Origin of the sequence: Sphingomonas natans, assembly GCF_030546695.1 — a bacterium.
Classification (GTDB): domain Bacteria; phylum Pseudomonadota; class Alphaproteobacteria; order Sphingomonadales; family Sphingomonadaceae; genus Sphingomonas_I; species Sphingomonas_I natans.
This window is the reverse complement of the sequence record NZ_JAUOTP010000003.1, coordinates 114,059-171,729: the sequence shown is the minus strand read 5'-3', so window position 1 is coordinate 171,729 and position 57,671 is coordinate 114,059. Positions and strand designations below refer to the sequence as shown.

55 protein-coding genes (2 of these 55 running past the window's edge) are annotated in these 57,671 nt (G+C 62.0%); 24 read left to right on the top strand and 31 right to left on the bottom strand.

Going from position 1 to position 57,671, the window contains the following annotated elements:
- Positions 1-540, bottom strand: the beginning of a protein-coding gene (locus tag Q4F19_RS07625; protein ID WP_303541291.1) for a hypothetical protein. Its footprint begins 732 nt before the window's first position; the window shows 540 of its 1,272 coding nt (coding positions 1-540); its start codon is at positions 538-540; the stop codon falls past the left edge of the window.
- A 400-nt stretch (positions 541-940) separates the two neighbouring features.
- Between Q4F19_RS07625 and Q4F19_RS07620 the strand changes: the two genes are divergently transcribed.
- The gene (locus tag Q4F19_RS07620) at positions 941-1,573 is read left to right on the top strand and encodes a CHRD domain-containing protein (RefSeq protein WP_341850166.1); all 633 of its coding nucleotides are present in this window, start codon (positions 941-943) and stop codon (positions 1,571-1,573) included.
- Between the two features lie 1,911 nt (positions 1,574-3,484).
- Here Q4F19_RS07620 and Q4F19_RS07615 read toward each other — a convergent pair.
- Positions 3,485-4,186 carry a pirin family protein gene (locus Q4F19_RS07615; RefSeq protein WP_303541290.1) on the bottom strand — a complete coding sequence of 234 codons (702 nt, stop codon included), beginning with the start codon at positions 4,184-4,186 and terminating at the stop codon, positions 3,485-3,487.
- Between the two features lie 109 nt (positions 4,187-4,295).
- On the opposite strand from Q4F19_RS07615, the gene Q4F19_RS07610 reads away from it, so the two are divergent.
- From Q4F19_RS07610 to Q4F19_RS21435, 4 genes are all read left to right on the top strand, one after another.
- Complete coding sequence (locus Q4F19_RS07610) at positions 4,296-5,225, top strand: LysR family transcriptional regulator (RefSeq protein ID WP_303541289.1); 930 nt, start codon at positions 4,296-4,298, stop codon at positions 5,223-5,225.
- Between the two features lie 12 nt (positions 5,226-5,237).
- The gene (locus tag Q4F19_RS07605; RefSeq protein WP_303541287.1) at positions 5,238-5,819 is read left to right on the top strand and encodes a TMEM175 family protein; all 582 of its coding nucleotides are present in this window, start codon (positions 5,238-5,240) and stop codon (positions 5,817-5,819) included.
- Positions 5,812-8,781 (top strand): sensor histidine kinase, encoded by a 2,970-nt coding sequence (locus Q4F19_RS07600; RefSeq protein ID WP_303541285.1) that lies wholly within the window; start codon positions 5,812-5,814, stop codon positions 8,779-8,781. The genes Q4F19_RS07605 and Q4F19_RS07600 overlap by 8 nt, the downstream gene beginning before the upstream one ends.
- 646 nt (positions 8,782-9,427) lie before the next feature.
- Positions 9,428-9,832 (top strand): DUF6438 domain-containing protein, encoded by a 405-nt coding sequence (locus Q4F19_RS21435; protein ID WP_431312384.1) that lies wholly within the window; start codon positions 9,428-9,430, stop codon positions 9,830-9,832.
- A 47-nt stretch (positions 9,833-9,879) separates the two neighbouring features.
- Here Q4F19_RS21435 and Q4F19_RS07595 read toward each other — a convergent pair whose 3' ends face one another.
- The 15 genes from Q4F19_RS07595 to Q4F19_RS07525 all read right to left on the bottom strand — a co-directional run bounded on the left by Q4F19_RS07595 (position 9,880) and on the right by Q4F19_RS07525 (position 24,684).
- Positions 9,880-10,578, bottom strand: a complete 699-nt coding sequence (locus tag Q4F19_RS07595) for a YoaK family protein (RefSeq protein WP_303541283.1) — start codon at positions 10,576-10,578, stop codon at positions 9,880-9,882.
- A 9-nt stretch (positions 10,579-10,587) separates the two neighbouring features.
- A complete protein-coding gene (locus tag Q4F19_RS07590; protein ID WP_303541281.1) occupies positions 10,588-11,919 on the bottom strand; it encodes an alginate export family protein in 1,332 nt (443 codons plus the stop codon).
- 37 nt (positions 11,920-11,956) lie between these two features.
- Positions 11,957-12,397: a DoxX family protein gene (locus Q4F19_RS07585; RefSeq protein ID WP_303541947.1), complete on the bottom strand. Its 441-nt coding sequence runs from the start codon at positions 12,395-12,397 to the stop codon at positions 11,957-11,959.
- Positions 12,398-12,402: 5 nt separating this feature from the next.
- Positions 12,403-13,293 carry a VOC family protein gene (locus Q4F19_RS07580; protein ID WP_303541946.1) on the bottom strand — a complete coding sequence of 297 codons (891 nt, stop codon included), beginning with the start codon at positions 13,291-13,293 and terminating at the stop codon, positions 12,403-12,405.
- A 13-nt stretch (positions 13,294-13,306) separates the two neighbouring features.
- On the bottom strand, positions 13,307-15,154 hold the full coding sequence (locus Q4F19_RS07575; protein WP_303541945.1) for an amidohydrolase: 1,848 nt from the start codon (positions 15,152-15,154) through the stop codon (positions 13,307-13,309).
- An 80-nt stretch (positions 15,155-15,234) separates the two neighbouring features.
- Complete coding sequence (locus Q4F19_RS07570) at positions 15,235-15,426, bottom strand: DUF1427 family protein (RefSeq protein WP_431312383.1); 192 nt, start codon at positions 15,424-15,426, stop codon at positions 15,235-15,237.
- A gap of 69 nt (positions 15,427-15,495) precedes the next feature.
- Complete coding sequence (locus Q4F19_RS07565; RefSeq protein ID WP_303541278.1) at positions 15,496-16,152, bottom strand: hydrolase; 657 nt, start codon at positions 16,150-16,152, stop codon at positions 15,496-15,498.
- A 266-nt stretch (positions 16,153-16,418) separates the two neighbouring features.
- The gene (locus Q4F19_RS07560; RefSeq protein ID WP_303541277.1) at positions 16,419-16,928 is read right to left on the bottom strand and encodes an OsmC family protein; all 510 of its coding nucleotides are present in this window, start codon (positions 16,926-16,928) and stop codon (positions 16,419-16,421) included.
- On the bottom strand, positions 16,921-17,319 hold the full coding sequence (locus tag Q4F19_RS07555) for an OsmC family protein (protein ID WP_303541274.1): 399 nt from the start codon (positions 17,317-17,319) through the stop codon (positions 16,921-16,923). Before Q4F19_RS07555 ends, Q4F19_RS07560 begins: the two co-directional genes overlap by 8 nt.
- A 46-nt stretch (positions 17,320-17,365) precedes the next feature.
- A complete protein-coding gene (poxB, locus tag Q4F19_RS07550; protein WP_303541272.1) occupies positions 17,366-19,093 on the bottom strand; it encodes a ubiquinone-dependent pyruvate dehydrogenase in 1,728 nt (575 codons plus the stop codon).
- A 147-nt stretch (positions 19,094-19,240) separates the two neighbouring features.
- Positions 19,241-20,962, bottom strand: coding sequence for a D-lactate dehydrogenase (gene dld / locus Q4F19_RS07545; RefSeq protein WP_303541270.1), 1,722 nt, complete (start codon positions 20,960-20,962; stop codon positions 19,241-19,243).
- Positions 20,963-21,297: 335 nt separating this feature from the next.
- Entirely contained in the window at positions 21,298-21,945 is a 648-nt protein-coding gene (locus Q4F19_RS07540; RefSeq protein WP_303541269.1) for a flavin reductase family protein, read from the bottom strand.
- A gap of 45 nt (positions 21,946-21,990) precedes the next feature.
- Positions 21,991-22,293, bottom strand: coding sequence for a UBP-type zinc finger domain-containing protein (locus Q4F19_RS07535; protein ID WP_303541267.1), 303 nt, complete (start codon positions 22,291-22,293; stop codon positions 21,991-21,993).
- A gap of 43 nt (positions 22,294-22,336) precedes the next feature.
- On the bottom strand, positions 22,337-23,536 hold the full coding sequence (locus Q4F19_RS07530; protein ID WP_303541266.1) for an MFS transporter: 1,200 nt from the start codon (positions 23,534-23,536) through the stop codon (positions 22,337-22,339).
- Positions 23,533-24,684 (bottom strand): alkene reductase, encoded by a 1,152-nt coding sequence (locus Q4F19_RS07525; protein WP_303541265.1) that lies wholly within the window; start codon positions 24,682-24,684, stop codon positions 23,533-23,535. The genes Q4F19_RS07530 and Q4F19_RS07525 overlap by 4 nt, the downstream gene beginning before the upstream one ends.
- A 104-nt stretch (positions 24,685-24,788) precedes the next feature.
- On the opposite strand from Q4F19_RS07525, the gene Q4F19_RS07520 reads away from it, so the two are divergent.
- Complete coding sequence (locus Q4F19_RS07520; protein WP_303541263.1) at positions 24,789-25,700, top strand: LysR family transcriptional regulator; 912 nt, start codon at positions 24,789-24,791, stop codon at positions 25,698-25,700.
- Here the strand turns inward: Q4F19_RS07520 and Q4F19_RS07515 are convergent.
- From Q4F19_RS07515 to Q4F19_RS07500, 4 genes are all read right to left on the bottom strand, one after another.
- Complete coding sequence (locus Q4F19_RS07515; protein ID WP_303541262.1) at positions 25,671-27,923, bottom strand: xanthine dehydrogenase family protein molybdopterin-binding subunit; 2,253 nt, start codon at positions 27,921-27,923, stop codon at positions 25,671-25,673. The genes Q4F19_RS07520 and Q4F19_RS07515 overlap by 30 nt on opposite strands.
- Positions 27,920-28,393, bottom strand: a complete 474-nt coding sequence (locus Q4F19_RS07510; RefSeq protein ID WP_303541260.1) for a (2Fe-2S)-binding protein — start codon at positions 28,391-28,393, stop codon at positions 27,920-27,922. The genes Q4F19_RS07515 and Q4F19_RS07510 overlap by 4 nt, the downstream gene beginning before the upstream one ends.
- The gene (locus tag Q4F19_RS07505; protein ID WP_303541257.1) at positions 28,390-29,640 is read right to left on the bottom strand and encodes a c-type cytochrome; all 1,251 of its coding nucleotides are present in this window, start codon (positions 29,638-29,640) and stop codon (positions 28,390-28,392) included. Before Q4F19_RS07505 ends, Q4F19_RS07510 begins: the two co-directional genes overlap by 4 nt.
- Positions 29,641-29,848: 208 nt before the next feature.
- Positions 29,849-30,160: a hypothetical protein gene (locus tag Q4F19_RS07500; RefSeq protein WP_303541255.1), complete on the bottom strand. Its 312-nt coding sequence runs from the start codon at positions 30,158-30,160 to the stop codon at positions 29,849-29,851.
- 292 nt (positions 30,161-30,452) lie between these two features.
- Here Q4F19_RS07500 and Q4F19_RS07495 point away from each other — a divergent pair, with 292 nt between their 5' ends.
- From Q4F19_RS07495 to Q4F19_RS07460, 8 genes are all read left to right on the top strand, one after another.
- Entirely contained in the window at positions 30,453-30,869 is a 417-nt protein-coding gene (locus Q4F19_RS07495; protein ID WP_303541253.1) for a DoxX family protein, read from the top strand.
- Positions 30,870-31,247: 378 nt separating this feature from the next.
- Positions 31,248-32,228 carry an alpha/beta fold hydrolase gene (locus tag Q4F19_RS07490; RefSeq protein WP_303541250.1) on the top strand — a complete coding sequence of 327 codons (981 nt, stop codon included), beginning with the start codon at positions 31,248-31,250 and terminating at the stop codon, positions 32,226-32,228.
- 113 nt (positions 32,229-32,341) lie between these two features.
- Positions 32,342-33,136: an alpha/beta fold hydrolase gene (locus Q4F19_RS07485; RefSeq protein ID WP_303541248.1), complete on the top strand. Its 795-nt coding sequence runs from the start codon at positions 32,342-32,344 to the stop codon at positions 33,134-33,136.
- Between the two features lie 74 nt (positions 33,137-33,210).
- Positions 33,211-34,110 carry an MBL fold metallo-hydrolase gene (locus tag Q4F19_RS07480; protein ID WP_303541245.1) on the top strand — a complete coding sequence of 300 codons (900 nt, stop codon included), beginning with the start codon at positions 33,211-33,213 and terminating at the stop codon, positions 34,108-34,110.
- On the top strand, positions 34,107-34,976 hold the full coding sequence (locus Q4F19_RS07475; RefSeq protein WP_303541244.1) for an alpha/beta fold hydrolase: 870 nt from the start codon (positions 34,107-34,109) through the stop codon (positions 34,974-34,976). The genes Q4F19_RS07480 and Q4F19_RS07475 overlap by 4 nt, the downstream gene beginning before the upstream one ends.
- On the top strand, positions 34,976-35,344 hold the full coding sequence (locus tag Q4F19_RS07470; protein WP_303541243.1) for a cyclic nucleotide-binding domain-containing protein: 369 nt from the start codon (positions 34,976-34,978) through the stop codon (positions 35,342-35,344). Before Q4F19_RS07475 ends, Q4F19_RS07470 begins: the two co-directional genes overlap by 1 nt.
- 536 nt (positions 35,345-35,880) lie before the next feature.
- On the top strand, positions 35,881-36,558 hold the full coding sequence (locus Q4F19_RS07465; protein ID WP_303541241.1) for a carboxymuconolactone decarboxylase family protein: 678 nt from the start codon (positions 35,881-35,883) through the stop codon (positions 36,556-36,558).
- A 405-nt stretch (positions 36,559-36,963) separates the two neighbouring features.
- Entirely contained in the window at positions 36,964-38,331 is a 1,368-nt protein-coding gene (locus Q4F19_RS07460) for a sensor histidine kinase (RefSeq protein WP_303541240.1), read from the top strand.
- Here the strand turns inward: Q4F19_RS07460 and Q4F19_RS07455 are convergent.
- The gene (locus Q4F19_RS07455) at positions 38,266-38,643 is read right to left on the bottom strand and encodes a response regulator transcription factor (RefSeq protein ID WP_303541237.1); all 378 of its coding nucleotides are present in this window, start codon (positions 38,641-38,643) and stop codon (positions 38,266-38,268) included. The two genes, Q4F19_RS07460 and Q4F19_RS07455, sit on opposite strands and share 66 nt — an antisense overlap.
- 89 nt (positions 38,644-38,732) lie before the next feature.
- Entirely contained in the window at positions 38,733-39,407 is a 675-nt protein-coding gene (locus Q4F19_RS07450) for a response regulator transcription factor (protein WP_341850165.1), read from the bottom strand.
- Between the two features lie 70 nt (positions 39,408-39,477).
- Between Q4F19_RS07450 and Q4F19_RS07445 the strand changes: the two genes are divergently transcribed.
- The 4 genes from Q4F19_RS07445 to Q4F19_RS07430 all read left to right on the top strand — a co-directional run bounded on the left by Q4F19_RS07445 (position 39,478) and on the right by Q4F19_RS07430 (position 42,505).
- Positions 39,478-40,299, top strand: coding sequence for an alpha/beta fold hydrolase (locus Q4F19_RS07445; protein WP_303541234.1), 822 nt, complete (start codon positions 39,478-39,480; stop codon positions 40,297-40,299).
- A gap of 220 nt (positions 40,300-40,519) precedes the next feature.
- Entirely contained in the window at positions 40,520-41,122 is a 603-nt protein-coding gene (locus Q4F19_RS07440; protein ID WP_303541232.1) for a M17 family peptidase N-terminal domain-containing protein, read from the top strand.
- Positions 41,123-41,164: 42 nt separating this feature from the next.
- Positions 41,165-41,794 carry a response regulator transcription factor gene (locus Q4F19_RS07435; protein WP_303541230.1) on the top strand — a complete coding sequence of 210 codons (630 nt, stop codon included), beginning with the start codon at positions 41,165-41,167 and terminating at the stop codon, positions 41,792-41,794.
- A gap of 150 nt (positions 41,795-41,944) precedes the next feature.
- Positions 41,945-42,505 carry a helix-turn-helix domain-containing protein gene (locus Q4F19_RS07430; protein WP_303541228.1) on the top strand — a complete coding sequence of 187 codons (561 nt, stop codon included), beginning with the start codon at positions 41,945-41,947 and terminating at the stop codon, positions 42,503-42,505.
- Between the two features lie 55 nt (positions 42,506-42,560).
- Here Q4F19_RS07430 and Q4F19_RS07425 read toward each other — a convergent pair whose 3' ends face one another.
- The 7 genes from Q4F19_RS07425 to Q4F19_RS07395 form a co-directional block, all read right to left on the bottom strand.
- On the bottom strand, positions 42,561-43,409 hold the full coding sequence (locus Q4F19_RS07425) for a fumarylacetoacetate hydrolase family protein (protein ID WP_303541227.1): 849 nt from the start codon (positions 43,407-43,409) through the stop codon (positions 42,561-42,563).
- A 586-nt stretch (positions 43,410-43,995) separates the two neighbouring features.
- Entirely contained in the window at positions 43,996-44,643 is a 648-nt protein-coding gene (locus Q4F19_RS07420) for a sensor histidine kinase (protein ID WP_303541226.1), read from the bottom strand.
- 279 nt (positions 44,644-44,922) lie between these two features.
- Entirely contained in the window at positions 44,923-45,570 is a 648-nt protein-coding gene (locus tag Q4F19_RS07415; RefSeq protein WP_303541225.1) for a response regulator transcription factor, read from the bottom strand.
- A complete protein-coding gene (locus Q4F19_RS07410; protein ID WP_303541942.1) occupies positions 45,563-48,577 on the bottom strand; it encodes a sensor histidine kinase in 3,015 nt (1,004 codons plus the stop codon). The genes Q4F19_RS07415 and Q4F19_RS07410 overlap by 8 nt, the downstream gene beginning before the upstream one ends.
- A 114-nt stretch (positions 48,578-48,691) precedes the next feature.
- Positions 48,692-48,922 carry a hypothetical protein gene (locus Q4F19_RS07405; protein ID WP_303541224.1) on the bottom strand — a complete coding sequence of 77 codons (231 nt, stop codon included), beginning with the start codon at positions 48,920-48,922 and terminating at the stop codon, positions 48,692-48,694.
- A 103-nt stretch (positions 48,923-49,025) separates the two neighbouring features.
- A complete protein-coding gene (locus tag Q4F19_RS21430; protein WP_431312374.1) occupies positions 49,026-49,457 on the bottom strand; it encodes an NTP transferase domain-containing protein in 432 nt (143 codons plus the stop codon).
- A 590-nt stretch (positions 49,458-50,047) separates the two neighbouring features.
- Positions 50,048-51,037 (bottom strand): LysR family transcriptional regulator, encoded by a 990-nt coding sequence (locus Q4F19_RS07395; protein ID WP_303541220.1) that lies wholly within the window; start codon positions 51,035-51,037, stop codon positions 50,048-50,050.
- 165 nt (positions 51,038-51,202) lie between these two features.
- On the opposite strand from Q4F19_RS07395, the gene Q4F19_RS07390 reads away from it, so the two are divergent.
- The 6 genes from Q4F19_RS07390 (at position 51,203) to Q4F19_RS07365 (ending at position 56,567) form a co-directional block, all read left to right on the top strand.
- Complete coding sequence (locus tag Q4F19_RS07390; protein ID WP_303541218.1) at positions 51,203-53,233, top strand: FUSC family protein; 2,031 nt, start codon at positions 51,203-51,205, stop codon at positions 53,231-53,233.
- The gene (locus Q4F19_RS07385; RefSeq protein WP_303541216.1) at positions 53,230-53,439 is read left to right on the top strand and encodes a DUF1656 domain-containing protein; all 210 of its coding nucleotides are present in this window, start codon (positions 53,230-53,232) and stop codon (positions 53,437-53,439) included. The genes Q4F19_RS07390 and Q4F19_RS07385 overlap by 4 nt, the downstream gene beginning before the upstream one ends.
- Complete coding sequence (locus Q4F19_RS07380) at positions 53,440-54,321, top strand: efflux RND transporter periplasmic adaptor subunit (protein ID WP_303541214.1); 882 nt, start codon at positions 53,440-53,442, stop codon at positions 54,319-54,321. It begins immediately after the preceding gene.
- Positions 54,318-55,748, top strand: a complete 1,431-nt coding sequence (locus Q4F19_RS07375; protein WP_303541211.1) for an efflux transporter outer membrane subunit — start codon at positions 54,318-54,320, stop codon at positions 55,746-55,748. Before Q4F19_RS07380 ends, Q4F19_RS07375 begins: the two co-directional genes overlap by 4 nt.
- A gap of 103 nt (positions 55,749-55,851) precedes the next feature.
- A complete protein-coding gene (locus tag Q4F19_RS07370) occupies positions 55,852-56,076 on the top strand; it encodes a hypothetical protein (protein ID WP_303541209.1) in 225 nt (74 codons plus the stop codon).
- A 137-nt stretch (positions 56,077-56,213) separates the two neighbouring features.
- The gene (locus Q4F19_RS07365) at positions 56,214-56,567 is read left to right on the top strand and encodes a hypothetical protein (RefSeq protein WP_303541207.1); all 354 of its coding nucleotides are present in this window, start codon (positions 56,214-56,216) and stop codon (positions 56,565-56,567) included.
- 28 nt (positions 56,568-56,595) lie between these two features.
- Here the strand turns inward: Q4F19_RS07365 and Q4F19_RS07360 are convergent, their stop codons facing one another.
- Positions 56,596-57,671: the 3' portion of a membrane-bound PQQ-dependent dehydrogenase, glucose/quinate/shikimate family gene (locus Q4F19_RS07360; protein ID WP_303541206.1), read on the bottom strand. It continues 1,318 nt past the right edge of the window; 1,076 of the gene's 2,394 nt are visible here — the last part of the coding sequence; its start codon lies off the right edge, out of view; its stop codon occupies positions 56,596-56,598.

Genomic DNA, 57,671 nt, shown 5'->3' with positions numbered 1-57,671 from the left:
AGCGACCGTACGCTTGCGGCATTCGGCGATGGCGGCGCGCATGACGGGATCGAGCTTGTCGACCGGGATCATGAAGCGCTTGCGATAGTCGTCAACCCGCTTCCAGAGCGGCCCATCGCCGGGGGCGAGCCTGTCGATACGCGCTAGCACGGGGTCATAAGCCGAGAGCGGCATGAGGTTAGGGGCGAGGCCGAAAAGGCCGCGCGCCTCGTCATCGAAGCTGAACTTGTGGCCTTCGTGCATGGCCAGCCGGGTCTCCGCGGCCTTGAGCTGCCCGACGAGGAACGCGCGGCGCGGCCGCGTCGCCGCAGTCAGCCGCTCGGTGGGGATTGCCTCGGCGCGCACGCGCAATGCATGAGCGGCGGCGATCAGCTCGGGAACCGTGCGAGCATGCGCCTTAGCGTCGGCCGCCCATGCAGGCGGGCCGTAATAAGCGTCGACATATTCGGGCTCGCGCTCCCCCGCTTCGAGGCTGAGCTTGACGTAATCATGGGCGATCGCGTCGAGCGGATCGGCGCGGGCAGCGGTTGCCGCGATCAAGGGAACGGCGGCTAGTGCTAGAACGCGCTTGCGGAGCATGCAGGGATACCTCTCTCGCCGACGAATAACCAACGGACGAGATGCTCACAATCTTCTTAGACAGGGGCAGCCTCGACGGTGCGGGTGCGCGGTCTGCCCGGCCAGGTCTCTACGAAAACGGAGCATCCACCTTCCTTGAAGACAGGCGGCAAGCCAGATCCTCCGCCTTTTGAGACAGACAGTCTATCAGCCGCTCACGTCCACCAATAGCTGGCAAAATAATCGCTCTCGCCTGTGAACGAGCGGGCTTTTTTTTAAAGGATCGGCCGAGCGGTGCCGGACATCTCCCTTTGGGCTATCTCCGAAGAGATTCATGCTCCCGATAAATCATGATACCTTTGCTTTTTGGGGAGATTGACCCATGACGTATCGATTCCTGCGGTTGGCCGCATGCACCACAATGATGCTGCCCGTCTTGCTCGTAATATCGTCACCTGCGCGGTCTGCCGTCTTCGTCTACACCACGACATTGAGCGGTGCGGCGGAGTCTCCGCCCAATTCCTCCGCGGGTACAGGAACTGGGTACGTGGTCTATGATGATCTTGCCCACACTCTTCAGGTGCAGATCTCCTTCAATGGACTCACCGGTCAAACGACCGCTGCGCATATTCATTCTGCCACCGCTATCGCCGGAGCAGGCACCGCCGGGGTTGCAACGGCCACGCCTAGTTTTCCAGGTTTTCCCTTGGGCGTCACTTCGGGCAGCTATAACCAGCTTTTCGATCTGACGCTGGCATCGTCATATAGTCAGGCGTTTGTCACCGCGAGCGGTTCAATCGCATCTGCCGAAACCTCGCTGATCAGCGGCATGGACGCCGGCAAAGCGTACCTGAATGTCCACACGACTGCATCCCCCGGCGGCGAAATACGCGGCTTCCTGGCGCTGCAGTCAGCAGTCCCTGAGCCGATGACATGGGGGATGTTCGTCAGTGGCTTCGGCCTGATCGGCGCTGCCATGCGTCGTCGCCACCAGGGCAGCATCCGCTTCGCATAACGTCCTGGCGCTTACGGTGATGCCATCTTTGCCCTTCAGGTCGAGCGACGCTCGACCTGATAGCGGCATAAACCCGAGATGAACGAATAGCCGAGGTCGAGGGAGGGTCGAAGGGGCCTGAGCGTTTGCAACGAGATCAAAACCCCGGTTATGCCGAGAGAGCCAACAAAGCTGTGATGCAACGTAGTTGGTCAATATGACGGCGCGTCAATCCGCTTTCTCGTCTCGGCATCCACGAGCGCACGGATATCGCTTAAGAGAGGGTGATGACGCGTTTGCGCCGTTCCATGCGCGAGGTTGACGTGAATCGAAGCCGGGCGAGGTGCTGCACCAAATAGTCGTAAGCGGCTGATATGACCGAGAAAGTCTGGCGACGCCGGGTAAATTTGCCCCGCAATTCCGGCACTTTGCCGACGCCCTAGATCCCTGGTGCGATAGTTTTGGGCTCTGTTGCGAGGCAGCGTTGACCGCCTTTTGGCCTGCGTCTTTGCGGCCAACTTTTCTGACCGCAGGTCGGCTCCATTGCGGTCAGAGATCTCAACTACAGACCTTGTGCTCTCGCTCGGTGTCTTGGTCCGTTGGCCGACCGATCCCGCGGCACCCGGTCGACGAATGCCGCCTCGTCCAGATAGCTGGCGGCCTCGCGTGCCAGTTCGTATAGGACATTGCCGCTACGCTTGGCCGCGACCGATATCTGGCGTTGCAGATCGTCGTAGCCGTAGCGGCTGAGCTCGCGTGCATAATCGAGGATCTGACCGACGACCTCGCGGCGCGCCTGCGGGTTACGTCACAGCTTGCACTCGATGATGACGAGCCCGCGTTCATCAGCAGCACCACGTCCACGAATCCCACGCCGGGGATGGTCAGCCCCTTGGCGACCGTGAACAGGCGCCCATAGCTCGGGCCCAGATCATGCACCGGCATGATGGTCGGACTGTCGTGGATGAGATCCCGCAGCCTATGCTCACGACGAGCATCCCTTGTGGAATACGAGGCACCAGCTGTGGTAACCCAGCCTCATCGAGCAGTACAAGGGTCATCACGGCACCTCCCTATGTGGAGCGCGACGCTGATCCTTTTGGCTCACTTCGTCGCACCTATGTCCTCTCGGGGCGACGGCCTGAGCCGGATGTTCGAAACCCGCCGATGACGAGCGCATGCGCCTTTACCGGCGGGCCGGCTGGACATGCGCGCATGCCACCCGGCCCCAGCAAAGCTGTGACCGAGCATCATCGGAAGGGGTTTCGACGCCCCTGCTCCCGGCTTTCACGGGAGCTGGGCCAGACTGCTCGCGGGCCCTGCGAAGGGAAGTCGAATGTGCGGCAAGGCACAGGTTTCTGCGGCGCGGGCGGTGTCGAGCACAACGAATGCGCAGCGCGTGGGCTCGACATCGGCTGATGCGATGAGGTTATCCACAGAGATTTCGGAGGCACCGGTTTTGGCGGCGCAAGCTGAGACGGCTGTAGACGTTCAGTGCAGTGTCGGTCCTCGTTCTCCGCGCTCGGCACTGTGCAGGAGCGCGGTGTTGGCCCTCGCACGCCACGCTCCGACCTCACTAGGTCTGGGTGCCCACCCGCAATACCAATCTGTCGGTTCAGTGGCGTCAACGCTACCGGACCCCAACCCATCGTATAGCTATGCTGCTCGATGATACCGGACCACGATGTGCCCCGGAGGCAGCACATTCCAAAGCATTTAGCGAAGCATCGAAACTACCGCGCTTCGCGTGCAGAAGCTTGGCGTACAGCAGCGGACGTACGGCAGTGCATTTGCCCCGTCTTGAGGGGCGGCACCTGTGCGTCACCATTAAGCCCCAAAACCCTTCGCGACCTACGGGGCCGCCGAGCTGCGTGCAAAAGAAAAGGAGCTGCGCACACAGGCACAGCTCCCATCTTAAAGCCTGCTCGGTTGTCAGGCCGCAGCATCGACGAGAACGAGTTCGCTGTCTTCAATTGCGGTTACTCGCAAAACATCGAGATCGCGGATTGCGACACCATCCCGCGCATTAACGCGCAGGCCGTCGATCTCGAGCGCTCCGGTCGCCGGCACAAGGTAGGCTCGACGGTCCATGCCGAGCGCGTACTCGGCGCTCTCCCCGGCCTTCAACGAAGCTCCGACGACCCGCGCATCGGTGCGGATCGGCAGCGCGTCATTGTCGTTCGCGAACCCCGAGGCAAGGACTACGAATTGTCCGGACCGCTCGCCCTTAGGGAAGGGTCGGGCGCCCCAACTGGGCTTCTCGCCGGAGCGCGTAGGCTGAATCCAGATCTGGAAGATCTTGGTGGTCTCGTCTTCCTTGTTCCACTCGGAATGCGCGATCCCGGTGCCAGCGCTCATAACCTGGACGTCACCTGCTTCAGTGCGACCGGCGTTGCCGAGGTTGTCCTGGTGCGTGATCGCGCCCTCACGAACATAGGTGATGATCTCCATGTCGCGGTGCGGATGCGGCGGGAAGCCGCTCTGCGGGGCAATGGTGTCGTCGTTCCAAACGCGCAGGTTGCCCCAGTTGGTGCGGGTCGCATCGTAGTAGTTGGCGAAGGAGAAGTGGTGCTTGGCATCGAGCCAACCATGGTTCGCGCCGCCGAGGCTCTTGAAGGGTCGAAGTTCGATCATGGCTTGTCTCCATGGCCGCTGCGATTGCCGGCCGATGGAGGTGATGTAGGCGGGCGCCGCTTTTCACATCAGCCGAATAAAGTCGCCAATAACCTTCGATGGAATTGAAATGAGCGATCCTGGAACGCCAACGTTCGACCAGCTTCGTATTTTCTTGACCGTCGTCGACACGGGCAGCTTCGCAGCAGCTGGCCGAACCCTTCACCGAGCCGTCTCTGTCATAAGTTACGGCATCTCCAATCTCGAGGCGCAGCTTGGTGTGCTGCTCTTCGAGCGCGAGGGTACCCGCCGTCCGGTCCTGACCGAAGCGGGACGAGCGGTTCTCGCAGAGGCACGGGCCGTCGCTGTCGGCGTCGATGGACTCAAGGCCAAGGTAAAGGGACTCTTGGACGGCCTGGAGGCTGAGGTCCATCTCGCCGTCGACGTTATGCTACCAGCACGACGGCTCGGAGAAGTGCTACGCGCCTTCGCGACGTCCTTTCCGACAGTGACCTTGCGTTTGCATGTCGAAGCGCTCGGCGCGGTCGCATCGCACGTTCTGGAGGGCAGGGCCGTAATCGGTTTATCCGGGCCGATCGGGAGCGGATTAGAGGGGCTATCCGCGTCTGCCGCGGGTAGCGTCGCGATGGTGCCGGTGGCCGCGCCCGATCATCCGCTGGCGCTTTTCGAGCACATCCCGGCGGGGGCCGGGCGCGATCATGTCCAACTGGTGCTCACCGACCGCTCACCTCTGACATCAGGCCGGGATTTCGCTGTGCTAAGCCCGCGCACATGGCGCTTGGCCGATCTCGGCGCCAAGCACCAACTCCTTCGGGAAGGGATCGGCTGGGGCAACATGCCGCTCCCGCTCATCGAGCCGGACCTGATCGCCGGCACTTTGAAGCGGCTCGTAATGCCGGATGATCCGGGCGGCATGTATCGCTTCTCGGGGATCTGGCGCCGAGATCGGCCGCCGGGTCCCGCAGGCACGTGGCTGGTGAACGAACTCGTCGAACGGGGCCGCGCGGACGCGGACATCCCTGGTGCGGCCGATGTCTGAGGCGGTGCGCTCATGAAGACCGGCCGTCTAGAGGCATTCACTGATGGGGTCGTCGCGATCATCATCACGATAATGGTGCTCGAGCTGAAGGTACCGCACGGCGGCGACTTGAGCGGCCTCGCCGGGGGCGCGCCCGTTCTCCTTGCCTACTTGCTCAGCTTCATCAACGTCGGCCTTTATTGGAACAATCACCACCACATGCTGCATGCCACGGACCGGATCGACGGGCGCGTCTTGTGGGCAAATCTCTTCCTGCTGTTCTGGCTGAGCCTCGTCCCGTTCGTAATCCGCTGGCTGGACGACAGCGGCTTCGCTGCCGGCGCGACCGCCGCCTACGGCATAGTGCTCGGAATGGCGTCGATCGGATATGAGCTAACGGAGCGAGCCATCATAGCCTGCAACGGACCTCAGTCGCCTGTGGCACGAGCCATCAAGCACGACTGGAAGGGATGGGGTAGCATCGCGATCTACTGTGTTGCGGTTCCGCTAGCCTACGTGAGCCGCTGGATTGCGATCGCGCTATATATCTGCGTCGTAGCGCTCTGGCTGATTCCCGATCGGCGGATCGCGCGGGAACTAGACCGCGATGTCTAAATCTTATCTCGAGATGCATCCGAGGGTGCATCGCCTGTTACGCCTTATTTTGCTTCTCATCATCATTGGATCACCTTTGTTTGATGCCGCCTGGGCCGAGGGTGTTCGCGGGTATCACCGCACGCGCTGGACCGCTGCTGAGGGCGCCCCACCTAACGTTCGGGCGATCGCACAGACAAAGGATGGCTACCTTTGGTTGGGTTCGGGGCTTGGGCTGTATCGGTTCGACGGGCTTTCCTTTTCCCACGTGGAGCCATCGCTCTTCGACCGCTGGCGCAGCCAGCAGATCACGGCGCTGGCAGCAGCACCTGACGGCTCGCTCTGGGTCGGTTACAGGTTCGGCGGGATCGCCAGATATCATCACGGCCGTTTGGACGGCGTGGCCCTCAAGAATCTCAGGGGCGCTGTATTTGACATTACCGTCGGACCCAAGGGCGACATCTGGGTGGCAGTCAGCAGCGGCTTCGGCAACCAAATCTATCATTTCATCAATGGGAAATGGAGCGTCCGGCTAACCAAAGACGGCGTAGATCCAACACCGCTACATGGTGCTTTTGCCGCCGCGGATGGCTCGTTGTGGGCGGCCCATTTCAACGCGCTCTTCCACTGGATACCAGGAAAGTCTCGCCCGAGCAGGGTGGCGGTAGAGGCTAACCAGACAACGGCATTTCTCCAACAAGCGCCCGGCGCACTTTGGTTCGTGAACAATTCGCATCTCTACGAACTGACTGCAGCGGGTGCCGTAGCGCGGCTCGATATGGAGGGAGCGGACGGAGGAGCTTTTACCGGCCAGCACGCGCTGCTTGCCGACGACGACGGGCGCATCTGGATTGCTGGCGAAGCGAGAGGCTTGTTGCGATGGGCCCCCGGTGACTCTGCTTCGCCTCCCGTCGTGTCAGACGATGTTCACCTTCAGGCACTCTTTCGCGACCGCGAGGGAAACATCTGGGGTGGCGCGGATACCGGTCTAGAAAGGTTCGCGCGCTCCGCCATTGCCGTGGAGGCGATGGACGGCAGACTGACGGCAGGGCTCGCGCAGCGAACAGGTTCCGATCCGGCGGTCTTCGCTGCCACAGATAAGGGTATCTATTCGATTTCAGCCGCGGGCAGGCGTTTCTTCAAGACCGAAGGCACGGTAAGCGCGATCTGCTCAGGGCCAGGCGGCCTGGTCTGGGCGACGACCAATGCGGGCTCCGTCAGGGTCGCTAATGACCGAGCCATCGTTACGCACGAGCCAGCGTTTTCACGCGGGTTAAGTTCGTTGGCGTGCGCGATCGGTCCGGACGGCGTTATCCGCGAAGCTGTGCCGACAGTCGGCATCTTCCGCCGTGAAGCCGACCGATGGGTTCAGGAGAAAAAGTGGTCGGGTGTTGCCGTTATCGTGGATGCGGGTGTTGGACGCCTTGTCGCCTACATGCCCCCGATAGGCCTTCTGGCCCTGGACGAACACGGGGAGCATATTCTTGTCCCGAGGGACAAACTGCAAGCCGGCGACATCAAGTTGATCCAGCGGACCGGAGCATTCTGGTATTTTGGAGGCGAAGCTGGGCTCACTCGCTACGACGGGCGAAAGTTCTCGACCCTGAGCGCAGGGACATATCCTTGGCTGACACAGACGCTGGGGTTGGCCGTGCTCGGCCGCGACACGTGGATCATCGGATCGGGCGGCATCGTGCGGGTCTCCTCGGGCGACTTGAGTGAAGCCTTCGAGCGGCCCGGCAAAGCCGTGCCGATCACGCCGATCGGCCGCACCGAAGGCCTGTTGGGGCGCTCTAACGTTCTCTTGTCCTCGGACGCGAAAGTCGATGCAGCCGGTCAGCTCTGGTTTGCAACGAACCAAGGGATAGCTCGGATTGATTCTAATCGTGTCTCACGCAACATGCTGCCTCCTCCCGTTCATGTCACCTCCTTCGAGGCTAATGGGCGAAGCTATCCCATCAACGTGGCAAGCCTGCCGGCCGGCACGACCCGGCTCCAAATCGGATTTGTAGGGCTCGGTCTGACGGATGCGGCAAAAAACCGCTATCGCTACCGTCTAAGCGGAGTCGACGCCGGCTGGATTGAAGGCGGAAACAGGCGGCAGGCGATTTATACCGGGCTGGCGCCGGGGCGCTATTTCTTTCGCGTGATAGCCGCCAACTCGGATGGCGTGTGGAACACGATCGGCCAGACGATCTCGTTCACGATCGTCCCCTTCTTCTGGCAGACCGAGTGGTTCAAGGCGCTACTGGTTCTTATCGCAGGTAGCATCCTTGTGGCACTCGCGCGCTGGCAATCTCAAGCCGAGACGCTCGCGGCGCGTCGGCGGATCGAGGACAGGATGCAGGAGCGTGAGCGGATAGCGCGAGAGTTGCACGACACACTTCTTCAGGGCTTCCAAGGCCTGATGCTCCGGTTCCAGTCTGTGCTCGTTCAGCTGCCAAAGGGATCGGCCGCGCGCGATGCCATGGAAGGCGCTTTGGATAGAGCGGATGACGTGCTGATCGAGAGCCGAGACCGCGTTCGTGATCTTAGGGAACTCTCGGGACCAGTGGGATTGCAAGCAACCCTTGAGAAGACGCTAAAGCGGGTCGTCGAGCCGCCGTTGCGCCGGGACCTTGTGGCGAAGGGAACACCTAGGCCAGTGATCGCCACCATCGCGGACGAAATCGATCGCGTGGTTACGGAAGCGCTATCGAACGCCGTGCGGCATGCGCACGCGACGACGATCACCCTGAGCTTGGCCTTCGAGCGCAAAGAGCTTCTTGTGATTGTTGAGGACGACGGAACGGGGCTTCCGACTGTCGTGAAGATCGAAGGAAGCCGCGACGGCCATTACGGCCTGATCGGCATGCGAGAGCGGATGGACAGAATGGGCGGTTCCCTCAGAATTGAAGATCGAGAGGGTGGCGGCACCTTGATACGTCTAGAGATTCCAACCCGGATTGCATGTGTGAACAGCCCGGCGGGCAAGGAAGGCTAGTCTCGCCCACCTCATCTATCGGATCGCATGCAAGGCACATGTGCGATGTCTCCGTCTAGCTTGGTCTGCCGACATGTTTGCGGAGCGACAGCGTGACAAGATCGAGCATCTGCCGATTGGTGGCAGCATTATCTTCGCTGACGGTCGGTTTGCCGCTCGTGGCGAGCGTAGACACCTCGCCGCAACCTGGGGGCGTGTATCGTCTGAAACCCGGAATCTATGTTCAGACCGGTGTCGACTGCAAAACCGCCCCGAATGCCGCAATACTGAGATATGACGGACGCGGCCTTAGCGGGGCTCACGTCAGAGCATGTCGGGCGAATGTGCGGACGCGGCGAGGAAATCGATACACGGTGACACAATCCTGCATCGACGCGGGAGCGGGCGAAGCGCCCCTAGGTCTTCAACATCAGGTCGTAACAGTGAGCGACGCTCTAAACTTTCGCCTGTCGTTTGGGAAAAGGGGCGTCTCCTATCGATACTGCACAGCCAACATGCTCCCTGAAGGGATGAAGGAGTTCAGGAATCGATGATCGTCTCAAGGGCATTGATGACCGCCGGATTGTTGGCGCTCGGCGGATGCGCAAGCAGCGTCTCGCCCAATGTCCCAGGGGCGGGCACGCCGAGCGCTTCAGTCACACTCGCAATCTCGGTTGGCCCGTGCTTCGGCTTCTGCCCTGTATACGACATCAAGATCGCGCCTGATGGAGAGATTATTTACAACGGAGACCGGCACACCGCGGAGCTCGGACTGCGGGCGCGAAAGGCGAGCGTGCAGACTTACCTTTCGCTAGTCGCCGATCTTGCCCCTTACCGCCCCGCCGCCGGCAAGATGGTGGAGATCGAGTGCGCGGCAGCAGTATCCGACACGCCCCTCTATACGATTTCATGGATCGATCCGAAGGAAGGCGCGTCGATGGCAACTCACCGAAGCGGCTGTCAGAGCGGACCGGGCCACGAGCTTGATGCGGTTCTGCGTCAGCTACCGGCGAGACTTGGCATAACCCATTGGTCGAAGCAGACCACTCGCCCCGGAGCTTCGAGGGGCTAAGAGCCGAAGTGATTGCCTCGCACGCCGCGTTCTTTGTTGCTTCTTACTCAGTGCGTCGTGGATTGAGGGGTCTCGTGCCGCACGCAGATAAGGGTGCCGATCAAGACGGCCGCACCGGCCAGCGCAAGCGGCGCTGTCAGGCCAAATCTGCTGATCAATAGCGCGCCGATCGTCGCTCCTGCGAAAATCGCTGCGACGGCGCCGAAGCGGCGTATCCAATTTGGGTTGGTGCCGCCGGCAAGTGCGGAGTCGGCCGCGATGCCGGTGATTGTCAGTGTCAGAACTGTCGTCGTGAGATCGGGGACCTTCAACTGCCGGATCGTCGCATTGCGGAACCCCATCGCTATCGCCGTCAACGCGATGATCGCGAAGACGCGCGCGGGATCGGGGCTTCCGAGTTCGAGTCCTAAGGCTACACCCGCTGCGATCCAGAGCAGAGCCGTCTCCACCAAGGCCGATCGGATGAGCCAGCCCCTCAGCGGCTTGCCGTTCTGCGAAACCGCGAGCCGCCCCGCGACGAGAGCTCCGGCCATGAACGTGAGCAACGCGACCACGTAGGGTTGCCAGGTGAAGCCCGGCGCGCCCGCGGCGGCGAAGCCGAGGAACACGATGTTTCCAGTCATGTTCGCCGTGAACACCTTACCGAGACCCAGGATGCTGGCCGCATCGACAAGTCCGGTCGTGGCCGAAAGCATCAGCAGCAGCCATGCCAGGGGCGGCGTTGCGGGTGGGGGCTTGGTCGCCATGTCTTCTCCTCAGAAGCGGAAGTTCGCTTCAAGACCGAGCATTCCGATCGTTCGGGAGGCGCCGGTCTGCTTGATAAACCTGCCCGGTCCGAACACCGACATCGAAGTCGAAAGCTCCAGCTCCGGAGTCGCCTGCCAAGCAAGAGTCGCCTCTGCCTCGCTGCCGATGAACTTGGCGGTCGCACCGTCGGCCGCTCTAACGAGATTACCGGGCACGTCGTAGATGCCGTCGCGCCGCGAATAACGCCAGTAAACCATGCTGGCGATGCTAGCGGACACGTTGCTACCGAGGCCCATGCCGACGCGGGGATTCAGCGAGACAATGTTGTAAGGGCCTACGGGCGACAGCTCCCCGAAGTATTTTCCTTTGGGAAACATCGCATTGAAGGTGCCGAGGCGACCGCCGGGGCGCTTGTCTCCGCTGACCACGTTGAAGCGCATCACCGCGTCCGGCTGGCCTGCGATCGATGCGAAGCGGTGGCCGAACTCGGTTCCAACGGTCCAGGCGGAGATCGTCTCGCCGGAGAAGCGTCCGAACTGGTAGGCCCCTTCGACATTCCAGTGCCATCCGCTCTGGTTTCCGAAGAAGCGCGCGCCCAGTGTGTGCCGTCTCTCGCTCCCGGTCAGGCCGCCGGAGCGAGCCTGTTGGTTGCGGTAGCCTAAATAGTAGAGATCGAGACCGCCGCGATTGGCATAGGCGCCCCAAAGCAACTTGGCGCGGGACCTGCGGTCGTCGAACGTTCCGCTTCCCGGTTGAACGGGTCGGACGGCAAACATGCTCAGCTTGGTCCCATTGAGGGACGCCAAAGCCCTGAACCCATCGAAGGCGAGAGGAACGTTTGGACCATATCGCGTTCCGATCAGACGCTCTGTTCCCAACGCGATCATCTGTCGGCCGGCACGCAACGTGATCCCCGTCCCATCGGCGTCCCCCGTCCGCGCTTCCCCGAAGCGGATGTCCGCAAAGCCCTGAAGAAGATCGAGCCGGGTTTGATCGACTGGCCCCGCAGACGGTGCGACGCCGATCGCATAGGCCGCGATGGGCTGGACGAAGGCCCGAAAACGCCCGACGTGTATGTCGGCGCTGGGGACAAGCCGGATCCACTGATAGCTGTCGTTTGGGGCGTCGGCACCCCCCCAGAGATTGTTCTGGAAGCTCTCGTCCCGGACGCGGAGCTCGGCTCCTACGGTCGCGTAGGCGGCCCCTCCTAGCGGGATGTATTTGAGAGGTTCAGGCCAACGGCCGTCCCGCCGCTGGACATCGGCCAGGCTGGACCAATCCTCGTCGTATCGGGTCGTGGTGAGCGTCGGCGGTTCCCAGGCCTCGCGCTGCTGCGCCACTGCCGGTGAAGAGATTGCTAGAGCGGCGAGGACGAGCCTACGCACGCCGCCGCTCGAGTTCGGCGACGAGTGCGGCAAGCACGAAGCCGCCTATAAGTCCGAGATGCTCGAAGAATGCGTTCGTCGCCATGAAGCGCTCCTGACCTTGCGGCATCGCCCAGAAGGCGTTCGCCGTGACCGCAGCCAAAAGTGTGAAGACGCTGAGCATTCCGGCTCCAAGCCACACAAAGCGACAGGTCAGGATGAGGATGGGTCCCACCAACTCTATTGCGATCGTAAGCGCGGCCCATAGCGCCGGAGGGTTCATTCCGAAGTGGGCCTGCTCCGCGATTGCGGCCGGCCAGTCGCTCGCCTTGACGATGCCACCCAGGAGATAGGCCCCCACCAGCGCTAGGCGAGCCAGAAACCAAGTCACGGGCCATCTGAGGATCGTGTCCACGAAATGCGGTTCGCGATCGAGGGCGCCGTTCCGCTTCATTTTCGTCACTGCGCGCCCGAATGAATTTCGGCAACGTAGCCACCCGGGAAGCGGACGAGAGCGGATGTTCGACCTGCGTCTGCATGCGGCGAGACGAGGGTCTCGACCCCGGCCGCCTGCGCCTTCACCAGCGTCGCGCTCAGGTCTTCAACCTCGTAGCCCGTCATGTCACGACCATACGGCCATGGAAGCTGGCCGTCAGAGACGGACACGAGCATCTTGCCGTAGCCGGAGGTCAGCTCGATTCGTCGATAGGTCTTCCCTGGCTGTCCGATGTCCGTGCCGGTCGCCTTCGGATCGTCGCGCACGATGCGCCCCTTCGAGAAGCCCAGCCAATGGTGGACGAAGGCATTTGCCGCATCTGCGGTTAGATAGACGCGGTTCTCCGGGACATGGGCGAGGGCCTGGTAGTTCGGCTTCGCATTGTGCCAATAGAGCTGCATGTTCACCCCGCCCGGCCACTGCACGACGACGTCGCGCCCGATCGGGTCCGGGAATGTGGTGACGAGCCGCGTCGCGCCGTTTTGCACGGCCGAGGATACCGCTGCGTCCATGTCGCTAACTAGATAGCCGGTGCGCTCCGCACCGAACGGGTGAGGAACTGGCGTCTTGAAACCGAACACCGAAAGGCTCCCCGCCGGCGTAAGGACCAGCTGGGAAATCGTCTGACTCGGCGTCGGCGTGACCTGGAAGACGCCCTGTTTCGACGTCGTGCCTCCGAACGTCGCCACGAGGCTCGCGACGAAGCGATCGAAGTCCGCAGGGGCGACATAAACGTGCGTGGTGTCATACTGCGCCCCTACGGAGTAATCCGCCGACTTGGTTTCGCGGGCGAGGCCAGGGGCGGGGGAGGACGCAGCAACCGCCGCTGCGATCAACAGTGTGGACAGTCTCATCATCATTTTCACCTCAGACGGCCCAGCAGCCACAGCCTAGCGCGCCCCAGAAAGTCTTGGCATCCGAGGCGGGGACGGAAGCGCCCAGTGCTGCGGCGTGGTCATGACCGTGAACCTGGCATCCACTTGCGCAACCGCATGCATCCGCCATCTTTGCGCTTGCTTCAGGCTCCCGAAAATATCCGCCAAAGGTAGCGACCGGGGACCAGTTCGGCATTGGTCGGGGCAGCGTCGGAGCGAGCGGCGCATAGCTGCCTTCGCCGTAGACGACCTTTCCGCCCAACATGGTGAGCACGGAGCGCAGGTGCGGAATGTCCCGTTCCGCCACGCTGAAGTAGTCACCCGACAGGACAGCCAGATCCGCCAGCTGTCCGGCTTTGATCTGTCCCTTCTTGCCGACCTCGTTCGAGAACCAGGTGTTTTCGTGCGTCCACATGCGAAGCGCCTTCTCGCGGCTCACGCGGTTCGCGCCCGGGTAGAGGATAAGTCCGCCCACCGTGCGACCCGTTACGAGCCAGCTCATCGAAACCCACGGATTGTAGCTCGCGACGCGGGTAGCGTCGGTGCCGGCTCCCACTGGGATGCCAGCCGCCAGCATCTTCGCGATCGGAGGCGTTCGCTCGGCAGCCCGATTTCCGTAGCGCTCGACGAAATACTCGCCTTGGTATGCCATTCGGTGTTGGATGGCGATTCCGCCGCCAAGGGCGGCGATGCGGTCGATGTTGCGGTCGCTGATCGTCTCCGCGTGATCGAAGAACCAGTTGATCCCTGCCAGCGGGATGTCGCGGTTCACCTTTTCGTAGACGTTGAGCGCTCGATCGATCGTCTCGTCGTAAGTCGCATGAAGCCGCCATGGCCAACGGTTCTCAGCAAGAAGACGGACGACCGGTTCGAGGTCGCTCTCCATGTTCTCCGGCATCTCCGGTCGCTCCACGCGGAAGTCTTCAAAATCGGCGGCGGAATAGACGAGCATCTCGCCAGCTCCGTTATGCCGATACGTGTCGTCGCCCTGTCCGGGCGTGACCTGCTTCACCCAACCGGAGAAGTCGGCCAGTTCCTCCTTCGGCTTCTGCGTGAAGAGGTTGTAGCTGATACGCAGCGTGAGCTGATCGTCAGCGTGCAGCTTCTCGATGATCGCGTAGTCATCCGGATAGTTCTGATACCCGCCGCCGGCATCGATGACGCCTGTGACGCCCAGCCCGTTCATCTCGCGCATGAAGTGGCGTGTCGAGTTGATCTGATACTCAGCGGGCAACTTCGGCCCCTTGGCCAGTGTGGAGTAGAGGATCGTCGCGTTGGGATGCGCAAGCAGCAGCCCGGTGGGATTGCCGGCCGCGTCTCGCACGATCTCGCCGCCCGGCGGGTTTGGCGTGTCTTTGGTGTAGCCGACGACCCGCATGGCCGCTCCGTTCAGCAATGCACGATCGTAGAGGTGGAGAATGAAGACGGGCGTGTCTGGCGCGACCGCGTTCAACTCGGCGATTGTAGGCAGCCGCTTCTCCGCAAACTGGTGCTCGGTGAAGCCGCCGACTACGCGCACCCATTGCGGCGCCGGGGTATTGTCGACCTGACGCTTCAGCATCGCCATCGCATCTGCGAGCGTCGGCACGCCGTCCCAGCGCAGCTCCATGTTGTAGTTCAGGCCGCCTCGGATGATGTGCATGTGGCTGTCGATGAGGCCCGGGACCACCCTGCGGCGTGCGGCGTTGATGACCGTCGCGTCCGGACCGCAGGCCGCCCGCACCTCCGCCTCGGTTCCCACAGCGAGAAACTTGCCATCCCTCACGGCAATGGCGTCCGCCTGCGGGTTCTCCCGGTCGAGGGTCGTCACTTGGGCGTTGACGAGAATGAGGTCGGTCATGGGGGATTTCCTGTTCGCCATCAGCATGGGAAGCGCCGCGACCGCCGCGCCGCCCAGCAAAGCCGTGCGGCGGTCGACGATCATGCGCTGCGGTCCGCGGCTTCGCTGTTCGCCGGCAGTCGGCCGAGGACGTGCTCCGAGCACGAGCTCCGCATCGCTGTCGCCTTGGCGCGCGGCGCGAATGCGCTTTTCGCGAGCGGCACGATCTGCTCGCCGAGGAGAATGCCAAGCAGACCGACGAGCGCGATCGCGGGAGGGGCAGGGGACCGCACCTTGATCAGGCCGTATATGACGCCGACAAGAAGGCCGGCGGCAAGCGAGACGAGATACGGTCGCACGGCTCAGTGGCCCTCGGACGCGTTGAACATCGTCTTCGCGTATGTGATGCCGAGCCCGTAGCCGCCGCCGAACTTGCGCGCGATCCCGGTTGTCGATTCGTAGGTCTCGGTGCGGGCCCAGTCACGCTGCAGTTCGAGCATGTATTGGAGCGAGGTCATCGGCTTGGCGCCGAGCTGGATCATGCGCTGGCATGCACGGTCGTGCGCCTCGATGGAGATGTCTCCGCACGCATCGGCGATGAAGTAGCAGTCGAAGCCCTGATCCACCGCGGACGCGATCGGCCCGACGATGCAGACGCTCGTCCACAGGCCGGCGAACACCAGGCGCTCCTTGCCAATGCGGTTAACCTCCTCGATGACCGCCGCGTCTTCCCACGTGTTCATCGAAGTGCGATCGAGCATAGCCTGACCGGGAAAGGCGTCCTTGATCTCGTCGAACATCGGGCCCGAAAAGCTCTTCTCGGCCACCGTTGTGAGGATGGTGGACACGTTGAAGGACTTCGCAGCATGGCTGACGAGCGCCGCGTTGTTGCGCAGGAGCTCAGGCGCGATCGACTTGGTGGCGAACGACATCTGCGATTGGAAGTCGATCAGCAGCAGGATGTGGTCAGTGGGAGAGATCAGCGACTTGCCCGGCGTGGGCGTGGCTTGGATCGACATGAGCGGGTTCCTCCTAGGCTAAGGCTGCACCCCCCCGGCGTGGCTCCCGCTCGGCGGCGGAAAGTGCATGGTGGGTGTGTGTCCTGCCGGTTCTGGGCGCTCGGATCTCGCGGGTATTGGACGATCTTGATGCGATCTGAGGCGATGCCGCCAATTTCCAAAATTGGGCCGCTCTTGCGGCCTCCTGAATAATTCTCAGCTGGCGCAGCATGAAGACAGGACGGTGGCCGCGGAGGCGAATGGGTCGTGCTCGACAAGCGGAGGGATTACCCGCCGAGATTCCACGACCCTCGACCCACAGCGATCAACGCCTCCATATCGATGGCATGGTCCGTCGCGACCTGCGCCGGAGGAGGTGCCCGCCCGGCGTGAGTTTCCACTCGCGCTCCGCTCGAAAGGGTGCGGTGGACCGGGCAGCGATCGGCGATCTCGATCAGCCGTGCTCGTTTAACCTCGTCCAGATCCCCGTCGATCTCGATTTCACGAGTGAACAGATCGGCTGGGAGCTTGTCCGGATCGCGCGAGTGGCCGGCGGAGGTGCGGATCCAAACGTCCCATCCTTTGCGCTCGGCGTAGAGGCGAAGCGTCATCGTCGTGCAGCTGGCGAGTGCCGAGGCCAGGAGCTGGTAGGGTGTCGGCCCCGATCCCAGCCCACCTGATGCAATGGGCTCATCGGCCATTATCTCTATTCCGGCGGTGCGGATGCTGATTTGAAACGCGCCATTGCCCGTATATTCGGCCACCGCCTGATCCATGTATCTGACGAGGTCAGACACTTTCCCGCTCCTTTAACGTGGTTTCGATGGCCATGCCGTTCTTGATCGTAAGGGTAACGGGTGTGCGCTCCGCGACCTCCGCCAGTCGCTGACAGGCGGCCACGTCAGGCCCTTCGATGGCGAGGACCCGACGGATGTGATTGCTCTCAGCTCCTAAGACGATCCGCAGCTCGACATCGAGCGCATTGATCACCCAGCCATGTCGGTCCGCATACATGCGCAGCGTCAGAGCAGTGCATGCGCCGAGCGCCGCAAGCAGAAGATCGTAGGGGGCGGGACCCGTGTCGGTGCCTCCGCGGCTCTCGGGCTCGTCGGCCATCAGGCGGTGGCGCCCCGTCGTTATCTGGACCGCGTAGCCGGCTGATCCGATCGTTGCTTTTGCGTCGGCCATCAGCAGTCTCTCAAGGGACCGGTCATCGAAGAGGATCCGAGTTGCATCAGATCCTCAGATTCGTGCGCGCCAACTCGACGATTTCGTCTCCGCGACCATTCATGATCGCTTTCATCATGTAGAGCCCGAAGCCCTTTGCCTGCTCGATCTTGATGGCGGGGGGCATGGCCAGTTCGTGCGACGCCGTGCGAACCGAAACTAGGGCCGGGCCGTCGTGGGCGAATGCGAGGGCGAGCGCTGGCTCAAGGTGATCGGATTCCTCGACGCGGACGCCAAGGACCCCGCACGCCTCGGCGATCGCGGCAAAATCGGGGTTTTGCAGCTGGACGTTGACGTCGAGATAGCCGCCAGCCTTCTGTTCCATCGCGACGAAGCCGAGGAGACTGTTGTCGAAGAGGACGACCTTCACGGGAAGACCGAGCTGGGCGAGACTGAGGAAGTCGCCCATCGACATGGCGAAGCCACCGTCGCCGGAAAGCGAGATGACCTGTCGGCTGGGATATGCGGCCTGAGCGCCGAGGGCCTGGGGCAGAGCGTTCGCCATTGAGCCGTGATTGCCGGAGAACAGCAGCCGGCGTTTCCCGTTCATGGTCAGATAGCGGGCAGCCCAAACGGTGGGCGTGCCCACATCGGCGGAGATGATGGCGTCCTCGGCCGCCATCTCGCTGACCAGCTTGGCGATGTATTGCGGGTGCACGGGCCGGCCCGGCTTGTCCGGCGTCGCTAGCGAATCCAATCCGTCGCGCGCCTTGGAGTAGTGTCGTAGCGACGTCTGCAGGAAAGACCTGTCCACCCGAGCGTCGAGCCTCTCTAGGAGCGCATTGATGGTCTCGCGCACGTCGCCAACGACGCCCAGCGCGAGTGGCGCCCTTTTCCCGAGTTGGCTCGGGTCACGGTCGACCTGGATGATCCTGGCGTTCTTCGGATAGAAGTTTCGGTAGGGAAAGTCGGTCCCCAGCATCAGCAGCGCGTCGCAGTTCTCCATCACGTGGTAGCCCGACGAGAAGCCGATGAGGCCGGTCATGCCGACGTCGTAGGGATTGTCCCACTCGACGTGCTCCTTGCCCCGCAAGGCATGGACTACCGGCGCAGAAAGCCGATCCGCGAGCGCCACGACTTCATCATGCGCATCGGCGCAGCCGCTACCGCACAACATTGCCACCGCCTTCGCATCGCCGAGGATCTCGACAATATGGTCAAGGTCCTCGGGCTGAGGAATTATCCGCGGCGCACGAAGGGTTGGAAAGGCGGCAACCGCGCCTTCGGGGGCTTCCGACAGCGCGACATCGCCGGATATCACGATCACGGCGACCCCCTGCTTGCCGATCGCGGCTCGCATTGCACGATGCATCACTTCAGGCATCTGCGCGGGATTGGACACAAGCTCCACGAAGTGGCTGCACTCTCGGAATAGCTCTTGCGGATGGGTTTCCTGGAAGTAGCCCAGCCCGATCTCAGATGAGGGGATGTGGGCGGCGATCGCGAGCACCGGCGAGTGATTTCGATGGCAGTCGAAGAGGCCGTTGATGAGATGGAGGTTTCCAGGGCCGCAGGAGCCTGCGCATACCCCGAGCTTGCCCGTCAATGAGGCCTCCGCGCCCGCCGCGAAGGCTGCAACCTCCTCGTGCCGGGTCATCATCCACTTGATCTTGTCGAGCCGGCGAAGGCTTTCGTTCAGGCCGTTCAAGCTATCGCCGGTGACGCCCCAGATCCGCTCGACCCCTGCCTCGGCCAGCGTGGCGGCGATCAGATCCGCGATGGTCTGCTTCGACATGACGACTACTCCGGGAGATTATCAACGACGAGCTATGTCAATGAGTCTGACCATACTCGCTCTGCACATGAGCCAGGACGCACTGCGATCGCTAGGTATACCACACGTCAGTGTCCACTCTTGGCCAGGACGTGCACCGGATCCTGATCAAGCCCAGTTTGCGAGCTTGGAAGTCCGTCCAATACCGGGATTAAGACTGTTTGTGGGGTCAAGCGCGCGGTAGTGTGCCTCGAGCGCTGGCTTGGCTGGATAAAGGTGTCCGACGTTGTGCTCGGCCGGATACTCCGCGCCCCTCTGATCGAGCAGCTTAAGCATCGCATGCTCGAACGCGACGGGATCCTCTCCTGGCTTGAGGAAATAGTCTCGGTGGAAGACGTGGCAGAAGAAATGGCCGCAATAGCTGACGCCGGTGATCCTTTCGGCGATCTCGGCCGGAAGCTGCTCGTTCCAGTCGTCGTCGTCGCGGCGCAGCGCCACGTCGAGAGCCACGATGTCGGAAACGAGGCTGCGATGGAGCGCACGATATCTGATCGAGGCGCCCGCGACCGCGAATCGGTGCAGAAACGCCTTTTCCCCTTCCTCGCGCGTGCATTCAAAGAAGGCGCCATTCGGCGTCGGGAAGACTTCGGCGAGAAGTCGACGCGCCTCTCCGATCCCCCGACCCCCCATTCTTAGCATCAGGTGATGCTCGAAGCGTTTGTCGAAGTCCCGCATCCTTTGCGGAAGATGACGCGGAAGGAACACGACCGCCGCCTGCATAACACGCTCTGAGACGTCCCGCGGGGCCCACGGTATGCGAGCGAAGAAGGCATCCACGCGTGCTTTCAACGCGAACAGGCCGGGAAGATGTTTGGCACCGAGGTGTCGGATCGCGAGGAACGTGTCCTTGCCGTAGCGTTCAGTCAGGCGGAAGGCCGAGCGGTGGATGTATTCGCCCTGGATCGGCAGTGATTTGAAGTCGGTCAGTATGGTTCGTCGGATCGCCGTCAGCTCAGCGGGATCGTTGCTGCCGATATAGAAGTCGACGACGTCGAGCTCTCGGGGAAAAGTGTCGAGACGGACGGCGAAAACGACGACATGGCCGCCGCTGCCCGCCGCCTCGTGCAGATGGCGCGGGTCGTTATTGAAGCGGGCGGGAGTGTCCGCGTCGACCTGCCGGACGTGCTCCTGGTAATGGCGATCCGAGCATACTCGGGATGGATCGTCGTGGACCCGGCTTTCGTCGATCGAACCGGTATCGAGAAGGGCGAGCATCGCCTCGGGATCGTTTCCAAGATCCACGCCGAGATGATTGATGAGCTCGACGGAGCCGGTGGGAGAGATCCGGGCATAGAGCGTCATCTCGGTATAGGCTGGCCCCCGATGGATGAGAGCTCCGCCGGAGTTGTTGCATATCCCGCCCAAAATGGAGGCTCCGATGCAGGAGGAACCGATGCGCGAATGGGGCTCCCGCCCGACGGCTGCGACCTTCTCCTCCAACTCAAACAACCTGGATCCGGGCAGACAGATGACCTGTTCACCGCCGCGGATTAGCTGAATCCCCTCCAGGCGCGTCGTGCTTACGATGACGATGTCGCGGTCGTAGTCGTTCCCGTCCGGAGTCGACCCGCCGGTAAGCCCGGTGTTCGCGGCTTGCATGATCATTATCACACCGCCGTCCGCGCAGGCGTTCACCACGCGCCATAGGTCGACCAGACTTCTTGGCTGCACCACTGCCAGGGCGCGCCCGCCTCCGAACCGGTATCCGGTGCGGAAGCGGCGGGTCTGCCGCTCGCCGGTGATCAAATGCGCATCGCCGACAATCCAGGCGAGGTTCTGCAACAGCTTGTCTGTGCAGGGGAGAGGTGGCGGCGCGGTGCAGGCGTCCATTGGCGGGTCCATCGTTCCTGGCGCGGCATACCCGCCTATCAGGGAACAATGCCGCCTCGAAGCGCACGGAGATTGGCATCGACTGCGCCGATTTGTCGGTTCGTGTCGTTTCGCCGGCTTAAGCAGACCTAAATTGCGTCCGTGCTCGATGGTTGCTCCGGTCACCCGCGTCGTGCCCCGGGGGCTGAGAAATCGAACTCCACTTCTAGCGCGGCGAGCAAGCTGAGCCCATTGTTATGGGCATGAGGCCGCCAACCCCATTCGATGCGCGGGATCGTCGGTAAACCGGCCCGCGATGGAGGACGCGCCCGGGCTGCGACCTCGCACTCGCCGAGTTATCCGCGGGTGGTCGGCTCAGGCTTCACCCCGGGACGAAAAATGTCGAAACGTCCTTGAGGCGTCACGTGAAGGTATGCCGATGGGCCGCCAGCTCGAAGGATGATTCCTGCACCGAAGGTGTCGAAGATCCCGTCCTTGAGCAGCTTCCGTTGGATGTGGATGCCCACCACCTCTCCCAGAACGAGCCATGCGTCTACGGCGTCGCCTCTGTGGCTTCGTAGGCGCACAATATCCGAAACCACGCGCTCGAAGTGGACAGGACTTTCCGCCACCCGGGGTGGCGCTACGATGGTCGATGGCTGAGGAGTCAGTCCTACCAGAGCGAATTCATCGACCTCCGGCGACACCGCCTCGCTGGTGGCGTTCATCCGGTCGGCGTTGGGCCTTGTTGCCAGATTCCAGACGAACTCGCCCGTGGCGCGGACATTGCGCAAGCTATCTTTCGCGCTCGTGCTCGAGAAGCCAATGATGGGGGGGCGATAGTTGAAGGCGTTGAAGAAGCTATAGGGCGCCAGGTTGACGACGCCGTCCTCGCTGACGGTAGATACCCAGCCGATCGGCCTGGGTCCCACGATCGCATTCAGAGGGTCATGCGGAAGCCCATGACCATCAGCGGGACGATAGAAATGATACTGCTCTTCCATAGATCGTCGCCATCCACCGCTCGGCGCCTCAGTGCTGTGCCGGCCTTAATAGAAGCGAGGGATGGGGCCCAGCTGACTTGTCTGGTCGGGCAGGCCAATCTCGATCTCATCAACGTAACACCAACCCCACCCTTCGGGCGGATCATAACCCTCGATGATCGGGTGGCCCGTCTCATGGAAGTGCGCGGTCGCATGCCGATGGGGTGACTGGTCACAGCATCCGACATGTCCACATGTTCTGCAGATGCGGAGGTGTAGCCAACGGCTGCCCATCCTCAGGCATTCCTCGCATCCTCGGGCACTTGGCGTGACTTCATTGATCACGCTTTGGTGGCGACACGCTATCATTTCGATCCTCCGAGCGAGTTCAACGCCATCGCGACTCCTTAGGTCAATGCCGAGCTAGGATTGTGCGTCCCTGCAGCAGCGCGACGGCAAGAAGTGATAGAACGTCACCAAGGACCGACACTCCCGCCCATCCGGCCATTCCCCACGCCGCGGTAGCCGCAGCCGAACCCGCCGCACCTCCAAGGAACATGGATCCCATGAAGATTGTGTTGAGCCGTGCCCGCGCATCAGGCCGGAGCGCGTAGACAACGTGCTGGTTCGATACGAGCGTGCTCTGAACGCCGAAATCGAGAACGATGACGCCGACTATCAGGCCGGCCATGGACTGCCAGAGGCCAAACACGATCCAGGACAAGAGGGTTAAAACGGCACCCAGCACGATCACCCCCTGTGGTCCGCGCTTGTCCGCGATCCGTCCGGCGATAGGCGCTGCGAGAATGCCGACCGCGCCGACAACGCCGAACAGTCCGGCCACGTCGGCTCCAAAGCCGAAACTCGGTTCCTGCAAGTGAAGCGCCAGAATGGTCCAGAAGGCAGTGAACGCGCCAAACATTAGGGCTTGGGTGAAGGAGGCGGTGCGCAGTTCCGCAAACTCGAGCCATAGCTGCCGCAGAGACCCAATCAGCGCCCAGTAGCGCAGATCGCTTTGGGGACGGCTTGAAGGCAGCATCAACAGCATCAATCCGCCAGCACCCAGAGCCATCGGAACGCCGAGCCAGAACATCTCGCGCCATCCGGCATGGGTCGCCACGACGCCTGCGAGCGTGCGGCTGAGGAGGATGCCGCACAGCACGCCGGACATCACCGTGCCGACCGTGGCGCCGCGCTTCTCGGGGGACGAGAGATGGGCCGCGAATGGCACGATCTGCTGAGCGACCGTCGAGGCGATGCCCACCAGGAGCGAAGCAAGTAGGACAAGCCAGATGCTCGGCGCCAGTGCCGCCGCTATTAGGGCGGCCGAGAGCACGACGAACTGCACCGCGATCAACCGCTTACGCTCGATCAGATCTCCAAGAGGAACGAGCAGGAAGAGGCCCGCCGCATAGCCGAACTGGGTCGCGGTGGGGATCAGGCCCGTCGCGCTGCCCGGCAGATCCCGCTCCATGATGCCGAGCATCGGCTGGTTATAATAGATGTTTGCAACTGCGACGCCGGCGGCAATCGCCATCGCGAACTTGAGCCCGCCAGTCATCGGCCGCTGATCCGACACGCCGTCGATCGGGATATCTGCGACCGAGTTCATGCTTTCGCTCCGGCGATGGCTGCTGCCGGGTCGTAATTCGGATAATCAATGTATCCTTGCTCCGTCCCGCCATAGAAGCTCGAGCGATCATAGCGATTCATTGGAAGGCCCTCTGCGAGACGGAGCGGGAGGTCTGGATTTGCGATGAAGAGGCGGCCGAACGCGATGGCGTCGGCCCGCTTGTCACGCAATGCGGCGCGGGCTGTCGCTCCGACATAGCCGCCGGCCGAGATGATCTTGCCGCCGAACGCTTGTTTCAGCAGACGGCCTGCGTCGGGCGCGCCGGCGTCGATTGCATTGACGTCGCTGTTCTGATCGGCGCGCGGTTCCACAACGTGGAGATAGGCCAAGCTGCGCTTTCCGAGTTCGGCGCCGATGAAGGTGTAGAGCGCGGCGGGGTCGCTATCCGCCATGCCGTTGAAGCTGCCCCATGGTGAAAGTCGCACACCGACATTCCCGGGTGCCCAAGCGCTGGAAGCAAAGTCGACGATCTCCAACAGGAGCCGCGCACGATTGGCTATAGATCCACCATAACCGTCTTCGCGAAGGTTGCTCGAGTCTTGAAGGAATTGATCGATGAGATAGCCGTTCGCCGCGTGGATCTCGACACCGTCGAAGCCTGCGGAACGCGCGTTCAGAACCGCTTGGCGAAAGGTTGCTGAGACGCCTGCGATCTCGTCGATCGACAGGGGGTGGGGCAGTGCGAGATCGGCTTCCACTCCGTTCGCGTCGAGATGGCGAAGACCCGCGGGAAGGACCGCGGAGGGGGCAACCGGCGTAGCGCCGCCCGGCTGCATCGTTGGGTGAGAAATGCGACCAGTATGCCAGATTTGAAGGACGATGTGACCACCCTTGGCGTGAACGGCATCGGTGATCGCGCGCCAACCCGAAATCTGTTCTTCGCTATGGATGCCAGGGACGCCCGGATAGCCCCGCGCCTGCTCGCTGATGTCGGTCGCCTCGGTGACAATTAGGCCGCCCTGGCTGGCACGCTGCTGGTAATAGAGCATCTTCATCGGCTGTGGCATGTCGCCTGGCTGGCGCGACCGCATGCGGGTGAGGGGTGCCATCACAACCCGATGGCACAGCGAAATGTTGCCAAGCGTAAGGGGCCGAAAGAGGGGGTCGTCGCTCGCTTCGTCAGACATTGAGGATCTCCTGGCTGTTGTTGACGCCGAGGTAGATTGCGCCGTCATCTGATATTAGACGGAAGTTTTGATCGTCTTGTATATTCGGAACAGATATAATGGACTTGATCGATGTCGCTGTGTTCGTGGAAGCCGTTGGAGCCCGAAGTCTAGCAGGTTCAGCGAGAAGGCTCGGGATCGCGCCGATGGCCGCGTCCCGACGACTGGCCGCGCTGGAGACAGAACTCGGAACGCGTCTGGTCCATCGGACCACCCGCGCATTATCTCTGACGCCGGAGGGCGAAGCATTCCTGCCCCACGCCCAGGCTATGTTGGAAGGCGAGATGGCGGCGCGAAATGCAGTGCGGCCCTCGGATGCCGGCGCCTCTGGAATGCTGCGCATCACTGCGTCAATCCCGTTCGGGCTGAAGGTCGTGGCGCCGTTCGTGGCGGAGTTCCTTGCTACCAATCCGGAGGTGCAGGTCGACCTCCTGATGGCTGACGGCATCATCGACATCGTCGGCAACGGTATCGATCTGGCGATCCGCATCGCCCATCTGCGAGACAGCAGCCTGATTGCGCGCAAGCTGGCAGCCAATCCGCGCGGCCTCTATGCCTCACCCGGTTATCTCGAGAGCCGTGGCGATCCCGAGGTTATCGATGACCTCGAGAACCACGAATGCCTCACTATCACAGGCAGCCAAACCTGGTCGTTTATGGCAACTGATGGCAAGCCGATACGTCGGCGCGTCCGTAGTCGCTTTTCTGCCAGCTCGCCGGAAGCGTTGCGCGAGGTAAGTCTGCGCGGGGCGGGCATCGCCTTGCTGTCTGAATGGAGCGCACGTGCCGATATTTCGGCGGGACGGTTGGTCGAGATCAAGCTGAAGGACGCGGCGGTCGAACCGCTGGATATATGGGCAGTCCATCCGACTGCCCGTCTCGTGCCCGCGAAAACGCGGTTGTTCATCGCCGCATTCGAAATGCATCTGAGACGAGGGCGCCCACCGTCAACCTGCCAGCCCGATCGCCGCCTTTAGCTTGTCGGGCGTCAGCGGCATGTCACGCAACCGAACGCCGGTTGCGTCCGCTATTGCGTTCGCTAGCGCGGCGGACGCCGGCCCTTGCGAAGTCTCACCGGCTCCTAGGAAAGGCGTGCCCGAACGTTGCATTATGTGAACCGCGATTTCGCCGGGAATGTCCGAAAATCGACTGATCGGATAGCTGCCCCAGTCGAAGCTCGTTCGCTTGCTATCATCATAGGTCACGCTTTCGAACATTGCCCAGCTCAATGACTGGATTATCCCGCCTTCCACTTGATTGCGGATGCCGTCTGGCGTGGCAGGCTGGCCGGCATCGACCGCTGCGTGCACCCGGTGGACGGTTATGACGCCGGTTTCCCGTTCAACCTCGATCTCCATCGCTATCGCGCAGTAGGCGCCGATATTCTTGTAGCGGCCGAAAGCCATTCCGCAGCCGCGCCGGCCGTCGCCGCGAGGCCGATTCGCCCAACCGAATTCGTGTGCAGCTCGGATCATCACTTCACGCGCGCGGACGTCCTCCATGTGGGCGAGCCGAAAGGCGAGCGGATCCTCACCGATGCCGCGAGCGAGATCGTCGAGTGTGCTCTCAAGCGTGAAGATATTCAGATGCGCGCCGAGCGAGCGAAGCGCTGATACGCGCATCGGCATTTCGGGTATGAAGTGGTAGCGGACGTTCATGTTACGAAAAACGTAGAGCGGGTTCGCGTTCCTATCGCCGTCGCCTTCGGGCATCGAGATGGGTTTGGGAGTCTGCTTCGCGAAACCGGGTAACAACTCTTGAGCCACCGCATACCCGCCGGCTTCCACGGGCCGCATGTTATGGGAATTGCTCCAAACTTCGTAGTTCCAGTATGAGATCTTCCGGTCGGCGCCCACCGCGGCGTCCACCTTCGTCACCATCGCGCAGCCGCAGGGTTCCCAGCCGAACTCCTGTTCTCGCATCCACTGCAGCCGCACCGGACGACCAGGCAAAGCCATCGCCAGCAATCCGGCCTCGGCGGTGACGTCGTCCGCACCGTTCTGGCCGTAGCATCCGGAGCCGGGTGTATGGATCACGCGCACCTTCTCCGGTGGCAATCGCACCAGTTCGGCGGTCGCCCGATGCATGTCGAAGACGCCCTGGCTATGTGACCAGATGGTGAGCGTGCCATCACGAAAAAGCGCCACGGCACAGGAGGGGCCGATCGAGGCATGCGAATACCACGGCCGACTGTAGCTTCCTTGCGAACGATGGATCGCGCCCGGGGCGGGATCGTGCGTGTCGAGCACTTGGATTTCACGCTTTTCCAGCTTCTGCAGTCGATGCGGCCCGTCCTCGACGGGCAGACCGGGAATCGTGCGGACATAATCCGACGCTTGAGCCACGCGCATCGCTTGGATTGCCTGCCATTCTCGTTCTGCGACCACCGCCGCAAAGTTGCCGTCCTGGACGATCGCGACGACTCCTGGCATCCTTCCTGCCTCCGCGAGCTTTGGCCGGACCAGGCGCGTGCCATAACTCGGGCCCCGGATCACACGGGCGTGGAGCATCCCGGGCGTCCGCATGTCCTGCACGTAGGACTGTCCCCCGGTTAGTTTGTCGGGGATATCGACCCTCGGCAGGTTTCGGCCCAATGTCCGGTAGCTGGCGGGATCTCGCCGCAGCGCATCCGGCCTTGCTTCGACGCGAAGAGAGAGGGTGGCGGCGAGCGAGCCGTAGCCGGCATTGAGTCCGCCGGGGCCAACGACGTTGCCGTGCCCGTCTGTCGCTAGCTTCTCGCGTGGCAGCCGCCATTGGGCAGCAGCCGCCCTTATCAGTAGCATTCGGACGTTTGCGCCGGCGTTTGCCAGCGCCGATCCGCCATCCTGCATCGAATGGCTACCCGCAGTTAATCCTTCGTCCGGAGTGCGGTCTGTGTCGGCAGTGAAGAACGTGATCCGGGCGGGGGGCAGATCGAGTTCCTCCGCGGCGACCTGTAGCAGTGCCGTGCGGATGCCCTGGCCAAGCTCGACCTTGCCGGAAAAGACAGTGACCCTGCCATCTGGGGCGATGTGGATCCATGCGTCTAGTCGGGGTGTTGACTTGAGACTGCCAAGCAGGTCCGGCCGCTTCACTTTGGAGCCGCCGCCGCCTTCCCCTCCACCCGCCAGCTGCCCTAAGGCGCGGGCGGCAAATGTGAACGTGACCAGAAGGCCGCCGCCGGCGAGAATTTGGCGGCGAGACGGATCCGCGCAGCTCATGCCAGGTGGCTTGCGTTTGGCGCTGCGGCGCGACGGATCGCCCGTAGGATGCGCATGTGGGTGCCACATCGGCAGAGGTTAGGCTGCATGTGCCGACGGATGGTCTTCTCATCGGGTTGGGGTATCTCGTCGAGCAGGGCCTGCGCCCGCATGATCATGCCCGCTATGCAATAGCCGCACTGCGCTGCTTGCTCGGTCAAGAATGCCTGCTGCAGCATGTTCATTTCGCCTTTGGGCGCGAGTCCTTCGACCGTTACCACCGACCGCCCGGCGATAGCGGCGATCGGCGTGACGCACGAGAAGGCGGCCTTTCCGTCGATTTGAACGGTGCAGGCGCCGCATTGCCCCAAGCCGCAGCCGTATTTGGGGCCATTGAGACGAAGATCCTCGCGTAAGACATAGAGTAGTGGCGTCTCAGGGCTGGCTTCGACCTGGTGTCCCGAGCCGTTGACGTTGATGGTGATGGTCATGGCTGGGAAATCTCCTTGCGACCCTGCGAAACTTTCTTGGCAAGGCCCGTCCAGGCAGGCCGGCCCGTAAAGCGCGCGCGACTGTAATTCAGGACGTCCGCTATTTGCTGATCGGTGAACGAGGTAGCGAAAGCGGGCATCATTGGACCGCGACGGGCTACCGGTGGGTCGATGCCGGCCAATACGGCTTGGATAGCGCTGGTCGGGATGTCGTCGCGGAGATTGGATACGAGCGCTAGCCCGGGGCGACCTTGCCCAAGCATTGGAGCCCCGGTCGAATGGCAGCCCGCACAGGCGCCCGCGAAAAGCGTTGCCCCCTGCGGAAAGGCTTTGGTCGCACCATCGGGATTGTCGGCAAGTTTCAGCGCAGGTCTGGACACCCCGTTGCCCATCATCGCGGCGATGTAGGTCGCTATCGCCCGGACATCGCGGGGTGGAGCCGAGGATAGGCTGTCAACCACCGGTCCCATCGGCCCTCCGGCGGCGCTATGGTCCGGCGAGATTCCGGTGGTGAGGTAAGTCTGGAGCGCATCGACCGTCCAATGGCGAGCGGCGGGGTTGCTTCCGTCCAAAGCCGGCGCGCGCCAGCCCTCGGCGACGCCGCCGGCGAAGGCACGGCTCGTCTGCTCGCCGCCGGCGATGTTACGCGGCGTATGACATCCCCCACAATGACCCAGCCCTTCGGTGAGATAGGCGCCACGGGTCCATTCTGCCGATTTGCCGATCACTATCGGGACTGGCCCCTTTTGCAGGAAGAGCATCTTCCAGCCGGCCAGGAGCGGACGAAAGCCGAGTGGGAAGTAGAGTGAATTGGGCGGCGCTTCGAGCGCGACCGGACGGCGCGACATCAAAAAGGCGTAGAGGGCGTCCAGATCACCGTCCGTGACATGGGTGAAATGTTCGTATGGAAGCGCCGGGTAGAGGTGCGAACCATTCCGGCTCACACCATCCCGCATCGCGCGGCGAAACGCTTCTCTTGACCAGGTGCCAATTCCCGTTTCGGGGTCCGGCGTGATGTTGTCGGAATAGAGCGTGCCGAATGGAGTAGGGAGCGCGCGGCCGCCCGCCAGCGGCCTACCGCTCTTCGCCGTGTGACAGACGGCGCAGTCGCCGAGTTTCGCGAGGACGGCGCCGCGGGATATAATTTGTGGCGTGAAGCTGTCGGGGGCGGGCGGCGCTATTCTCTCGATTGCGGGTCGCCAAGTCACTGCGAGAGCGGCGAAAGCCGCTACGATGAAGCCGATCAACAGCGGCGGGATAGGTCGTCGTATGGCTGGTGATCTGATCATCGGGCCCTCGGTCCGGTCCAACCGGACGTCGCCAGATCTGTTGCTGGCATGATAGAAATCGCATTCATCAGCAGCGCTGGCTTGTATCCTCCGCACAATTTCCACGACGAAAGGCGGCACAATCTAAGGCGCAGCCGTCCGACTGGCATTTCGATTGCTTCCCTGATCAGCGGGAAAGCAGGCCGAGTGCGTCGATCTGCGCCTGGCTGAATCCATGGTCCTCAAGCGGCTTCGCCAAATCGGTGGCGGGGCTCTGGCGCCTATGGCTCGCGCATACGAAGCTCCTGATGGCCTCGAGCCGTGGATCCGCAAGCGGCAGCGGATGCCGCGGGCCGAAGACCGCGATAGCGAGCTTCCCGAGGGCGCCTAGCTTGACGCGGTTCTCCGCGATGCAGCCGCATTTATGCGCGTCCTTCAAAGCGACCGCGACTGCCGTCCACTCGTTTGTGCTCAGTTCGGGCTCGGCGTGGGCTGGCATGGCGGGTCTCCTGACGATGTGGTTCCAGCATCGTCCCCGTTCTCTCGTTTGGGCAGCTGGATAAACTCGGACCGACCCATCGATTCTTTCGAAAGGATCCGATGCACCCATGTAAAGAGGGCCAGACGATCGCGATTGCATGGACGTGCTGTGTTCGGCCAGTCCGTGATTAAATCACATTTCGAGATTTTCGAACACGGCAGACAGCTTTATTCCACTGTTTCGATGAGATCTGTCGGCTCATCTTTGTCTCAACGGCGGGCGGTGGTCCGCTGACATCAGGAGACACTCAATGGCAACGATCCCTTACCACACCGCGCCCACCAGCATTTCGACCAACGCTCTTCCGCTTGTCGGCCGTATCGGCATCGCAGCGATCTTCGTCCTTAGCGGCCTCTCCAAAATCGCCGCGCCGACTGCGACCATAGGCTACATCGGTATGGCTGGTCTGCCTGTGCCTCAGGTGGCGTTCGCGGTCGCAGTCATCATCGAGCTCGGTGTAAGCGCGGCTCTCGTGCTTGGCTACCGGACGCGGCTCATGGCCGGCATCCTCGCGCTGTTTTCCGTGGTCACGGCGCTCGCGTTTCATAACTCCCTGTCGGACCAGGACCAATTCATTCATTTCTTCAAGAACGTCGCAATCGCGGGCGGGCTGCTGAACGTGATGGCGCTGGGCGGCGGAGCATGGAGCTTGGACGCACGTCGCTAAATACATGATCGGGTCGATGACCGGATGGCCGCGCCATCCGGTCATCTGCACCTGCACGCCCAAGGTGAGACATCAGGGCGCACAGCAAGAGCCTGATCAAATTCCGCCTGTCGACCGAGCCGACGAGGCTAACTCTGGCAAGCGTTCCGCCCGCGAGTGGCGATCTCGGATGAGGGACGACGAGCGGTTTGATGGGCCAAGTATATGTCGTGGACGCCTTGGCACTCGCAAGAGGTCCGCGCTTGTGGCCTTGGTCCAGACGGGTCCGTCCCCGCTTTCTCGGTGATCTCATCCATTTTGTGAAAATCGGCACCCGCTTCGACAATCGCGTGGCTCGTCGGAACGTCAGGTCGTGTCGGACTCCAGGAGGGCACGACGATGATCGATCACGAAGAGACTGGTTCGCAAGCGGGTGACTTCAGCCGCCGCGGTGTTCTCACGGGCGCCGGTTTGGCGGTCGGTGTCGCAGCGCTCTCGGCCACCACCGCTGGAGAGGCTTCGGCCGCCACCACGGGCGCATCCGCGAGCCCGACAGGTGACGGATATGCCACGGCGGCGGACGGAGCCCGCCTCTACTACAAAGATTGGGGGAAGGGGCAGCCGATTTTCTTCCACCACGGCTGGCCGCTGACCGCCGACGACTGGGATGGTCAGATGCTGTTCTTCCTGTCCAAGGGCTATCGGGTGATCGCCATGGACCGGCGCGGCCATGGGCGCTCGTCACAGACCGCGACCGGCAACGACATGGACACCTACGCCGCTGACGTCGACGCTGTCGTCAAGCTGCTCGATCTTCGTGATGTGGTCCACATCGGGCATTCGACGGGCGGTGGCGAGGTCGCGCGCTACGTCGCTCGTCATGGGCAGGGCAGGGTCGCCAAGGCTGTGTTGGTTAGCTCGGTGCCGCCGATCATGATGCAGACCCCTTCGAACCCGGGTGGCCTGCCGCGTTCGGTTTTTGACGGCTTCCGGTCGCAGTTGGCCGCTAATCGCGCGGATTTTTACTGGCAGGTGCCGATCCCGTTCTACGGTTTCAATCGGCCCGCCACGCCGGTTATCGAGGGAGTGCGTCAGAATTGGTGGCGGCAAGGGATGATGGGCGGCGCTAAGGCGCACTACGACTGTATCAAGGCCTTCTCGGAGACCGAGCAGACCGGCGACCTGAAGGCAATGGCCGTTCCGACCCTAATCCTTCAAGGCGATGACGATCAGATCGTCCCTTACAAGGATGCGGCTCTGCTGCAGGCCAAGCTGATCCCGGACAATCGTCTCAAGATCTATCCTGGCTTTTCCCACGGTATGCTGACGCTCAATGGCGACGTGATCAATCCAGACATTCTGGCTTTCATCAAGGGATAGGAGGCGGCTGCCCGCCGCGATGCTCGCTTCATCCAAGTCAACGATGGAAACGACAATCGTCGAGATTACGGCGGGGCCACTCAGCCTGGAAATCGGTTCTCAGGATATTGGCCATGATCATCGCTCGTTCGTTTCTCGCCATGGCGCTAGTCACGCTGCCGTTCTCGTTGCCCACGAAGGCAGTGGCGCGAAATTCGATGGTGACGGGCGACGCCAGCAGGCCGACCGTGGTCTTGGTCCACGGCGCGTGGGCCGATGCCTCACGCTGGTCGAAGGTCATCCCTCTGCTCCAAGCCAAAGGTATCCGCGTGCTCGCCGTCCAGAATCCGCTCACCTCTCTCGCGGACGATGTGGCGGCGACGAAGCGGGTGCTTGCTGACGCGGCCGGGCCGGTCGTCCTCGTGGGGCACAGCTGGGCCGGCACCGTGATCACCGAAGCTGGCACCGACCCGAAGGTTAAGGCGCTCGTCTATGTGGCTGCCTTCGCCAACAAGGAGGGCCAAACCGGCGGCGATCTTGTCGGCGGCTATCCCAGACCACCTGCATTGAGCACGGTTTGGGACGATGGCCACGGCTTTCTCCGCCAGACCGAGCAGGGGATGGTCGACAATTTCACACCCGACCTCCCGCCCGCGGAGGCCCGCACGCTGTTCGTGACACAGGGGCCTCTCGCGGCGAGTACGTTCGGTGACAAGGTCACTGTGCCAGCGTGGCGCACTGTTCCCTCTTGGTATGTCGTATCGGCCAATGACCGTGTGATCGCTCCGCAGATGGAACGTGATTTAGCGGCCCAGATGAAGGCCAAGACGACGGTCCAGCGGTCGAGCCACGTCTCACTCCTGTCCCATCCGCGCGAAGTTGCCGCAGTGATCGAGGAGGCTGTCCAGGCGGCCGCCGCCGCGAAGTGATCCGAAAGGCCGCTTGGCTATCGCTCGCCATCTCATGTGCGGGTGCGTCAAACTACGACGTATCCGCGCAGGCGGTGTCCGCGCCCGTGGCCCCCAGACAGGCACCCGGTTTCTACCGTTTCGAACTCGGCGAGTTCGAGATAGTCGCGTTACTCGACGGCTCCCATCCATTTGACGCCGCGAACCTTGCCGTCGGTGCAAAGCCCGGCGAGGTAGCCGAGAGGCTCGGGCGGCAATATCTCGCATCGCCCGTCGAAGGCATGATCAACGCCTTCCTGGTGCGGACGCCGACGAAGCTGATCCTTATCGATGTAGGCGCGGGCGATCTTTACGGTAGGGACGGCGGTTTGCTCGAGACCAACCTGCGGGCGGCGGGATTTGACCCCGCGCAGGTCGACGAGATCTACCTCACCCATCTTCATCGCGACCATGTCGGTGGTCTGATGAGGGGAGGGCGGGTTATCTTCCCTCACGCCATAGTCAGGGTCTCGCTGGAGGACGCATCCTTCTGGCTCGACGACGCGAACAGGGCGAAAGTCGCCGCGATACTCGGGCCGATGTTCGATGGCGCCGAGCAGACCCTCCAACCATACATCGCGTCCGGCCGGTTCAAGCCGTTCGACGGCGACGGACCGCTCACACCTGGCATCCGACCGGTCGTCGCGCCAGGGCACACGCCGGGGCATCGACAGTATCTAGTCGAGAGCCAGGGGCAGATTCTACTGATCTGGGGCGACACCGTGCACGTGATGCCGGTCCAGGTTCCAGACCCGCACATCGCGATCAAATACGACACCGATCCCAATGCAGCCGTCGCATCGCGTGAGACCGCTTTGGCTGAAGCCGCCAGCAAGGGTTGGTGGGTGGCGGGCGCGCACATCTCTTTTCCAGGGATCGGCCACGTGCGGCGCGTCGGGCCTGACAGCTTCGAATGGATTCCTGTCAACTATAGCCTGAATCGGATAGCGCCATGATCCGCGTGTCGAACCATACTGTTCGTGCCAACGGCATCCGCCAGAACTACATCGACGCTGGCGAGGGTGCGCCTGTCGTGCTTCTCCACGGATTTCCCGAAACGAATTTCGCCTGGCGCTTCCAGATTCCTGTTCTTGGTGAACTCTACCGGGTGCTCGCGCCCGATCTGCGCGGCTACGGCGAGACGGAGAAGCCGGCAGCGGGCTACGACAAGCGGACGATGGCGGGTGACTTGGCTGCCCTGCTGGATCATCTCGAGATCGATCGCATCGCGCTCATCGGTCACGACCGCGGCGCCCGCGTGGCGACCCGGTTCGCCAAGGATTTCCCCGACCGTGTCGATCGGCTTGTCGTGATGGACAACGTGCCGACGCGTATTGTGGCCCGCGACCTGGATGCGCGCGTCGCCAAAGCATACTGGTTCTTCCTCTTCCATTTGATCCCGGATCTTCCCGAGACGCTCATCGCAGGCAAGGAAGAGCAATGGCTGCGCTGGTTCTTCTCGGACTGGGCGTATGATCCGGCAGCGATCAGCGGCGCGGCGTTCGACACATATGTCCGCGCCTATAGAGCGCCTGGCGCGGTTCGGGGAGCCATGGCGGACTATCGTGCGAACGCAGAGGACGTCGCTCAAGATCTCGCGGACGCCGACGTGAAGATCGCATGCCCTACGCTTGCTCTCTGGGGTGCCAACTTCGGAGCTGTGGGCGAGATGTTCGACATGCCCAAGATCTGGGGCGAGATGGCCGACAACCTTCGCGCCGTTCCGATCGACCGTTGTGGTCATCTTCCTCACGAAGAACGGCCTGAGGCCGTCAACGCACTGCTGCTCGACTTCCTCAACGGTTGGACCGGGAGGCCGTGATGATAGCCGCCGACGGTGAGGATCCCTGCGCCCGGACGGCGCAGAAATTTCCGGTTCTGTCGGTGGAGATGATAGGGCGAACCACCACCTACGGCTGTGAGGAAAGGCTGTCGGCGGGGACGACGCTGTTTGCGCGAGGCGACCGCGAGGCCGACTTCCTTCTGATAATCGCCGGCGAGGTCGGCATATTCTATTCTGGTGAGGCCGAGGACGAGGAGCGGCTGTTGACGGTCCATCGGCACGGTCAGTTCAGCAGCGAGCTGGACCATGTGAGCGCAAGAGCGCTGCTCGTCACGGCTCGCGCGTTGACGTCATCGCGCGTCGTCCGAGTGCCGGCGGCATCCTCCAGGCGACTCCTCGCCGGTTAGCCGGACATCGGGGAGATCGTCATTAGGGCGTTCATCCTGCGACGCATGGGCTTCCTACATCACGGTGAGGCCGGCATCACGCTGATCGGTCACGCGGGATCGGCTGACACCTTGCGCCTCCAGCGCTTCGCCATTCGAAACGGGTATCGGGCTTTATCGCTTCGATGGTATCCGCTTCGAACAGATCCAACCGAGCGATCGTAACCCAGCACGGTCCCTTCAGGTCATAGCTTTGCTCACCGCCAGGGATGAAGATCTCTGGATCAGATACAGTCAGGCTGTGTAGCCCGACACACGTCAGGCGAGTTCACGGGCGCGAACGACGGGGTTCTGCGCGGATCCGTCGTGTCGATCAATTAGACTGCGGACCGCGCGATCGGGGGCGAGGCGGACGGAGCGACTAAGTTTCCAAAGAACGGCCGTTGGCACTGAATCGAATCGGAAGCGAAATTTCCGATCAGGCAATACAGGCGATTTCGACACGCGTGGCTTACGAAGCGGACTGACCACGTAAAGACTGTTTGGGATTTGTAGGAATGAGCGGCGTTTCGGCGGTCTGGTGCGTGAACTTTGTCAGGACAGGATTGGAAGGTGGACACCGTAATGGCTTGTCGAAAGAAGGAAGTATGACGCGCTTGCCTCCCATTGGACCTGAGGAACTGACCGATAAGCAGCGCCTGCTGTTCGAAGCGATGAGCGTTGGCGTCTCCGCGAAATATGACGCCTTTATCACGACACGTGCGGATGGCGCCCTTCTCGGTCCCTGGAACGCGTGGCTCCATGATCCCGAACTCGGGGAAGCGTTTTGGACGGTCACGCAGGCCATGACGAAGGCACGCCGCATCCCCGAAGCGCCACGGCAGGTCGCGATACTGGTCACGGGCGCGCACTTCGGTGCCGCCTACGAGATATACGCGCACGGCGCGGTTGCATCGGCTCGTCTCGCGATGAGCGAACGGCGCATTGCGACTTTGGCCGCGGGCGAGCGACCTGAAGATTTAGATGCCGGCGAAGCCGTGGCGCACGATGTCGCCAAGGCGCTTCTGCGGGGCGGCGTTCTCGCAGACCCGTTATACGCGCTCGCCATGAAGCGGTTCGGCCAAGAGGGTGTCAACGAGCTGATTTACCTAGTGGGCCACTACTGCTTCGTATCGATGACGCTTAATGGGTTCGCAATTCCGGTGCCGACTCAAGCTCCTACCCGCAGTCGTTGAGCGGCTGCCGACAAAGGCCACCCGGACGAGCGATACAAGCCCCTCGATCGGGTGGCGCGGTGCAACGCCATAGGGGGCTGCCCGATCTAACATAAACAATAAGATAGCGGCATGTTCCTCCCGCCGAACAGCCAGCCCACCCAGGGTCTGAGTCAGCCTTCGCCGCAACGCGAGCGAGCGAGCGGGACGGGGCGTGGGATCGATCAGACGCTTCAGTTGCGTATAGCGGCCGTCTGCCTTGCAGGGGCGATCTTCTGCATCGATGCCTTCACACGAGCGGACCTCGCTGTCGCCGGCCTATATGTTCTCGTCCTACTCATCGGGTCGTTTGGCCATCAGGGGCCCCGTCGAAGGGTGGTTCTGACATGGTCCGCCGTGTGCGGAACATTGTGTATAATTGGCTACGTGATCTTCTGGGTCAGGGGTGCGCCGCCACTTGCGTTTGTCCATCTTCTCATCAGCATGAGCGTGTTGGCCGTCGCTACCCTACTTCTACTGCGCACCCAAGCGATGGGATCGGCCGTTCAGTTCAGCGAACGTCGGTATAGAACGGTCTTCGACAGCTTGGCAGTCGCCATCTGGGAACATGATTTCTCGCCGATCGCAGCGGAGCTTCGCCGTCTGCGGGCGCGTGGCGTGGCGGACATTCGGAAGTATGTCGCCGAGCACCCAGACTTCGTCGTCGCCATGCGTGGGCTCGTTCGGATCACCGATGTGAACGCGACAGCACTTTCGATGATGAATGTCAGGGCCAAAGAGGACTTCTTCTCGCACCTGAGCGGCTTCTTGCCCGAGACAGATGACAGCTTCGCGGAGTGCATTATCGCCATCGACGAGCGCAGAGCTCTGTTTCAGACCGAAGCGATCGTCGTTCCCATGAACGGCGAGCCCAAGCAGGTCATTGTGGCCTTCGGACTTGGACCCGATGCCTGCTTGGAGAGAGTGCCGGGAAGCATCCTTGATGTCTCGCATCGCAGGCTCTTGGAGACGCAGATCCTGCGGACGAGGGAGGAACTAGCAGAGGTGCAGCGCACGAGCGCACTTGCCGCTATGTCGGCTTCCATCGCTCACGAGCTCAATCAGCCAATGTCTGCCATCCACAGCTTCGCTGACGCAGCACGGCGCTGGCTGGCACGCGATGTTCCTAATCTGCTGGAGACGTCGCGCGCGCTTGCGGGTCTGACCCAAGGCGTGGAGCACGCCCGCGGCGTGATGCAGCGGGTCCGCTCCCTTGTTGGGGAAGCCCGGATCGACTTCGCGGAGGTCGAACTGGACGGGCTGCTCGCCACTACCGTCGCCCTTATGCGCCGCGAAGCGTCAGAAAGCGGCACTCGACTTGTGGTGGTTCCCCTCAGCGAAGAGACGCTGACCGTGATGGGCGATCGAATCCTGCTGAAACAAGTGTTCGTCAATCTCATCACCAACGCCATTCAGGCAATGCTGAACGAGCCGCCTAACAGCCGCATCGTCACGCTGACGCTGGAGCGGAGGGAAGACACGGCCGTAGTGACTGTTGCCGACCAAGGACCCGGTTGGGACGGACTCGACGCCGGACAGGCGTTCGGCACGTTCTTCACCACAAAGAAGAACGGCATGGGGCTTGGGCTTGCAATCAGTCGCACCACCATCGAACGTCATGAGGGCATGATCTTCGCCCGCAACGCCGAACCGGCGGGTGCCGTGGTCGAGGTGGTGCTCCCGCTGAGCCTACCCTTCGATGCTGCCGCTCTTGATTGCGGACTGCACGGCGGCCAGGAAGAGGTCTCCGTCTAATGGTTTTTCCAGAAGAGCCGAAGCCACACCGCTGGTTTTTGCGGCGATGGCCCTCGCATCCGGATAGGCCGTGATCAGGATTACTGGCGGGCGAGGAGTCAAGGATTTGAGAACATGCGCGAGTTCAATTCCGGACATGCCTGGCATTTGTATGTCGCTGACTACGCAGTCGTAGCGACAGTCCCGGTCGCTTAAAAAAGCGTCCGCCGACGCGAAATCGCAACAATCGTAGCCCATCGACCTGAGTAGGCTGGTGGTCGCGGCTCGGACGAGAGCGTCGTCATCAATGACGGCGATGAGGCTATTGCCCAAGCGACCGCTCCTTGCGAAGTTACATCAAAGGGCGGTGCGTAAGCGCAGCCTGGCATCTTGGCGACCCTATACGTTCGGTTAGGCTAGGGTCACACGCCTCCAAGCACCCCCGCGAGACGCACGAGATCGGGCAGGCGTCTCACGCCCATCTTTCGCATGACGCTGGAACGATGGAGCTTTACGGTTATCTCGGCGATGCCCATCTCTCCGGCGATCTGCTTGTTGAGAAGCCCACGTACGACACCCTCCATCACTTCTCGCTCCCTCGGTGTCAGGGTTGCGTATAGTGCATGCGCCGCGGCGCTGCCTCGTTCGACTTCGCGGCCGATACGTGCGCGCTCCATGGCGGTGTTGACGGCGTCCAACATGTCTTGATCGCGGAATGGCTTACTAAGGAAGTCGACGGCTCCCGCCTTCATTGCCCGGACGGTCATCGGGATGTCACCATGCCCGGTCATAAAAATTACTGGAACCTCGATGCTTCGCGCGCTCAACGCAGTTTGAAATTCGAATCCGCCTACCTCCGGCATCCGCACGTCGGTCACCACGCATGCCAGCATGTCGGGCCACGTGTCTGTAAGCGCTTCCTTCGCGCTCGCGTAGAGCCGGGTCATGAAGCCAACCGAACGGAACAGGCTGTCCAACGCGGCGCGCACGAGAGCGTCGTCGTCAACAATGATGACCATCCCGGCGGCGACTGAGCTTGTTCCTGCTGCTGCCATCCGGGAAGCGGGTTCGGATCGCGCAAATTCGGTGCCGTCCATACAATCCCCCGCGAGCCCCAATGCCTATTGCAGCCTCAAGCCGCGCGTCGCGGCAGATGGGAGCTTACCGATGCCGTATGTGACTGCCAAGGATGGAACTCAAGTCTATTACAAGGACTGGGGAACCGGCCCAGCTGTCTTTTTCAGTCACGGTTGGCCGCTCAGCGCAGACATGTGGGAACAGCAGATGATGTTCCTGGGCTTGAAGGGATATCGCGTTCTAGCGCACGATCGCCGCGGCTTCGGACGTTCGAGCCAGCCCTGGTCCGGATACGACTACGATACTTTCGCTGATGACATTGCCCTCATCCTGGAGGAGGCGAAAGTCGAACAGGTGACTTTGGTCGGCTTTTCGATGGGCGGCGGCGATGTCGCCCGCTACATCTCCCGCTATAAGGGGGCACGGGTCGAAAAGGCCTGTCTGACGTCGGCGGTCACTCCCTATTTCATCAAGGCCGACGACAACCCCGACGGCGCGCCGCCGGAAATATTCGACGGGATCCGCAACGGTTTGCTCGCTGACCGGCCGCAGTTCCTAGATGCCTTCAACAGCTTGTTCTACGGGACCAACAAGAATCCGGACGCGGTTTCGCCGGGTGTCCTGAAGCAGACGCTTCAGATCGCGCTCGCGGGGGGTATCAAGGGAACATACGATTGCGTCGGCGCCTTCTCGGAATCGGACTTCCGTCCGGACATGGCCGCTTTCACGATGCCGACGCTCATCGTTCATGGCGATGCGGATCAGGTCGTGCCAATAGCGCCCACGGGAGCGGCCGCGCACAAACTCATCCCCCATTCCACGTTCAAGGTTTACGAAGGCGCCCCCCATGCGCTCGTCGTCACGCACAAAGACCGTTACAACGCAGACCTGCTGGAGTTTCTGCAGAGCTGAACCGGAGTTCCCCTCGGCCGGCGCAGTTCGCGAGCCGGCCGAGGCAGCTAATCCTGGGCGCAAGAAGGCAGGAGTTCACGCGACTACTCAGTCCGCGCATTCGAACGCGGAGGGCGTCGACCAAGCAAATGGCATGGAAAAGGTCGCGTGCCCGGAGACCGCGTTCGTATCACCCGAAACCTGCACTGCCGGGGCAGCGTGACGACCGATGGGGGACTTGATGGATAAGACGCCGTTACCCGCCGCGGGTGATGTCGCGGTCATTGGCGAATGGCAAGATTTCCAAATCGATGTGATCGCAGGCGACCTATCTACCACGGAGGCCGACATACTCGTCGCCGCGATCTGCGGACAACTGACCAACGCCGCTCAACTTGGCCCGGGCATTGCGCCGCTCGATCGGGCACTCCGAGGCGCGCTGGCGAGGCTCAGATCCGACGGAATCTTTTCGGGACGGTGGGGCGAGACGCTCTTCCTGTCCGCTCCGCCCCCGCCGATCAACGCGGCAGGCGTTCTCATGCTTGGTCTTGGTCCTACCGGACCCGATCTTCAATTTCATCTGCGCCGCGCGCTTCGCAGCGCGGCTGATCATGCTGCGGGCTTCGGCGCAGCGCACGCCGCATTTGGTCCTGCTAATCTCGATACCGGCTCTCCGCGCTTCAACGACATCGCGACGGCACGTTCGCTACTCCGAGGTGTGCTCGACATCTGCGGCCTCCGACCCGGTAAGCTCCAGCGGTGGTCCTTTGTCGCTCCGCCAACGGAGTTCGAAGTCACCGCGGACAAATATCGTATGGCCCTCGAGGGTCTCACCGACCATTAGATGTTTGTTGTCGTGATGTAGGACTGGAGGCGGGCACGTCATATGACCGGGAAAGGCGTGATCCGGATACTCGTGGTCGATGACCATCCGCTTTTACGGGAAGGCATTCGGGCCGTCATCGAGACGCAGCCTGATCTATCGATAGTTGCGGAAGCTGAGGACGGAGAGAGCTCGCTCGAGCTGTATGACCGTCATCGGCCCGATGTAGTCCTGATGGATCTCCAGATGCCGGGAATGGGCGGCGTCGCCGCCATCGAGAGCTTGCGGAAATCGCACCCTTTGGCGCGGATCATCGTCCTTACGACGTATGCAGGCGACGCGCAGGCCATGAGAGCGCTCCGGGCGGGCGCGGCGGGTTATTTACTGAAGAGCAGCATGCGCAAGGAATTGCTCGAGACGGTGCGTTCGGTGCATTCGGGCGGAAAGCACCTGAGCGCCGAGATTGCGACGGGAATTGCGCTGCACCTAGCCGAGGATGTGCTTTCGGGACGAGAGGCCGAAGTCCTCGCGATGGCCGCTGCTGGCAATTCAAACAAGCAGATAGCCGCGCGGCTCGGCCTCTCAGAAGATACAATCAAGGGTTACATGAAGGTTATCTACTCGAAGCTAGGAGCAGCGGATCGGACCCACGCCGTCACAATCGCGGCGAAGCGGGGCATTATAAACCTCTGACAGTGCACGGGTTCCCGAGGGTCCGCACCCTGAACCTTGGATTAGGGTTGCCTGCCCTTACGCGGAGCGGATGGGCAAACTCTCGTTCGATTCCGAAACGATCCGATCCGACCGATAGTCCGTCCCATTGCACATGGGGTGGAGAGAGCGATGTTGTCGAACACGATGGAGCGGACGCAGCCGGGAACGACGGCGCTTCCTCCTTATCTTCTCGATCTCGTCGGGCAGGCGCGGCGCTCGGTGGAGATCGATCCGGATTTCACCAGGCGCTGCCTCGAGGAGATATCTTCCCTCCTGACGAGCGTCACCTCGGCTGTCGTCGAGCGGGGCTTGGCTCCAAGCGGGCCCGCGACACCTGCCGGGACCCTTGCAAAGGGTGGCCTTGCTTCTTGGCAGATACAACGAGTGCGCGCTTACGTGGAGGAGCAGCTCGACAACACGGTGCTCATCGAGGATCTCGCTGGCGTGGCCAAGCTCAGCCCGGGACATTTCTGCAGGGCTTTCAAGGCGAGCACCGGCGAGACCCCGCACGGCTACATCGTGCGCCAGCGGCTGCGGCGCGCCCAGACGTTGATGCTCAACACGAACGATACGCTGAGCCAGATCGCATGCGCATGCGGCCTGACGGATCAGGCGCACCTGACGCGCCTTTTCCGGCGCATGCTGAATGAAACCCCTCTCTCTTGGCGCCGCAACTGGCGCTTTGCGTAGGGGCGACCTGGATCGCCGCCACGCTCTGGGGTCGCGCCGGCGTTTACCCCGAGCCTCAGTCCTCCCAGGCCAAAATGTTCTGCTGCTGCTCGCCAAGACCATCGATGCCCAATCTCACGACGTCGCCCGACTTGAGGAAGGCGGGGGGCGTCTGCCCCAACCCGACGCCGGCAGGCGTCCCGGTCACGATCAGATCACCCGGCTCGAGCTCGTAGAACTGCGAAAGGTAGCTGACGATCTGCTGAACCCCGAAGACGAGGTTTGCGGTGTTACCATTCTGATAGCGCACCCCATTCACTTCGAGCCAGATGCGTAGATTATCGGGATGACCTAACTCGTCCCGCGTCACCAGCCAGGGGCCCAACGGCGCGAAGCCCGGGAAGCTCTTTCCCTTGGTCCACTGTCCGCCGTGCTCCATCTGGAAGGAGCGCTCCGTCAGGTCGTTGAAAAGACAGAAGCCGGCGACATGATCGTAGGCATCGGCCTCATCGACGTACATGCCGGCTTTGCCGATGACGATGCCGAGTTCGACCTCCCAGTCGCCCTTGGCGGCCCCCTTGGGGAGACGGACCGGGTCGTTCGCTCCGCTAGGGCGGCAGCCCTTCATGAAGATCGTAGGTTCGGTAGGAAGAGGAAGACCCACCTCGGCGGCATGGTCCGTGTAGTTCAGACCTACGCAGATGATTTTGCCCACGTCGGAGACTGGCGGACCGAAGCGAACGCCTTCCAATTGAGCCGTTGGAAGGGCCGCCACGTCGATCTGCTCGAGACGCGTGAGTATCCCATCTGCGATCGACCGCGCGGAAATGTCGTCGACGACGCTGCTAATGTTTCGAGCCGTTCCGTCCCGTTGGATCAGAACGGGTTTCTCCTGTCCGGCAGGACCAATTCGCGCAAGTTTCACCTGGTTTCTCCAATCAAGGTAATGACGTTTCAGAAAACGAGCTGCATGCGCATCGAGCCGGTCGGTAAGCGTTCGCCAACGGTGTCCTCGGCGTCGGTCCGTATCTCACACGCGCGCTTCGCAATTGAGTTTCGCGATGCCTCTCGCGAATTGCCCGTCCCGGAAAGATCGATCAGCACACGACCGCGCGGGTGGAGCGTGACCCTTCCGCCTGTCGTCTCGAACACTAGGCTGCACCTATGCCGACAACGGTCTCCGCAGGGGGGCTCTTGGCTCCGATCCAGGACGCAGGGAGACTGCTGCGCTGGAGTTCGGACGCCGCGATCCTGCCAATCATATCGGCGATTTTTGCTGCCTGCTGCCGAAGAAGAAATTTAAGCACAGCGCCAACCGAAGCCTTCGCACTGGCGTGCGCTGCGGTCCCGAGCGCGGTGATCGCGATTGGGAAAAGGAGCCGCCGGGACGTCTGCGCTCGTCTGATCAGTTTCGATGCCATGGCTCGATACTGACGAGCGGGATGTGCTCCGTATTGTATGTTCGGCGCGAAACGCTTCGGTCGCTAGCAGACCAGATGCTGACACAAGTTCTATCCGCAATCCGTCAGGTTCGGACCGGGAAGGATCACCCGGAAGCGCGAACCCCAACCCGGAGTCGACTTCGCTTCGACCCGGTGACCTAGCGTTCGGCAGGACTGGGCCACGAGCCAAAGCCCCAGACCGAGCCCTTCCTTCTTGGCATCGCCCTTTTCGAACGCCTCGAACATGCGGTCCCGGAGCTCGCGCCCGAAGCCCGGCCCGGTATCGACGACGTCGACAGCGATGGCGTGTCCGAGTTTCCGGCAACCCACTACCACACGGCCGGCGGTGGTGTGCTTGATCGCATTGCCGATGAGATTGCTGACAATCGTGAGCAGGAGCGCCGCGTTGCTGTGTACCAGATAACTCGGCCGTATGAACCGGAGCGCTAGCCCCTTCTGCCAGGCGGATGGCGCCCAATCGGCTTCGAGACGGTCGAAGAGAGCCGCGAGTGGGATATCTCGCATCTCGATTATCGCGGTGCGGGAATGACCGGAGATAGCCAGATCGGTCAGGCCTTGGTTCAGCCGCGAAGCCGCGTCTCGGGCGGCAGAAAGCCAGAACAACTGGCTCTCGTCGCGACATTCCGGCGCGATCTTCTCGATGGCGCCAAGCATGATCTGCAGCGGTTGGCGCAGATCGTGCCCGGCTACCACCATGTCGATAGCCTTGCGGTGGAGAGCGCTCTCCAATGTCGAGATCTGATGAAGCAGGGACTGCGAAGCGTGCATAGGCCTTTACCCCCGAAGCCCCTAAATATGCGCGAGGCGGACTACGTCATGCCCACGGCGTTCACATCCAGTGGCGAGCGACACGATGCGGCGCGCCACCGCATGCCGCCAGTCAACTGCGGTATCGTCTAACGCCATATTTTGGTTCGTTTCACTTAAACTAAAGATCAGGTTTTGAACGCGCCGTGCCGCGTCCGCCTTGGATCGTCAGAGTTCGATGAAGCCTCGGCGGATGGCCACGGCGACGGCGTGCGTCCGATCGGTCACGTCGAGTTTCGTGAAGATGTTCTTGAGATGACCTTTGACCGTATCCGTGGACAGGCTCAGCTGCCAAGCGATCTGCTTGTTAGGATTCCCCTGGGCTACCAATCGCAGAATGCTCATCTCTCTTTCGCTCAGCCTTCCATCCAGGGCGTGCATCGCGATCGACTGGGCTACTTCCGAGGAAATGCTGCGTTCACCGGCATGGACGGTGCGGATCGCTTGAAGGAGATCCTTGCGAATGCAGCTTTTCAAGAGGTAGCCGGAAGCTCCAGCTTTCAGAGCGCGCAGCGCCTGGCTGTCGCCGGGATATGTCGTGAGGACGACGATCGCCGCGCTGGGATCCTGGTCCCTAATTCTCTCGATGGCCTCGATCCCGCCCATCTCTGGCATCTGTATGTCCATCAAGGTGACGTCGGGCCGAAGGCTTCGGAACTGTTCGACAGCCTCGGCGCCGTCTCGCGCCTCGCCCGCGATTTCGAAATCGGCGTGCTTCGCGATGGTCGCCACAAGACCTTCGCGAAGGAGCGGGTGGTCGTCCACGACGAGCACCCTGATCGGGTTGATTTGCATGAGGACGGCGTCATCAGCCACGACGCTTCCCCCGCAGAACTATTTGGGCCCGTCGATGAGTCTGGATCTGGCTGTAGGCGACCGATGCGGGAACCCGGAGCTTCAGTTCCGTGCCATTGGCTGGCGATGAAACGAGACTTAGGCTCGCCCCGATCCGATAAGCGCGCTCCCTCATTCCCGGCAACCCGAAATGGCCGGACCGGTGCCCGTGCCTCATGATCTCCTCCGGTATTCCCACGCCGTTGTCCTTGAACCGGACCGAAAAGTCGGACGCCATGAACGCTATACGAATGTCTAGCTGGGTCGCGTTTGCGTGCCGCCAGATGTTAAAGATCGCCTCGTTGGCGATCCGGGCGATCTCATCGCTGGCGATCGGATCCATCGCCCGCGGCTCACCCACCGATTCGACCTTGATCTGCGTATCGGGAGAAAACACTTGGCGTTCTACGATATCGTTGATCATCCGCTTGATGTCGCCGCCTGCTTCGGTGATGCGAAGGTCCCTCACGCGACTGCGTCCTTCGGCCAAAACGGTGTCCGCTCGGTCAAGCGCCTGCTCAAGCGACTGCCGCACGGGTTGATCCTCAGGGATGTCATCTGCCGCCAGCTGAAATCGCAAGATAAGCGCCTGTATGCTCTGAAGGAGGGTATCGTGCAGCTCGCGAGCGATGCGTTCCCGTTCCGCGAGACGCTCACTCAGCCGCACACGCATGCGCTCCGCGATCGCGTGCATCCGAAGTCTGTAAAGCAGCCATAGGAGGGCCACGGCTGCAGCGACGCAGAGAGCAAGAAACGTCCTCGTTTGGATGAACGTTGGAGAGATGATGATGGGAAGCGACACGCCGCGACGGTTCCAGACGCCATCGTTGTTCGCTGCCTCGACCTCGAACGTGTAATCGCCCGGAGGAAGATTGGTGTAGAACGCTTGCCGACGCGTTCCTGGGTCAACCCAACCAGTGTCGAAACCTCGAAGGCGATACCGAAAGCGGACGCGGCTTGGGATAGTCAGGCTCAGGCCCGTGTATTCGATCGAGATATTCTTCAGGCCAGGCGCCAGTTTGAGCTGGGTGGGATCGAGATAGCGTCTTCCTCCGGCAGAGACTGCTCTGATGGCAACGGGCGGAACCACCGCATTCCGAGCGAGGTGCGCGGGATCGATGCGTAACACACCTTGCCGGGTTAGAAACCAAAGTCGACTGTCTCTGCCCAGTGCGACTTGAAGAGCTTGCGAGTTCTGCGTCCGACTATTGAAACCATCCTGCTCGTCAAAGATGTCGTGCGGTATCGCAGCCTTGGGATCGTCGAATGCACGTTCCAGATCCCTAGTCGCCAAACGGATGATGCCCCGATTGTTGATCATCCACGTTTCACCATCCGCGGTTTGCACGATCCCGCGGATCCCTCGTAACCAGGGATGATCGTCGATAACGAGCCGCTTCACGTCGTGCCCGTCCCAGCGCGCCAATCCGGTGCCGCCACCTATCAGTAGGGTTCGCGCGTTTCCGTAGATGACCGTCAGACCCGAGACCCCCAGCTTGTCGGACGACAATTCGCGCCACCGGCGTCCATCGTAAATAACGACCGACTTCCGACTGAGCGTACCAACGATCAGGCCCTTCCAGTCGATATAGATGTCGAGCGGCGTCCGCTTCCCCGGCAATTCGACTTCTTCCCAGCCCGAGCCTCGGCGGATCGCGAGATCTCCCGCCGGACGGGATAGCCAGAAGTGGCCTTCCGAATCCTGTCCGCACCCCGAGGTCGGCTTGTCGCCGGACCACGTGATCGTGGTGAGCGGCTTGCCGTTGCTCATCCGCACGGCTCGACCGCGTTGAACCACCCAGACCGCATCTCCGCCGCGGCATATGGCCTCGATGTCCTGCTTGCCTGCCAGGACCTGCCGGGCCTCAACGTTAGGAGCCGCGAAGTAGAGCGCCGCGCCGATCGCGACGTAGACGTCGCCCCTGGCGTCGGACGCCGTCATGAAGCCGGACGCCGATCCGTTCGACAGGTTGGATACGCTCTCGATATTGGCCCGGCGAAACTGGTCCAGACCGAGCTCCGTCGCCACCCAAATGTTTCCCTCGCGATCTTCTAGGACTGCAACCGCCTCATTCGAAGTCAGGCCCTCCGACGTTCGAAAGTAGATCGGGGCGGTGGCCGCTCGCTCTTGCCCCGCGTTCGCTAGTCGGAACACCCCGTCCGTGAAGGTCGAGCCCCAGAGATCACCCTGCCGATCAAACATGAGGCTGATGCGCCGCGCGCTTCTGCTCGATCCCTCCGGCCTGGGGGCGGCCTGCGTGCGACTATCACGATCGGGAAGCAGCCGGGTCCCTGACGCGTCTGATAGCCACATCCGGCCCTTACGATCCTGAGCGAGACCCGCGCCGTTCGATACCCGAATTCCGCCGTCTACAAACCGGCGCTCACCCCGCCGCAGGATCAGGATCCGCTTTTGCGTCGCCACCCACACCGTCCCGTCCTTTGCCGGATAGACGGCGGAGACAGCTTCGTCATCCGGAACGCCCCAGGACGAGTTGATGGATTGCCATTTGCCTGAGGAATATCTCTTCAGAGCCTTTCGTCCTCGTCCCCCCACCACCCAGACCGCTCCATCGGCGTCTTCGGCGAGGCCGGTGACCTCCCCAGGCGGATTTGGCATGCCCATCCGATGCAGGGTGCCTCCTCGAAGCACTTCCACGCCGGCCCCGCCAGCGTAGCCAACCCAGAGTCGCCCGTTGCGGGTGACAAGAAGCGCACTAACGGGGATGGAACCAGAAGGATGGCCTGCAGGCGGCCTTATGCGATCAAAACTAACGCCGTCGAAGCGATAGAGTCCCTCGTAAGTGCCGAGCCATAGATAACCATCGCGCGTCTGCGCGAGCGCCTGGACCATGCCCGGTATCCCATCCTTGCTGGTCCAGCTGCTGTGGGTGAATTGGCCGACGTCCGCGCTTGTCCCCCAAGCCGCACTATGCCCGGTCAGAAGGATCAACAGGGCGGCAAGGCAGATCCGAGCGTTTCTAGGCATGGTTCCGAACTGGTAGGCGCGATGTGCTGCCGCCTTCTGCTTAACATGCGCAGGGGGCATCTACGAGCGACCCGAATGGGTGGGCGAACCGATCCGCGGTAATCGGAGGCCACGTCAGGCCGCTGGCATCATCTCCGACGATTGAAAGCCCTCCCGCATCCATGCAGCCACCGTTGCTGCGGCCACGTACAGATCAGAAAGAAGATCGATCTCGCTCCACGACAAGCCCTCGATATTGATTGAGAACACCGCGGTGCGCTGACCTATCTCATCGATCAGGCCGACATACCAGCTTCTGAGCGCGGCAGTGTTGTATAGGGCCTCTTCGACGGTTTGACGGAACACCAAGGATCCGGAGCCCGGAGCATCACCATCTCGATCGATCCCGCATCCGCTTGGGTCAGTTGCTTTCCGATCGCGCGGGCGCGATCGCCGTCGAGCCAGACCTTCATGTCCTCTGCATCGTGTACCGCCTTCTCGTCGATGGTGACGGTAATACGGTCTCTAGCGTCGCGCAGCAGAGTCTCGATGGTTGCGACGAAAACAAGGGTGTCGCCTTTGAGCGGCACCGCATCTCCATCCAGCAGATCGCGCGCAAGCCAGATCTATGCGAGATCATCGGACACTGCGAAGAAGGGATTGTGCAGCGTCGAGACGCCGGCACACTCCGAAAGTCGCGCCTCGACTCTTTGGGCATTGAACCCGGCGATGACGTGACGTTTCTGATCCCGGCCGCGTGAAGCGCGTCGAGCTGCCATTCGATGCCCGGTCGTCCGCCTATCTCAACGAGGCACTTCGGACCATCGGTCGTGATGTTGCCACGCTGTGTTCCTCGGCCCGCTGCGAGGATGATGACACGCGGTGATGGGTTGAGATGCATTGTCATGCTCCTCGAAGCGACGGCGAGGAACCGAGCCCTTTGTTCAATGTTCGGGACGTGGGGCGGACTCGAGCGCCGGTACGAAGCCACTGCCGAAAAAAGATCGGCGTCGATCCGTCGACCGGTCATAGTCGAGCGTGACGCTCCAGCCACTATGCGACGGTTTATATCGTCGAGCCTTTAGTTTGAAGACGCAAGCCTTGAATGGGAGATCGTGGTCGGTCGATCGATATTCGTGGAAGTAACGCTTCTTAGGTCTGAGATAAGTTTGTTCAAATGTAGCCTTCTGTGGGTCCGCGACTATAGACCGCGAATGGGGTCAGCGGAGCATTTACGTATAGCCAGCGGCGCGATCGACAAATTTGGCGCGGATTCGACAATAGCGGCGCGCGGGGGCGCAATAACCATGGGCCATGCGCAACCCGCCGCAATTCCCCGTCGGAGGAAAAACCGTGGGCCGGTGGCGGTCGGTCGATCGTGGCAATGGATGGCAAAGTCTGGCAACCGGCGTCAAACCAGTGAGTGCCATCGACGGGCTGTTTCGTGTTCAACGGACAGGCGCACCCCTTTCATCGCGGTCGCCCTCCGCTTTACTTCGATCTTGTGAGCCCAAACGGAATGGGAAGGCCCCATTCGCGATACAGGTCAGTGAAGACGGCGAAGAGGACATTGAGCTCCTGGGACGCGTCGCCCAGCCTGTGCCTCAGTATGATCGGAACTGTGGTGGACGTCGCCAGATCGCGGAACGCGATGTCGACCCGGTTCATCCGTTGGATCGACTGGGGAACGAGGCATACGCCTTCACCCGCTGCCGCCATCACGAGCGCCGTCTGCAGCTCCCGCACTTCTATGATCTCGGCGGGATAGACCCCGATGTCTCCGAACATCGAGATGACAAGATCGGCGAAGCTCGGACGAGGCTCCTTTGGATAGACGATGAGCGGCAATGCGCTAATCGCGTCGAGCCCGATTGGATATTCGCCTCCAGCGAGCGGATGGTTCGGCGCGAGCGCTGCGACCAGCGGCTCTTCACGCAATATCTCACGTTGGATAGACGGATCCTCGAACCGCATCCGGCCGAACCCGACGTCGATGCGACCCTCCTTGAGGGCTGCAATCTGCTCGGCGCTGGTCATCTCGAGCAAGCTGAGTTCGACGCCTGGCGCGCGCTCCCGGAAAACTCGGATGGTGTCGGGCAGTCGCACGTAGAGCATCGATGGCACCAGGCCGATGACGAACCGGGAGCGCTCGGAGGCGATAAAGCGGGTCATGGTCGACCGCATCTGTTCCGCGCGCTGGATGACCTGGATCGCCTGCTCGTAAAACAATTGCCCCGCCGCCGTGAGAGCGAGAGGCCGTGCTTCACGGTCGAAGAGCCTCGCTCCGAGCTCTTCCTCCATCTCCTGGATGCGCCGACTGAGCGGCGGCTGCGCCATATTGAGCCGTTCCGCGCCTCGGGTGAAGCTGCGTTCGTTGGCGACCGCCAGGAAGTATCGCAGATGCTTCACGTCGTACACGATACCCTCGCGGTATTTCCTCGGATCAAAGCGGTCTTTTACCGGCAGGCCCGGTTCGCTCAACGCGCCGCTGATCGATGATCCGCGCGGCTCCCCATTTTATGTCCTGTGGCTCAAACCGCCATTACCCAATCGGGTGCGGCCTCGCCGATCCATTCGCCGAGCCTCGCGCATACCCCTCGCGAAGAGGGCTCTCGCGCACGGACCGGGGTGATCCGGAGTTACCGCGTGGCTGCTGATAAATACGGCGTTTTGGACGCGATCTTCTCGCTGAAGAGCTTCGCGGCTGCGATGCTTGCCTACTATATCGCTCTTCAGATCGGTCTGCCCCGACCTGTTTGGGCAATTATCACAACCTACATCGTCTCGCAGCCGCTTGCGGGAGCGGTGCTGTCCAAGGCCGTGTTCCGGGTGATTGGAACGGTGCTTGGGGCGACGGCGGCCGTGGCCTTGGTGCCAAATCTGGCGAACTCACCTGAACTGCTTTCGCTTTCACTCTCATCCTGGCTCGGGATCTGCGTCTACCTGGCGCTGCTAGACCGCACGCCGAGATCTTACGTTTTCCTGCTCGCCGGCTACACCGCGAGCATTATCGGATTTCCATCCGTAACGGCCCCAGGCGCGATATTCACCACGGCCATTCTCCGGGTCCAGGAAATCACCCTTGGTATTCTGTGCGCCAGCCTTATCCACGGAGTGATCCTACCGCAGACGGTGACGGCCCGCCTGATCGACCGCGTCGATGCCGTCCTTCGGGATGCTTGTCGGTGGTCCGCTGACGCATTGGCTGATCGATCCAGCGAAAGTCTCCACCGGGACAGGCGTCGGCTCGCTTTAGACGTCTTCGACATCCACCAGCTGTCTATCCATCTGCCGTTCGACACTGCGCGTCTTCTGCCTCGGGTTTCCGTCGTCCGTGCTCTCCAGGATCAGATTTCGCTGATCCTTCCCCTCGGTGCCGCGATCACGGAGCGTATCCAGGAACTGCGCGCCGCCGGGCGGCTTCCAGCCTTGGCGGACCAGCTGTTGCTGGAAGTAAAGGCTTGGCTTCAGAACGGCGCCCCTAACGATACGCGCGCGGGGAGCCTCGTGAATCGTATCGCCGCAGCGAAACCGGCCCTCTCGGGCGATTGGGCATCGGCGCTCCTAATAAATTTCTACGTCCGTCTCGGTGAGCTCGTGGAATCTCACGCGCTGTCGACGGAGCTGCGTCAATACCTCGTTGAACCGCATCGTCGTCTGGCCGACGAGCGACTGCAGATGATCCTGCATTGCGTTGGAGGGCGACGGCTTCATCGGGATCATGGAACCGCGACACGAAGTGCCATCGGGGTGGCTGCAAGCGTCCTGTTGCTTTGTGCCGTCTGGATCTTTTTCGCGTGGCCTGACGGGGCTTCCGCGGCCGTTATCGCAGGCTCTGTGGGCGCGGTGCTGGCTAGCATCGACGCAAAACCCGAGATCGGCCGGCGCATCTTCATCGGCGCGGCGGTCAGCATCTGCCTTGGCGCAATCTACGCGTTCGCTATTCTCCCCAGGGTTACCGATTTCGCTCCGCTGGTGCTCGCGCTGGCCCCCGTGTTCCTGCTTATGGGCGGACTTGTCGCGAACCCGACGACATCTGCTTATGCTCTTGGCGCGGTCATAACGCTGCCAACGGCCATCGGACTTTCAGATCGCTACTCTGGGACTTTCGACAGCTTTGCGAATATCAACATGGCTCAATTGGCCGGGATCGCGTTGCCCGTCCTCGTCCTGCAGATCGTGGGGCCCGCCTCTGCAGCGCGTCGCGGACGCCGGATGCTCCAGATAACGAGGCGAGAACTTGCTCTCCGATGCCTGAGTGGAGCGAAGCCCCGCACCGCACGGTGGCTAAGCACGACTCTCGATCGCGTAGCTTATCTCTATCCCCAGGTGGCGCGTGGCCAGGCTCCAGAGGAGGTGCTGGATCAGATGCTGCTGAGCATGCGCATCGGCATCAACCTCGATGAGTTGCGACGATGGAAGGGGGCGCTGACGAAGAAAAAAGAGGCGTTCGCATTCGAGGCGCTGCTCCGGCGCCTAGCCGAGCATTTCGACAATGCGGAACTGCCCGAGCGAGCGGATGATCTGAGGCTTCGCAAAAGCATCGACTTACTGTTCGCAGCGATGGTCCGGCAGTCGGCGGCGAGCGTGAGCTATCACCTTGCCTTGGCGCTCGTTGGTTTGCGCTGCAATCTCTTCCCCGGGGCCGCCGCGCCACTCCCCAGGCTGACCTCATGATCGGCGAGATTTCCATCTTCGGAGTCTTTTTCCCGAAGCTGCTCCTGGTGGGCCTGGTCGCGTTGGGCGCATGCGGCGTCGCGACCACTGTGCTTTCCCGCATTGGGTTCTATCGCTTGGTCGCCCAGCGACCAGTTGTGGACCTCGCCTTTTTCGTCTTCATCTTCGCCGCGCTGATCGAGGCCGGCAGAACGATCGGGCTCTAGATGATCAAGTTGCGTTTGCTTCAGCTCGCGAGGTTCGTCGCGACGGTCGCCATAGTCCTGTTGGCGGTGTCCGTCGCCGTTGCACTGTGGCATCGATATGAGAACGATCCTTGGACCCGTGACGGCCATGTAAGGGCGGACGTAGTCCGGGTCTCATCCGACGTCCCGGGTCTGGTTACCGACGTGCACGTCCGTGACAATCAGCTGGTCCATGCCGGCGATCTCCTCTTCGTAGTCGACAGGCCGCGTTATAAGGCTTCCCTGGACGAGGCGAAGGCGAACATCGCCAGCGCGTCGGCCACGCTCGACCTGGCTCGGAAGACCTCTCGCCGCGATCTTTCGCTTGGCGATCTCGTCGCAGTGGAAACACATGAGGAGAATGTCGCCCGGGTGCTGACGGCAACCGCGGCATTGGCTCAGGCGCGGTCAGCTCTAGAAGTCGCCTCGCTCAACCTGCGCCGCACGACGATCCGTGCGAGCGTCGACGGAACGGTGACTAACCTCGACCTCCATCCGGGCGACTACATCGCTGTAGGTGCGCAGGCCATGGCGCTGGTCGCAGTCAGCACGATCCGCGTCGAGGGATACTTCGAGGAGACCAAGCTGGAACAGATAAGGGTCGGAGACCTGGCCAGCGTCCGCTTGATGGGCAGCCCGACCTTGATGAAGGGCCACGTCGACAGCATCGCCGGCGGCATCGCGGACGACCAACGGTCGAACAGTGGGAATCTGCTGCCTACCGTCGCGCCCACGTTCACATGGGTGAGACTCGCCCAGCGCATACCGGTCCGTATCCGGATCGATCGGGTGGCACCCGGAACAGCGCTCATACCGGGGAGGACCGCAACTGTGACCATTCTTCCTCAGGGAAGCACGCCATGAGGGTCTCGGCGGGATTAATTCTAATCCTTCTAGCGGGGTGCGCAGCGGGGCCAGATTACCGTCTGCCAGAGAAAGCGGTGTTGATTTCACCGGCGGCACGCGGGACGTTCGACAGCGGGGGTGAGGCTGCCTTCGTCTCAGGAGAGCCGCCCGACCAATGGTGGCGGATGTATGATGACGCTCGCCTCGATGCGTATATCACCGAGGCGCTGACCGCGAATTACGATTTGAAGGCGGCGGATGCCAACCTGCGTCGCGCCAGCTTCATAGTTCGCGAGACCGAGGCCGGAAGACAGTTCCAGACCAGCATTTCCGGCAGCGCGGAGATCGCGGTCGTCCGCGGCAAGATCAGGTCCCCGGAATCATATACCTACGATCTGGGCGCCGGAGTCTCTTATGCTTTGGATCTGGCGGGCGGGATCCGCCGCGGCATCGAAGCGGCACGGGCCAATAATGAGGCGGTGCAGGCGGCAAGAGACGGCGTGAGAGTAACGGTGGCAGCCGCCGTCACAAGGAGCTACGCTGCGGCATGCTCAGCGAACGCGACGCTCGCGGCCACCCAACGTGTGCTAGACGTGCAGAGGGAGACGCTCGGTGTCACCACCAGGCTGAAGCAGGGCGGGCGAGGGACGGAGTTCGACGTCACACGGGCCAAGGCTGCATTCGACCTAAGCACCGCGGCCATTCCTGAAATTATCGCAAGCCGGCAGGCGGCCCTCTATGAACTGGCGGCCCTCATGGGGCGGACGCCAGCCGCTTATCCGCGTGAGCTCATACAGTGTATCAGCCCGCCGGCATTGCGGCGGGCAATCCCTGTAGGCGATGGTGCGCAATTGCTCGCGCGCAGGCCGGACGTCCGCGCCGCCGAGAGACTACTGCATGCGGCCACCGCGACCATCGGGTTGGAAACCGCAAACCTGTATCCCCGCGTCTCCATCGGCGGCCCGCTCGGCATCGCCGGCCCGATCGCTGGCTTTGGAACCGGTAGCAGTTTCGGCGGCAGCTTGGGTCCTCTACTATCGTGGAGCTTCCCCAACAGGGCGGTTGCCCGTGCCCGGATAGCCGAGGCCGGTGCCGCGGCCGAGGCTGCCTCCGCCGACTTTGATGGCATAGTCATTGAAGCGCTCCGACAGACCGAGACGGCGCTATCGGCGTATGCTCGTGAAGCGGACAGGAGCGCGACCTTCGCGCTCAGTCGTGACGATGCCCGCCGGGCGACCGAGCAGGCGGGGCGTCTGTATCGCTTTGGCAGGACGAACTTCATCGACGTGCTGAGCGCGCAATCTGCCCTCGCGAATGCCGAAGCAGCCTTTGCGCAGTCCCGCGCCTTGCTCGTCGACCGCCAGATCGACCTCTTTCTGGCCCTAGGTGGCGGGTGGGGGAACGACGCGCCAGTCGAGACTGCCGGATCCGCAGCCGCTCGATAGGGACTTCGTGGCCGATACCGACCCGGTCTGCTCAGAGACTACAACGGTATTTCAACTACGGTCGCATGATCACTAAATCAGTGCGAAAGCTAGGAACACTGGAATGAAAATCCGCCCTATTAGCGAGACGCACCTATTGTCATCAGTAAATGCGATGTTGAGAAAGCTGGTGTTGCCGTTTATCTTGGTAACGATGGTGATCATCATCTATATAATCATGTATCATTTCCTCGATGATGGGATGCTGTGCTCAATCATGACCGGTTTGCTTATTGTTTCTATCGCACCCCTTATGTTCGACAGGCAGGTCGGCCCGCCGCGAATGTAGATTTACGTTAGCGGTTCTCGCTGGACGAGAATTGGCAAGCTCTCATTCAAGCTGTGACAGCTAGATCACGCGTCTCCGGTGATAGAGAAGGCATATCGATGCTTTTGGAATTGGACGGCAGGCTAAGGCCCGCCGAAATGGCAGCGGTCGCTCCTTTGCCAAGCACGACGTCGCGCCTCGATGCGATGTCGTTGCGAGTGATCGCGCTTTCCAGGAATGACGCTTTGATCGACCGGTTCGCGCGGACAGCGATCGGACGGACCCTGGTCAGCCTGCGCGTCCTCCCCAAACTGCGGTCTCTGGCGGATCAGCGGCTGGAGATCCTGCGCCGTTTCTGTGTGTTGGTGCGTCTTGGCGATGGCCATGCCGTGCTTCTCAAGGATGCTTTGGCGGATGTCGGCTACAGCCAAAAGCAGATTACTCAAGTCGAGCGCATTCTACGGGACGAGCGAGTGGAGAAGGAGGGGGCGATCGACACGTCATCCGCGTGACCGCCCCTGCCTACGGCACCCCCATGCCTCAAAGCGCATAGGCGATGACGTTGTCTCCCAGTTTCGTGCCGAGTGATCCATGGCCGCCGGCGACCACAATCACATACTGGCGGCCGTTTCTTCCGAGATAGGTCATCGGCGTGGCTTGCCCGCCCGCGGGAAGGCTTGCGCTCCAAAGGACCTTGCCAGTGCTTACGTTATACGCCCTAACGTAGTCGTCTATCGCTGAGGACATGAACGCAACGCCCCCTGCCGTCATCATAGGTCCGCCTAACGAAGGCACCCCGAGCGTGAAGGGCAGGGGGATAAGTGGCGTCTCCATGCGGATGTTGCCGTTCCGGTGTTGCCAGGCAATCTTGCCCGAAACCAGGTCAACGCCCGCGACATAGCCCCATGGCGGCTGCTGACACGGCAGCCCGAGCGGCGAGAGGAAAGGGTTCATATCGACGGCGAAAGGCGCGCCCGTGTTGGGATTGTAACCTTTCTCGCTCGAGCCCCTTCTGTCTGACCCGCCGGCTGGACCGCCGGAGCCGGTCGACCCACCTTCGGCACGCGGAACGAGGCGATCGACGAACGCTATGTAGTTGGGATGCGCAAAGGCGACCTGACGGGCGGGATCGATCGACATGCCACCCCAGTCCATCACGCCGAAATTGCCGGGGAATACGAGCGTGCCCTTCAGGGACGGTGGCGTAAAGGGCCCCTCGTAACGAAGGCTCTTGAAGCGAATGCGGCACCACAGTTGATCGACCATTGTCGCGCCCCACATCTTCCGCTCGGTTGCGAGCTTTGGCATGAGGTTCATCGACGAGAACGGTTGCGTCGTCGAAACCCAGTCGCCAGGAGCCGCCCCCTGTGGAACTGCTCGTTCCGGAGCCGGAAGCAGCGGAAGTCCGGTCCGGCGGTCGAGAACGAAGAGGTTCCCCGTCTTGGTCGACTGGACGAGCGCCGGAACGCGCCCCTTGCCCGGGAGTGTGAGGTCCACCAGCGCGGGTTGGGCGGGCACGTCCATGTCCCACAGGTCGTGATGGACGGTTTGATACTTCCAGCGCAGTCGGCCGGTCTCGATCTCGAGCGCTAGCACGGACGTTGCGAAACGCTCTG

Bases quoted from the DNA above. Each gene is read 5' to 3' on its own strand.
- Q4F19_RS07620 (WP_341850166.1), top strand. From the start codon at position 941: ATGACGTATCGATTCCTGCGGTTGGCCGCATGCACCACAATGATGCTG.
- Q4F19_RS07615 (WP_303541290.1), bottom strand. From the start codon at position 4,186: ATGATCGAACTTCGACCCTTCAAGAGCCTCGGCGGCGCGAACCATGGT.
- Q4F19_RS07610 (WP_303541289.1), top strand. From the start codon at position 4,296: ATGAGCGATCCTGGAACGCCAACGTTCGACCAGCTTCGTATTTTCTTG.
- Q4F19_RS07605 (WP_303541287.1), top strand. From the start codon at position 5,238: ATGAAGACCGGCCGTCTAGAGGCATTCACTGATGGGGTCGTCGCGATC.
- Q4F19_RS07600 (WP_303541285.1), top strand. From the start codon at position 5,812: ATGTCTAAATCTTATCTCGAGATGCATCCGAGGGTGCATCGCCTGTTA.
- Q4F19_RS07595 (WP_303541283.1), bottom strand. From the start codon at position 10,578: ATGGCGACCAAGCCCCCACCCGCAACGCCGCCCCTGGCATGGCTGCTG.
- Q4F19_RS07585 (WP_303541947.1), bottom strand. From the start codon at position 12,397: ATGAAGCGGAACGGCGCCCTCGATCGCGAACCGCATTTCGTGGACACG.
- Q4F19_RS07580 (WP_303541946.1), bottom strand. From the start codon at position 13,293: ATGAGACTGTCCACACTGTTGATCGCAGCGGCGGTTGCTGCGTCCTCC.
- Q4F19_RS07575 (WP_303541945.1), bottom strand. From the start codon at position 15,154: ATGACCGACCTCATTCTCGTCAACGCCCAAGTGACGACCCTCGACCGG.
- Q4F19_RS07565 (WP_303541278.1), bottom strand. From the start codon at position 16,152: ATGTCGATCCAAGCCACGCCCACGCCGGGCAAGTCGCTGATCTCTCCC.
- Q4F19_RS07555 (WP_303541274.1), bottom strand. From the start codon at position 17,319: ATGGCCGACGCAAAAGCAACGATCGGATCAGCCGGCTACGCGGTCCAG.
- poxB (WP_303541272.1), bottom strand. From the start codon at position 19,093: ATGTCGAAGCAGACCATCGCGGATCTGATCGCCGCCACGCTGGCCGAG.
- dld (WP_303541270.1), bottom strand. From the start codon at position 20,962: ATGGACGCCTGCACCGCGCCGCCACCTCTCCCCTGCACAGACAAGCTG.
- Q4F19_RS07540 (WP_303541269.1), bottom strand. From the start codon at position 21,945: ATGGAAGAGCAGTATCATTTCTATCGTCCCGCTGATGGTCATGGGCTT.
- Q4F19_RS07535 (WP_303541267.1), bottom strand. From the start codon at position 22,293: ATGATAGCGTGTCGCCACCAAAGCGTGATCAATGAAGTCACGCCAAGT.
- Q4F19_RS07530 (WP_303541266.1), bottom strand. From the start codon at position 23,536: ATGAACTCGGTCGCAGATATCCCGATCGACGGCGTGTCGGATCAGCGG.
- Q4F19_RS07525 (WP_303541265.1), bottom strand. From the start codon at position 24,684: ATGTCTGACGAAGCGAGCGACGACCCCCTCTTTCGGCCCCTTACGCTT.
- Q4F19_RS07515 (WP_303541262.1), bottom strand. From the start codon at position 27,923: ATGAGCTGCGCGGATCCGTCTCGCCGCCAAATTCTCGCCGGCGGCGGC.
- Q4F19_RS07510 (WP_303541260.1), bottom strand. From the start codon at position 28,393: ATGACCATCACCATCAACGTCAACGGCTCGGGACACCAGGTCGAAGCC.
- Q4F19_RS07500 (WP_303541255.1), bottom strand. From the start codon at position 30,160: ATGCCAGCCCACGCCGAGCCCGAACTGAGCACAAACGAGTGGACGGCA.
- Q4F19_RS07495 (WP_303541253.1), top strand. From the start codon at position 30,453: ATGGCAACGATCCCTTACCACACCGCGCCCACCAGCATTTCGACCAAC.
- Q4F19_RS07490 (WP_303541250.1), top strand. From the start codon at position 31,248: ATGATCGATCACGAAGAGACTGGTTCGCAAGCGGGTGACTTCAGCCGC.
- Q4F19_RS07485 (WP_303541248.1), top strand. From the start codon at position 32,342: ATGATCATCGCTCGTTCGTTTCTCGCCATGGCGCTAGTCACGCTGCCG.
- Q4F19_RS07475 (WP_303541244.1), top strand. From the start codon at position 34,107: ATGATCCGCGTGTCGAACCATACTGTTCGTGCCAACGGCATCCGCCAG.
- Q4F19_RS07470 (WP_303541243.1), top strand. From the start codon at position 34,976: ATGATAGCCGCCGACGGTGAGGATCCCTGCGCCCGGACGGCGCAGAAA.
- Q4F19_RS07465 (WP_303541241.1), top strand. From the start codon at position 35,881: ATGAGCGGCGTTTCGGCGGTCTGGTGCGTGAACTTTGTCAGGACAGGA.
- Q4F19_RS07450 (WP_341850165.1), bottom strand. From the start codon at position 39,407: ATGGACGGCACCGAATTTGCGCGATCCGAACCCGCTTCCCGGATGGCA.
- Q4F19_RS07445 (WP_303541234.1), top strand. From the start codon at position 39,478: ATGCCGTATGTGACTGCCAAGGATGGAACTCAAGTCTATTACAAGGAC.
- Q4F19_RS07440 (WP_303541232.1), top strand. From the start codon at position 40,520: ATGGATAAGACGCCGTTACCCGCCGCGGGTGATGTCGCGGTCATTGGC.
- Q4F19_RS07435 (WP_303541230.1), top strand. From the start codon at position 41,165: ATGACCGGGAAAGGCGTGATCCGGATACTCGTGGTCGATGACCATCCG.
- Q4F19_RS07430 (WP_303541228.1), top strand. From the start codon at position 41,945: ATGTTGTCGAACACGATGGAGCGGACGCAGCCGGGAACGACGGCGCTT.
- Q4F19_RS07420 (WP_303541226.1), bottom strand. From the start codon at position 44,643: ATGGTGGTAGCCGGGCACGATCTGCGCCAACCGCTGCAGATCATGCTT.
- Q4F19_RS07410 (WP_303541942.1), bottom strand. From the start codon at position 48,577: ATGCCTAGAAACGCTCGGATCTGCCTTGCCGCCCTGTTGATCCTTCTG.
- Q4F19_RS21430 (WP_431312374.1), bottom strand. From the start codon at position 49,457: ATGCATCTCAACCCATCACCGCGTGTCATCATCCTCGCAGCGGGCCGA.
- Q4F19_RS07385 (WP_303541216.1), top strand. From the start codon at position 53,230: ATGATCGGCGAGATTTCCATCTTCGGAGTCTTTTTCCCGAAGCTGCTC.
- Q4F19_RS07380 (WP_303541214.1), top strand. From the start codon at position 53,440: ATGATCAAGTTGCGTTTGCTTCAGCTCGCGAGGTTCGTCGCGACGGTC.
- Q4F19_RS07375 (WP_303541211.1), top strand. From the start codon at position 54,318: ATGAGGGTCTCGGCGGGATTAATTCTAATCCTTCTAGCGGGGTGCGCA.
- Q4F19_RS07370 (WP_303541209.1), top strand. From the start codon at position 55,852: ATGAAAATCCGCCCTATTAGCGAGACGCACCTATTGTCATCAGTAAAT.
- Q4F19_RS07365 (WP_303541207.1), top strand. From the start codon at position 56,214: ATGGCAGCGGTCGCTCCTTTGCCAAGCACGACGTCGCGCCTCGATGCG.